Source organism: Peribacillus glennii (assembly GCF_003429105.1).
Classification (GTDB): Bacteria; Bacillota; Bacilli; order Bacillales; family DSM-1321; genus Peribacillus; species Peribacillus glennii.
Map to the genome: position 1 here is coordinate 173,015 of NZ_QVTD01000005.1, position 57,671 is coordinate 230,685.

Genomic DNA, 57,671 nt, shown 5'->3' on the forward strand with positions numbered 1-57,671 from the left:
ATGCAAACGCCCTAAGCAGCAAAAATAAAGTGACCCCACCAACAGGGGTCCCAATTGGGGCGTGCAAGTCGGGGGATACTTCTCCAGTAGCAATGTTATAAATCCCCACAACCAACAGGATAACTAAAGCCAGCACGAATAAATAGACCGGATATGCCAAAATGGTAGCTGATTCCGTAATGCCCCTCAAGTTTAAAATAGTAATAAAGACAACCAATAAGCATGCAATGATAACATTATGGTAATGCAAAGCAGGAAACGCAGAGGTGATCGCATCCGTACCCGCAGAAACACTCACTGCAACAGTCAGGATATAGTCCACTAAAAGGGAGCCTCCCGCAATCAATCCCGGATTTTCCCCTAGATTTTCCTTTGAGACTACATACGCCCCTCCGCCATGCGGATAAGCATAGATAATTTGACGATACGACAACATAAGAGCAGCTAAAAGAAATATCACTCCAATTGCAATCGGAATGGAATACCAGAAAGCAACAGCACTAACAGTTACCAACACAAGCAGTATTTGTTCCGGTCCATACGCCACAGAAGATAAAGCATCGGATGAAAGAATAGCCAATGCCTTCAGTTTATTTAATTTCTGTTCCCCTATTTCGGTTGATTTTAAAGGCCTTCCGATCAAAAAACGTTTTACTGACGATGACATATAGCACCACCATATTTAGTCTTAGAATAGAATCCCCTGCTCCAAAGAAGTTACCAAGGGAAAAAACGGTAAAAAAGCCCACAAGGCATCGCTAATAGCCCTGTGGACATCACAAAAATCGTCGCACCAGCTCCACCTTCCCCTCTCAAAAACGCTTACGGAGTTAGCTGTCGGATTCGGGCCATAAGAGTAGCCCTACCTACGTTAATAGGATTCACCCCAAGTGAATAAATCACAAAAAACGGGTCCCCCGCTCATAAAGGATTAAGCGATTTAGAAATATGAAACTGATGATAATCTTACTCCTGCCCAAGAAGTTTGTAAATAAAAAAATTCCGCAAAAAATAGTTATTTCAAAATACTTTTCACAGCTATTTACCCTTGAATTAGCTGCCGTTTCCTTTCATAAATGGGCCAATAACTACAAATGCTATTGAGGCAACAATAAAAAAGGAGTGAACAGTATGAAAAATGGGTTAATGATACTTAGTTGTGCTTTATTTCTATCCGGGTTAGCAGGGTGTAATAACAATGATGATAACAACGCAGCTGATAATAATGACGGAAATGGACAAATTCAAACAGCCAGGGTAGGAAATAATAATGAGGGCAATGGAAACAATAACGATCGGAGCATGAGAGTTGCCCACCGCGCCGAAAGGAATATTGAACGCATGGGCCAGGTGGATCAGGCACATGTCATTTTAGCTAATAATAATGCATATGTGGCTGTGAGGCTTCAGGATGACCGGAACAGCGGACAGAATGGCGGCGGCAGAGGAACTGATAATGGAACCGATGCGGGAATCGGAACAGGCTACGGCCTCGGAAATGGCACAAATACGGCTGATGACGAAGAAGACGGAAATATAACCAGGAATGGTGGCGGAAACGGCTTCGCTAATGCTGGTGAGACTGATAATGGTAAAGGCCGGGCACTTAATAATGGCACAACCGGCACACGCGCGAATCAAAATGATAATGGCGGCAATGATACTGGCGGCGGACAAAACGGTGATGGAGAAAATGGCGGGAATGACACCGGAAACATCACCTATAGTGAAATATCAACCGCTTTTGAACAACAAATTGCCGATCAGGTTAGGGCTGCAGATAACAAGGTCCATCGAGTATACGTATCATCAAATCCTGAGTTTTTTGATAGAATGACGACATATGCTAATGACATCCGCGGAGGCCGAAACGGCACCGACCTATTCGATGGCTTTAATCGAATGGTAAACGATTTATTTGGAAGATAAAATTGAAAGTAAAAAAAGCTGTCGGTTTGTTCGGCAGCTTTTCGGCGTTTCTGGATAATATGAATTGTGGCATCAAGAATCGAGATTAACTTTTAAGAATTTTTGAGGTTTAAATAGCGATAATGAGAGGATTTTTAAGTTCAGGCAATTAAACCATAAAGTAAAACTTTTCCGCGTGATTGACATGACAATAAAATATGATATATTAGCATAAGAAATACTTTAACGCATAAAAGCTTAAAAGCGTTCAATCGAGAAAGTGAATCACATTTTTTTTGCGAATAGGGTGTATTTTGTAACAATCCCCTTCTGGGTTCCAGTGGGGTTTTTATTTTGAAAGGTTGGTCAGTCCTAATGGAGAAAAAACATCAAGATTTACAGCAAGGTTTATTGGCGAGGCATGTGATGTTTATTGCCCTTGCCGGAATGATAGGAACGGGAATCTTTAAAGGCAGCTCCGCAACTTTGAATATGGCAGGACCTAGTGTGATAATTGCCTATTTAATAGGGGGGTTGCTGCTATTCATCGTTATGGCAGCCCTCGGTGAAATGGCGATGGCTTTTCCAGGTTCCAATGTACAGAACCTTATAAATAAAGCGTTCGGCTTTCGGATATCGTTTATTGTCGGCTGGCTGTACTGGTTTAACTGGATCATCGTGATCATTGTCGAATTACTCGCAGCCGGAAGCTTTTTGCAATTTTGGTACCCATCTGTACCATTATGGTTATTGAGTTTACTTTGTTCCTCAGTCGTCATAGGGATTAATTTGTTCCATGTTAAATATTATGGAGAACTTGAGTTTTGGTTTGCCGGAATCAAAATAATCGCAATCATTGCGTTTATCGTGTTAGGCTCACTGATCCTGTTTGGATTTTTTCCCGGATCCTCTCCGGATGCCCTTTCGAACTATACGGCACATGGAGGATTTTTCCCGAACGGATTGGAAGGAATTTTCAGCGCCTTTTTAGTCGTGATGTTTTCGTATGGCGGTGCTGAGCTCATCGGGGTTGCTGTTACGGAGACAAAGGATGCTAATCGTGTTCTGCCAAAAGTCATTAAAGGAACAGTCTGGAGGGTAATCTTTTTTTACATCCTGCCGATCCTTATCATTTGTGGTATCATGCCGTGGAATGAGGTTACGGGCGAGGATAGCCCGTTCGTCCAGGTATTCAGCACATCCGGGCTTCCCGGTGCGGCCCACATCATGAATTTTGTTCTGTTGACTGCTGTATTATCCGCAGCCAATTCCGGTATTTTCGCTACTTCCCGCACATTATACTCAATGGCCCAGAGCGGTGAGGCGCCGAAAGGGCTGTCGAAAACATCTGAAAAGGGAATTCCCTTGAATGGCATCATGATGACTGCCACATGTATTTTAGCAGGTGTCTTTTTGGCCTATTTAACGCCGGAACAGATAATCGGACATTTGATGTCCATTCCCGGCTTTACCATTATTTTGTTATGGATTGCGATATGTTCTGCCCAATTGAAGCTGCGTTCCGGGTACACCAGAAAACCCGGCTTTAAGGTTAAATGGTATCCGTATACAACCGTTTTTGCGATTGCCGCTCTTTTGATAATATTTGTTGCATTCCTTTTTAATAAAGCCAATGTTCTAGGCACCGTGGTAAGTGTTGGTACGATAACGACGCTAATCATACTTTCCTTTATCTTCAAAACGGAAAAAAAATAATTTACAAGTAGATTGGGAGAATGATAAGCTGCCAAGGCGCCTTGGCAGCTTATCATCTCCCTTCTTTTATCGAGATTACTTATCCTGAATGCCAAATTGAGCATTTAACTGCCCCCTTAACATCCTTTTTCGAAGCTCACGCTGATCTTCCTTGCCATTTTGCCTGATCATTTCTTGCCTTATCTCGAAGGTCTGCACACCGTCCTCTATTTTGTTGGCAATTTCCATCAACGTTTCCACGTCGGAAAAAGAATACTTCCGGCTGCCCCTCGGCGATCTTTCAGGGAAAATCAAGTTCCTTTCTTCATAATAACGGATTTGTCTTTCTGTCAAACCCGTTAATTCGCTGACCACTCCGATTGAAATCACTTTTTTATCTTTATAAGATGCTTCCTCATACGCCAATTCACTCACCTCACAAAGAATTGCCACACATTTTCCATGGAACCATTATACATTAGATTCATAAAATTCGGCCAATTCATGTAAGAAAATCTAACATAGACTTAAGAAATAAGTAATCTTGTCCTTTCCCTATTGTCACTGGTCTTTGTTTTTGCAAAAAAAAGACAAAGGAAATTATTTAGTTTCAAGTTTTGTCATGTTTATACAGATTATAAAACTTCAAGGAATTCATGCCTTTATGTAAGCAAAGATTAGGCTAGCATGGGTTAAGCAATTATTACAACAGGCTGGAGCGCACTTTGTGTCTTCTGCCTTAAGAAACTATTATTTAATAAAAAAGATGGCTCGGTTGATACCAAAGCCATCTGCTAAATTAATTGGTTCATTATTGTGATGCTGTTAAAAGAACGCTTTAAACCCTGTTAACACTAGCCCGATGATAAATCCGCATACCGCTCCATTTACCCGGATCCACTGTAGATCCTTTCCCACGTTATTTTCCACCATATCAATAAGCGTTTCATTTTCAAGCTTGTCCAGGTTCTCCTCTACAAGCTTGCCTATTTTGGAATGGTTTGCGGCAATGAGGATGGTAATCTGCTCCTGGACCCAATTTTCAATCTTGTCCATTTTCGTATTATCTGTTTTAAGATCATGTAATAGCCCTGTAATAAACGGGAGGAAATAATCATCCATTAACTTTCCGTTCTCAGCAAATTCCAATGCGCGCTGCTGAGCTTTTTGAAGAACTTCGATGATTTTTCCAGCAGGCTGCCAGCCTGACACGAGGCTTTCCGTCAAATTTTCTATTTCCATTACCAATGGCTTGTTTTCCCCTAAATTTCGAACCATTGTCCGAACCTGCAACATGATTGCCTGCCGATTTGTATCCTTTTCATAACGCAGGCTGTAAATGATATTAAGCAGTAAGGTTTGCAGGATTTTTCCGAGCTTTTCTTCATTGACGAGATTCTGAAGAGACTTTAATGCAAATTGCAGGATCCCGTCACCTTCTATGTTGTTGAGCGCCCTTAAGGCAAAGGCTCCCAATTGGTCCCTCCGGTGTTGGTCCATTAACCATTCTTCCGCTTTTTGCAAAGCAGCATCAAATGCCTTTTCCTCATATTTTCTGGCCAGCGCTTGATCGGCAGCCTGCTGCATTACGCTGCCAACATTAATGGTGGAAAGAGATTTTTTGATTTCTTCTTCAATATAGGGCACGAATCTCTCCGGCTTTATCTGCCGGACCACTTCCTTTATAATCCGTTCCAATCCTTTTTTTACTTCATCTGTATGAAGTTGTTTTTCAAGAGCAGAGATTATTTTCTCTGAAATATGGATTTGCTTTATTTTTTCCTGGATGCTCTCCTGGGACAGCCAGTCGTTTTCCAGGGTATTAACAAGTGCTTTTGTGACCCTTTTCCGGTTTTTTGGCAGGAGAGCCGTGTGAGGGATCGGCAGTCCCATCGGATGCCGGAACAATGCAGTAACTGCGAACCAGTCAGCTAATCCGCCAACAACGCCTGCTTCAAAACCGCCTTGCAATAAATCTACAGCCAAGTTACCCTGAAAAGGAAGTGTCGCGACAAACCCGGTCCCCATAATTGCCAGTGAAATCCCGGCTAAGTGTTTTGATTTATTAGCCATATCATCTATTCATCCTTTATTGAAATTAAATTTATTATACCCAATCGGATACGTGACACTCTACTATTATGAATTAATAGAGTAAAAGTCAATACAGGATGTCAGTGATTATCCCTATAGCCTTCGTGCCAAAATGTGAATTCCCCGATTGAGGATCTAATAAATCCGGGCTAGAAAGCCGCTGTACTTATCTAGGTAGTGGGAATACTTTAATTATTTCAACAAAAAAAATAACGGCTCTTCTAATTTCAAAGAGCCGCCAATTGAAAGCATAACTTCCAAGATAGATCATTTTCTTAGACTAGGTGGGCACCGCCATCGATGAGGACTGACGTTCCGGTAGTAAACCCATTTTGGGCTAAATACACGTACGTTTGCGCAATGTCTTCCGGCTGTGCAACACGTCCCACTGGCAATTGCTGGCTAATCTGGCTGTACATTCCCTGCCTTTGGTCCTCCGGCATGCCACTGTAAATTGGTGTATCGACAATTCCAGGTGACACTACATTTACCCTTACCGGTGAAAGGTCTACTGCCAGTCCGCGAACCAGCCCATCAATTGCCGAGTTGATCGAAGCAAGTGTGGAAGCACCCTTTGGCGGCCTTATGCCGTACACGCCTGAGGTCAATGTAATGGAACCTGCTTTATCCAAATAAGGGAGGGCCGCATGAACCGTTATGTATTGTCCCCAGAACTTGCTGTCAAATGCCTCCCTCACTTGTGCCACTGGCAAGTCGCTAAAGTGGCCCATTGCTCCTTCTCCTGCAGTAACAACCAGGTGATCGAAATTCCCCACCTTGCTGAAAAAGCCGGCAACCTTCTCATCGCTGCGGAAATCAAGTTCATATCCTTCCACATTTTCACCTAGCTCCTTTTTCGCTTCAGAAAGCTTCTCAGCAGAGCGGCTTGCGATAATCACATGAGCTGATTTTTCAAGAAATGCTTTAGCGGTTGCCAATCCAATGCCCGAAGTCCCTCCGACAACCACTACACGTTTACCTTGTAATGACAAAATGATAACCCCCTTCTCTAACTATGGATAGTTTGCCCACCTTCCGGGAGGAAAAACCGCCATTGTAACTTGCATCATTTATTTTACTAGTTGTATTTTTTAAGTGGTAATGATGTGCTTAAAGTTATCAAAAGAATATAAAAGAGCCGATTGGAATCCAATCAGCCCTGCTTATTTATTGACTCCCTTTTTTCACCCAATCAGCGACGGTAACAGTGCGTTTAGCCTGGTATTTAACTGCTTTCTGCACATCCTCCTTCATTCCATTTTCATCAACTGTAACACTTGTCCCGTATGGATTTCCGCCGGCCGCAAAGGTTACTGCATCTGAGTAACCAGGAGCGGCAACAATCGCACCCCAGTGATACATTGTGGTATATAGTGAGAGTATGGTCGCTTCCTGGCCTCCATGAGGATTTTGGGCCGAACTCATGGCGCTCACTACCTTATTCACCAGTTTTCCCTTTGCCCAAAGCCCGCCGGCTGTATCCAAGTATTGTTTCATTTGCGAAGGCATATTTCCAAAACGGGTTGGAACGCTGAAAATGATTGCATCTGCCCACTCTAAATCATCCAGCGTGGCCTCAGGCACATCCTTTGCCTCCTCCACATGAGCCTTCCATGCAGGATTCGATTCAATTGCCGACTGTGGGGCCATTTCCGGCACTTTCAATATCCTTACTTCAGCACCGGATTCCCCGGCTCCTTCTTTCGCCCACTTTGCCAGTTGATAATTCGTCCCGGTCGAGCTGTAATAAATCACAGCCAGATTTACATTTGCCATGCTTTAACCTCCTTGAGTGAAAAATTCTGAGGGAATAAAGTAATTATGGATAGGAAACCATTGTCACGCATCCAAAATCACCTCTATCTTCCATGCCCTCATTTTTTTTACGGTAAACCTGTATCTTTGGTTGTCAAATCAAAAAATGAACTAAACAAAAATACACCACCTGGAATTGATCCAAGTGGTGCATGATTGACTTATGCGGTACATTGAAGATAGATTATTGGCGGAGGTAACCCTGATTCGTACCGCCATAAACTAGGCTTTGCGGGGAAGCCGGGTTTAAGTTCGGTCTTATTGCATTGCCCGTATTCCCCACTGTTTGCCTGGTATATCCGGAATTTTGCCCGGCATATCCATTTTGTCCGGCATAACCAGTTTGCCCTGCATATCCGGCATTTTGTCCGGCATAACCAGTTTGCCCTGCATATCCGGCATTTTGTCCGACATAACCAGTTTGCCCTGCATAAGCGGTATTTTGTCCTGGCTGCATGCCATATTGTTGCTGCATGGAATCACTGGCGGGCTGGTATCTGTGAATGAATTCTTTAGCTGTGTGGTCTTTCAGCGTAGGCACCTGGTAAAGCCCCTTTTCATTCATTAATAAGAATACTTCATAAGCCTGGTTGGCACAGTTCACGGCACTGTTCAAGAGCATGCGGCGCAGATTTGGATCCGCACATTCAAGCGTTGCCCACATCCCGTTTCTAGCGGCGTTTTTATGGCAGCAAAGCATCGCAGTGGCAACTTCCCAGTCTTTAAGCTGGGCATCGATTTCCGGTGCAATCCGGGGAGGATTGTTCAGCCCGTACCGGATTTCCTGCGGCTGGATTTCGCGAATGTTCGTATTAGGCGGAACCGGATTAACGCCCGTGTAATCGTGAGTATAGGCCACGAGTTCATTATATGACCGGATTTCTTCCTGCTGGTGGCGGATGATCATGTCAATCAACTGCTGATTTTGCGTTTCGGTAGCATAGAAGTTGAAGTGTGTGATCATATTTATTTTTTCCAGCAAAATCTCATGTACTTCCATCGTTTCATGCGCGCCGAATGGCATAATATCACTCCTATTAATTTTAATAACTGACAAAGAGTAATATTTCCCTTCAACGGCCATTTATGCATCCCGATGTTATTGCGCAGCACGCCCTTCCGACCAAAAAGCAAACAGCACCCCATGCTTTGAGGTGCCGCCGATTATGAAAAGTGGTTCATATATTTTATCTATTTAGCATTTTATAAACCTGCTCGACATCTTTGTCGCCGCGTCCGGATAAATTCACAATCAACACATCATCCTTTTTGAGCTCCTTCGCCAATTTCACCGCGTAAGCCACAGCATGGGAGCTTTCCAGAGCAGGAATGATTCCTTCAGTTTTCGATAGCAGCCGGAAAGCTTCCAGGGCTTCTTGCCCGGTCACCGCAACATATTCGGCTCTTCCGCTCTCCTTCAGGTAGCTATGCTCCGGCCCGACACTTGGATAATCCAGTCCGGCGGCCAGAGAATAAGTTGGCTGCGGGTTTCCGTTTTCATCCAGCAAGGTTAAACTTTTAAAACCATGAATGACGGCCGGGACACCTTTGGATAATGTTGGAGCTTCATCCGGTTCAACACCGATTAAGCGAACATCTGCGTCCTCCATATAATGGCTGAACGCTCCGATTGCATTGCTTCCACCCCCTGCACAAGCGATGACGGCAGCTGGCAACTTGCCTTCTTTTTCAAGGATTTGCTTTTTTGACTCCTCGCTGATGATAGATTGGAAATGCTTCACTATGGTCGGATACGGATGCGGCCCGACAGCAGAACCCAGTAAGTAAAAAGTGGTTTTATAATTTTGGACCAGGTCGTTCAAGGCCTCATCCACAGCATCCTTTAACCGGCCTTGCCCTTTTGCAACCGGAACTACCTTCGCGCCTAGCAGTTCCATTCTGAAAACGTTTAAAGCTTGTCGTTCAGTGTCCAATTTGCCCATATAGATCACGCACTCCATGCCAAACATGGCACATGCGGTCGCGGTTGCGACACCATGCTGCCCTGCACCTGTTTCAGCAATGATCCTCTTGGCTCCCATCCTTTTTGCCAACAAAATCTGGCCGATCGCATTATTGATTTTATGTGCTCCTGTATGGTTTAAATCTTCGCGTTTTAAATAAATTTTTGCCCCGCCAACCTGTTTCGTTATATTTTCCGCGAAGGTCAACGGGTTTTCGCGTCCAACGTATTCCTTCAGATAAAAATTGAATTCTTCCTGGAATTCAGGATCATCTTTATAACGTAAAAATTGTTCTTCCAGTCCATTCATAACTTCCTGGAGATCCTCAGGAACAAAGCTCCCCCCAAACTCCCCGAAATAACCTTTTCTTTCTGTGCTAATACTCTTCATCTCTCAGCTCGGCTCCTTCTAAACAATATGTTTTTTAATGATAGGATTAAACTTATTATAACGACTGATCTGTTTATTTTCCAGAATTGTTTATTGAATATCACTCACAGCTTTATTCGCCATCAATCCGGCCGTAAGCCAATTCAAACAGCTTCATTTGGCTGTCAACCTCTTCCTCTCCAGGCTTTTTCTTTACATGTGTATAGATACCGAATGGGTCTTGTTCCCTTGCTTTTACATTATCAGCCAGCTGGATGGCAAGAATTTGTTTAACCCGGCCCTTCAATTCCTCATCATAAATGGGAAACGCGATTTCTACACGCTTTTCCATATTCCTTGTCATTAAATCCGCCGAGGAGAGAAAGATTTTTTCTATTCCATTATGATGGAAATAATAAATGCGGCTATGCTCCAAGAACCGCCCAACAATGCTGCGCACCCTTATATTTTCGCTGACTCCATCAATACCCGGGCGTAGGCAGCATATCCCCCTAATGATAAGGTCTATCTTTACTCCGGCACGTGAGGCAGCATATAGCTTTAAGATGATTTGCTTTTCTGTTAAGGAATTCATTTTTGCAATGATCCTTCCATTCCCAAACTGTTCATGGTACTTCATTTCCTCCTCGATCAGTTGAAGGAAATCATCCCGGATGTCGGTGGGTGCCAAAGAAAAATGGAAAAAGTCCGGCTTATCCATAAAACCGCTCAAATAATTAAAGAAGTTGGTTGCATCTTCCCCAAATTCGGGGTGTGAGGTAATCACCCCTAAATCCGTATAGACCTTTGCCGTTTTTTCATTATAATTTCCTGTCCCAAGATGGACAAAGCGCTGGATGCTTCCATTGATTTTACGGACAACGAGCGTAATTTTGCAATGTGTTTTTAACAGAGTCTTTCCATAGATAACATGGCAGCCTGATTTCTCAAGCTCCCTTGCCCAATGAACATTATGTTCTTCATCAAATCGCGCTTTCAATTCAACCAGGACCAGTACTTGCTTCCCACTTTCAGCAGCCTTTTTTAAATTTGCTATGATGGGAGAATTATCACTGACCCTGTAGAGCGTTTGTTTGATTGCCAAAACATTTGGATCCTCGGCAGCACACCTTACAAAATCTATTACGGGTTCAAAAGAATCATACGGGTGATGCAGGAGGATATCCTTGTTTGCAGCTGCTTCGAAGATATTCTGTTTATCCCCGGACGGCTCTTGAGCCAAATCTTTGGAAGGCTGGGGAATCAACTTCTCAAAGATTAAATGTTCCTTGTGAGGTGCAATTTGTTTAATAAAGCTAAATAAGAAGGTTAGGTCAAGCGGGCCATTAAGAAAATAGGCATCATTTTCATCAATCTCCAACTGATCCAATAAATAACTGAATATTTCCTGATCGATGAAGTTCTTCGAGACTTCCAGCCGTACAACGTCTCTCCAATTCCTGAATTTCAGCTCTTCCTCTATCTCTTTTAAAAGGTCTCTCGCACCCTCCTCGTGTATTTCCAAATCAGCATTCCTGGTAATCCGAAATGGAGTAACAGATTTAACATCCAACCCAAGAAAAAGTTTATGGACATAGTGGCTGATCAAATCCTCAATTAAAACAAATTGTCTGTTCCCGCTTTCTGGGCTGTCCGATACTTCAACAAACCGGTTAAACCCTCTTGGTACTTGAACAATCGCCAATTTCTTATCTGAATCAGGCATTTCCCCCTTATCAGAAAGAGACACTGCAAGGTTTGTGCTTTTGTTGGCCAGCATCGGAAAAGGACGATAGGCATCAATCGCCATCGGCGTTAACACTGGAAAAATCACTTCATTAAAATGCTTTTCCAGCTTCATCATTTTTACCAGCGGAAGGTCCTTAATATAATGAAAGGTAATTTGCTCCTGCTCAAGCAAGGAAAGAAGCCGTTTTAAATTATCGTATTGCTTGCCAACCATTTCGTGGGTAAGCTTCGTTATTCTTGTGATTTGTTCCTTAGGAGTTAATCCCGCTTTATTTTCGGGCCTCGTAAAACCTGCATTTATTTGATCTTTGATTCCCGAAACCCGGACCATAAAAAATTCATCCAGATTGGAACTGAAAATAGCAAGGAACTTCAGCCTTTCAAGCAAAGGATTCCGTTCATCCTCAGATTCTTCTAACACCCGTTTATTAAAAGCCAGCCAGCTAAGTTCACGGTTATTAAAAAAGGTCGGTTGATTTAAATCAATGTTTTCCGGCAATTTCGTCTCACACCTTTAACTACTGGGATATCGACCACAATTAATTAGAAAACAATCAATTTTGCATGGAGAATTTCAAGCTTATGTTTTTCCCAAGAGCATTTTCTAGATGTTTCATGTGTTTTTCTGCTTCCTGCTGCTCAACAAGCCAGCTGCCATTGCAATATAGCTCCAGATGAACTTCATCATTTCGCATGTATAACTGTATATCCCGGAAAATACTCCTGCCGGTACAATTCACTGCGGATGAAAACTTCAACAGGGACCCAAGAAACTTCATCTTTTGTCTATCTTGTTCAGAAAACCATTCTTTAAATGGTTTCATATTTTGTTTAAAGGAAGCTTTCGAATGATAAGAAGCCAATAACGCAATTTTTATTCGCTCACGATGGGGCAGTCCATCAATATTTCGGTTCAATAGAAGATAAAAGGTATGTTGGCTGACAGATTCGCTGTCAATAAACTCTCCTAAATTGTACACGTAACCTGCCCGTTTTAAATCTTGCAGGTCGCCATCCGAAACATCTGCGATTCCTTCTTTGCGAAACAGACCGAAAAGCTTCGCTGCCGTGGTGACAATGAGTTCTTTTTTCCCCACATTCATATCATAGTCAGCGGCAAGCTCATGAAGGCTTTGGTCGACAGGATCTAGCTGATCCTGTTTGTGATTTTTTCTGTTTAATGCATCAATTATTATCCCGTCCCTGATTCCTTTTTGGCTTAATTGGAAAAAAGGCGCACTGGCAGACCGGTAAAGCGAAAGGAACACTTCCAGAGCCGGAAGGATGATATCCGCGCGTTCCCTCGATAGTCCTTCGACACCTTTTAAGTCCTGGAATGGCAATGAACCCAGTTTTTCTTTAACATTCAAAATGTCCTTCAGTCCCATCTCGTAAAGATGGACGGAGCCAAGCGGATAGTTTTTCATTGCCTGCTCAATCGTCCCTACATTTCTGGCATTTCCACCGATGCCGATTATTGGGAGGCGGCAATTGGACAGCCACTCGACTTCTTGAAAATTTCTATATAAAAAAGAAGATAATTCTCTCAACTCATCAGCTTCTGGAAGCTGCCCTTTGATAAATTCCTTTTTTAACGATAACGCTCCGAAAGGAAAGCTATGGGAGTTCACAATTTTCTTATGCAAAAAGCGGGTAATTTCCGTGCTCCCGCCACCTATGTCAATCGTAATTCCCTCATCTAGATTAGTGGACTGGATAATCCCGAGGAATCCAAAGTAGGCCTCCTTTTGTCCGGATAGCACATTAATCGTTAATCCAATTTCTCTCTTTACTTTCTGTTTGATCTCCTGACGGTTTTTTGCTTTCCGGATGGCAGCCGTAGCAAAAACTTTTACTGATGCCGCCTTATGAAGTGAAATAATCTCGCGAAAAACACGTAACGCTTCTAATAAGATATGTATGCCTTCAGGCGATAAAAACTGCCTGTCATCCAGATGGTTTTGGAGCCGGGCGCTTACCTTCATATTTTCGATCTGCTTAATGCCGCCTGCCGCTTTTATCCGGTAAATTACCAACCTGATCGTATTGGAACCAATGTCGATGACGGCTATTTTCTTTTCCATATATATCATCCCAGTTCTGTACAATTTATTTTTCTAATGGGACCATTTTGAGTAAATCAGATCCCCAGGTCTACCCTTTGTTAAGATATTGCAAATACCGAAAATCAGTGCTCTCAATGAATGAGCCATCAATCGATTACAATCTTACTATTTTTTAAATAACTTAATTTATTGAACCGTAAAGACTTCACCATATTGCTTAGTTTTATTTTAAGTTACTTGTCATTTTAATTACAATCATAAAAATGAGTGATTACTCACTTTACAAAGTCAAGGTTATGCTTTTATACTTCTAGTGAGTGATTACTCACTTTTAGAAAAGGGGAGAGGGAGAGGGAAAATGAATAAAACAGAAGCACTTGTTTCCGTTAATCATGTGTCGAAATCGTTCGGGAAACAGCAAGTTTTGAAGGATATTCATTTAGAAATCAAGCCGGGTGAGATCTTTGGCCTTCTTGGCCCATCTGGTGCCGGTAAAACCACCTTAGTTAAGCAGCTTGTCGGTTTGGATCTCCCTACCTCAGGCGAGAACTATCTTTTCCAAGAGAAAATGCCTTCGTTAAAACTGATTGAACGAGTGGGCTATATGGCTCAATCGGATGCCCTTTATGGAGAATTATCAGCTAGGGAAAATCTCCAATTCTTCGCTTCGTTGTATGGATTAAACGGAAAAAAACAAGGAGAAAGAATTGAACAAGTGATGCAGATTGTGAACCTTTCAAATCACCTTAATAAACTCGTCTCCAATTACTCTGGGGGAATGAAAAGAAGGCTGTCTTTGGCCATCGCTCTGCTGCACGAACCGCAACTTTTGATTCTGGATGAACCGACCGTCGGCATTGACCCGGTTTTAAGAAAAAGCATTTGGGCTGCTTTTTATGAATTGAAGAAAAAGGGAGTAACCATTATTGTGACTACCCATGTGATGGATGAAGCGGAAAAATGTGACCGATTGGGATTAATCCGAGACGGAAGTCTTATCGCGGTCGGTACGCCGGAAGATCTGAAAGCCAGCACAAATGCTGCGACCATTGAAGATGCATTTTTAGTTTATGGAGGTGCCTAATATGAGGATCAAGGCTTTGGTCATCAGAATATTACGGCAAATAGTGCGTGACAAGCGGACGATGGGACTGCTCATTTTTGCGCCGATCCTTGTATTAACCATGCTTCATTTAGTCTTTAACGGGGATGATTATATCCCGCAGGTCGGAATGGTCAATATCCCTGAATCTATCTTGGAAAAAATGGACTTGGATGATGCCGAGATTACGATGTATAAAGATGAACGTCAAGCCAACGAGGATTTGTCCATTCAGGAAATCGACGGATATCTAATATTTGACAACCAAACACCTTCAGTCTTTCTGGAAGGAAGTGATCCAAGTGTCAACGGTGCGACGCTAAAATGGATTCAAACGTCACTGAAATCTCTTCAAACTGGCGTAAATTCTTTACAATTGGACGTCAATTACCTGCATGGCTCCAGTGAGATGGGACAGTTTGATTATTTCGGACCGGTACTTCTCGGCTTTTTCGTTTTTTTCTTTGTGTTTCTGATCGCCGGAGTATCGTTCTTAAGGGAACGGACGACTGGAACACTTGAACGGCTGCTTTCAAGTCCATTGCGCAAATGGGAAATCGTAATTGGATATGTACTGGGCTTTGGAATTTTTACCATGATCCAGGCAGCAATTATTGCTTTGTATGCAATCTTTGTACTGGGAATGCTTATGGAAGGACTGTTTTTATATGTCTTATTGATTACCTTGCTCCTGTCTTTGACAGCTCTCACACTCGGGATTTTATTATCGGCGTTCGCAAATAACGAGCTTCAGATGATCCAATTTATCCCGATCGTCGTCGTACCGCAGATTTTCTTTTCCGGACTGTTCAACCTTGCTACCATTTCAGAATGGCTAAGCTGGATTGGACCTTTCACACCCCTATATTACGCAGCTGATGCATTGAGGGATGTAATGGTCAGAGGTTATGGCTGGGAGGAAATTTATCTGGATGTCTGTGCCATGGCGGGATTCTCGCTATTGTTTATAGCATTGAATATCCTTGCGCTTAGAAAGTACCGGAAAGTGTAGAGGCTCCACCATTTTACCTTTTGCTGCAAATACTTTAATATATTTGTAAATATTTAGTTACTAAGGAGCACGAGATGTCTGAACCGATTAAGATGATCGATGAGATGTTTGATTTTGACGAGGGGTTAACCGAAAAGCAAAAGAGAATTCTTGCTGCCGCTATCGAATCCTTTGCCGAGAAGGGTTACGCTGCTACCTCAACAAGTGAAATCGCCAAAAAAGCCGGAGTAGCAGAAGGAACGATTTTCAGGCATTATAAATCAAAAAAGGAATTGCTTTTAACGATTGTGGCCCCTATGATGGCAAAGTTGGTGGCACCTTTCGTCATTAAAGATTTGAATAAAGTGCTGAATCAGGAATATGAGAATTTTGAAGAATTTCTAAAGGCGATGATCGAAAACCGTGCAAAATTCCTGAAAAATAATATGCCTCTGTTTCAAATATTAATGCAGGAAATTCCTTTCCAGCCTGAATTAAAGGAACAATTTAAAGAGCATATTGGCGCGAAAGTAATTGAGAGATTTCGCACAGTCGTGGAACACTACCAGGGAAAGGGTCAAATTATTGAATTGCCCCCATTCAGTATTATACGTTTTACTGTTTCAGCTATTTTTGGCTTATTAGCGACCAGATATCTGCTCGCACCGGATGCAGACTGGGATGATGAGGAAGAGATCCAGAGAACGGTACAATTGTTGATGCACGGGATATCTGTTGGCAGATAAAACCCACTGTTGATGCACCAATTAAGACCAAAGGCACTGCGTTAAAAGACAGTGCCTTTTTCAGTCTTATTTTGTTGGTGTAAACTTTATTATGGCTTGAGCCATTAAACTAAGGGGAGTGGTATGGAGAAAGAAAAGACACCTCTTGAAACCCCAGGACACCCTTCGTCGGTGTAGTCTGCTATCATATAATATGAATGTTAAACAGGAGGTACACCAAGATGAACAAACAAGAAAGCGGCTATAGATGGGTGGTATTTGGCACCGTCTTATTTGCTTACTTTTTAATGGTAAGCCAAAGAACAGCTCCAGGGCTTATTACGGATCAATTAATGAGGGATTTTCATGTTTCAGCTTCAACCATTGGTCTGATGAGCAGTATTCAATTTTTAGCCTATGCAGCACTTCAAATCCCGATTGGTTTATTATCCGACCGATATGGGCCCAATCGATTTCTTATCATAGGTACGCTCCTTAATGGAGTAGGGAGTCTTCTCTATAGTCTTGCTCCCAATGAATATGTTTTAATTTTCTCGCGGTTTTTAGTCGGTACTGGAGATGCAACCATCTTTGTCAACTTGGTTTTAATTTTGAGTCAATGGTTTAAAGCACAGGAATTTTTAAAATTGATGGGTATGGTCGCAATGATTGCGGCTCTTGGTTCATTATCTGCTACCGTTCCTTTTTCCTTGTGGATTTCACTCGCAGGTTGGAGAGTTCCATTTCTTAGCATAGGAATTATTTTAGTCATATCATCTTATCTTCTATATACTGTTCTTGTATCGAAACCCAACAAACTATTTAAGGATGATATCGGAGGAAAGAAAAGTTCTATCAAAGACCGGGAAAGTGTTTGGAACATACTTCGCCGAATAGTTTCGACCAGACAAGCTTGGGCAACATTCCTTTGCCACTTTGGGCTGGTCGGCACATATATAGGATTGATCGGTTCATGGGCAGTCCCTTATGGAATTCATGTATTTGATTTGTCCCGTTCCGAGGCAAGCCAGCTTATTATGTATGGTCTGTTTGGGGCCATGATTGGCGGTCCTTTAATTGGTTGGATTGCAAGCCGGCTGGGTTCTATTAAAAAAGTCTATACCCTAGTTCATATCATTGTGGTTTTTAGTTGGACCGCATTGTTTTTATCCGGTGTAAATCCACCATTCATCATGGTAGTGGTTTTGCTTTTTATCATAGGAATTGGAAATGGAGCAAGCTCATTAACTTTCTCGGTAGTACGGGAGTCCTTCCCCATGTCAGAGGTAGGTGTGGTGACTGGTTTTGCCAATACGGGTGGATTCTTAAGTGCTGTTTTATTGCCAAGCATTTTTGGAAATGTACTGGATCTTTTTCCTCACGATTCTATAAATATCGGCTATCATTATGGATTTATCATTCCTGTCCTTTTTTCTTTGGCCGGAGTATTAGGTGCCGTTTTGATCAAAGAGGAAAAATACGTTTTACGGACTTCTTAATGGCTTGAGTATTCGCTCGCTGCCATCGATGTGGACAGGGATCCTCAAGAGCATATGAAAAAACCAAGCATTGAAACATGCTTGGTTTTTTTACTAAGAATTGCAATTTTAATCATAAGTGTGCCACTATATGATTAAACCGACATTTTGTTGTGTTATTTAAATCCACTATGTAAGTGGAGACGGTGGGAGTCGAACCCACGTCCAGACATAACGGCACTTAAGCTTCTACGAGTGTAGTCGATATATTCGCGTTTCGCTGGCTCGTTTGCCTATCGACGGGCGGCAGAGCAGCTAGCCTGGTTGTTCTCTTCCTTCATCCTCAGGCGGTGGAATCCGGCGTAGCCCACTTAAAGTGAGTCCCTTACCCTACCACATGGGCAATGGAGGGAGGAACCGCAATCAACTGTTATTAAGCAGCGAAAGCGAGGTTGTTGTTTTGTTTGCCAGTTATAGGCTTTGACGTTTTAACGAGGCCGATCCCCTCGACTCGCAACCTAAGCTCGAACTATCCCTGTCGAATCCGTAACGTCCCCATGATGAAAATGGAGCATACGAGATTTGAATAGCAGCAAGCTCTATTGCTGATATTCAGTTGTTATTGGTACATGAATCATTATACCATATTTGCAGCAAATTTCAATTGTAAGGTACTGTCAAAATTTATATCTTCTGCCGGTCACGGAACGCTCGCTCAATATCCCGTTTTGCTTCCTTCTTCTTTAAATCTTCCCGCTTATCATACTGCTTTTTACCTTTACCGAGACCGATCAATACTTTGGCAAAGCCATTTTTTAAATAAACCTTCAACGGCACGATGGTGTAGCCTACTTCCTTCGTCTCGCCTATGAGCTTATTGATCTGCTTGCGGTGCAGCAGCAGTTTCCGGGTACGGAGCGGCTCATGGTTATAGCGATTCCCCTGTTCATAAGGGCTGATATGCATGTTATGCAGAAAAACCTCGCCCCGCTCAATTTTCGCGAAGGAATCCCTCATATTAACCTTGCCGGCACGGATGGATTTAATCTCTGTTCCCTGCAGGACGACACCGGCCTCAAATGTTTCTTCAATAAAATAATCATGATTTGCTTTTTTATTTTGTGCGACTTGCTTGCCCTCTCCTTTTGGCATCTCTTCTCCCCCCTGACATTTTATTGTATCAAATTTCCTGGCATACTTCAAATATGAAAGAGAGCCTGTATTAAGAGGCCCTCCTTCTTGTTTGTGTATACCGTTAGCTGATAAAAAAGGATTTTCGCTGATCAATCCAAATAAGCGCTGAAAAAATTGAATTTCCACTTTTCGCTGATAATCCACATAACCGCTAATAATAATGGGATTTACGCTCAAAATCCTCATTGTGCATAAAATTCCGCTCGGCATTTATTCCAACACGCTAGAGCGTGCTATCTCTTTTTCGATTTCCTTTTATTCCGCTTGGCTGAAGGAGCATTTTCATAGAACTTCTTCTTTTTCTTTGGTTTCCTTCCCGCTGAGGATCCGCCTTCAGAGGATGAATTCCTGCCCCGGTCGCCGTGGCCTCTTCCCTGGCGCCCTTCGTCATTCCCGCCTTTTTTGCGGCTTCTGGTGCTTGGCGCTGCTTTAAAAACCCGCTTTTCACCCATCTCACGACTGCGGCTATTCTTCATCCCGATAATTTCAAAATCCACGGCCCGCTCATCCTTGTTCACATTCGCGACACGAATGGAAATTTCATCGCCAATACGGAACACCTTTGCTGTTCGTTCCCCGATCATTGCGAGCTGGCGTTCATCAAAACGATAATAATCATCAGACATGGCACTTACATGGACAAGGCCCTCGATCGTGTTCGGCAGTTCGACAAACATTCCGAAGTTCGTCACAGAGCCGATTATACCGTCATATTCCTGCCCAATTTTATCAAGCATGAACTCCGCTTTTTTCAGCTCGTCCGTTTCTCGTTCAGCATCGACTGCGCGCCGTTCCCGTTTTGATGTGTGGTCCGCAATTTCCTGCATCTGTGCATTCCACTTTTCACGTGTCGCTTCATCCAGCTTCCCTTCTATGAGATAAGTCCTGATCAACCGGTGGACGATTAAATCCGGATAACGGCGGATTGGCGACGTGAAATGTGTATAAAAGTCAGTCGATAATCCAAAGTGCCCCAGGCTTTCAGGATCATATTTTGCCTGTTGCATCGATCGGAGCATTACTGTGGATATGACCATTTCCTCCGGTTTGCCTTCAACTGCTTCAATGATTTCCTGAAGGGCCCGAGGATGGACAGAATTCGCCTTTCCCCTTACAATATATCCAAAATTCGTAATGAATTCAAAGAAGCGCTGTAATTTTTCTTCCTTTGGATCTTCGTGTATGCGATACAGGAACGGTACATCCATCCAATGAAAATGCTCGGCGACCGTTTCATTTGCAGCAAGCATGAATTCCTCTATCAGTTTCTCAGCAACTGAACGTTCCCTTAAAACGACATCAGTCGGATGTCCTTCGTCATCGACCAGAACCCTGGCCTCTTTGAAATCAAAGTCAATAGCTCCCCTGTTCATCCGTTTGCCGCGAAGAATCTGGGCAAGTTTTTCCATCTCGTCAAACATCGGAATTAAAGGCTCGTACCGTTTATGAAGCTCTTCGTCTTTATCGACGAGGATTTTATTTACATCCCCATATGTCATACGTTCCGTCGTCTTAATGACGCTCTGGAAAATTTCGTGTTCAACCACTTCGCCCTGCTCGTTTATTTCCATTTCACAAGATAGCGTAAACCGGTCCACTCTAGGATTCAACGAACAAATCCCGTTCGAAAGGCGGTGCGGGATCATCGGAATTACCCGGTCCACGAGATAGACACTGGTCCCACGTTCGAACGCTTCACGGTCGATTGGAGAATTTTCAGTGACATAATGGCTTACATCGGCAATATGTACACCGAGTTTGTAATTGCCGTTTTCAAGCCTGGTGACGGTGACTGCATCATCCAAATCTTTAGCGTCGGCACCGTCAATTGTAACAATCGTTTCATTTCGCAGGTCCCGCCTGTCACCAATCTGGCTTTCTTCAATCGTATCAGGTATTTCATTCGCCTGGGTCATGACATCATCAGGAAATTCCATCGGCAATCCATGCTTGTGTATGATGGAAAGGATGTCCACCCCAGGATCATTTTTATGCCCGAGTATTTCGATAACCTCACCCTCGGCACTCACACGGCCTTCTGGATAAGATGTTAGCCGGACAACTACCTTATGCCCTTCCACCGCACCGGCAGAAACATTTTTTGCAATGAAGATGTCATTCGGGATTTTCTTGTCATCCGGTATAACAAAACCGAAATTTTTGCTTTCCACATATGTACCGACGATCTCGGTTATTCCGCGTTCGACGATCTTTTCAACCGTTCCTTCCCGCCTTGAACCAGAACTTTCCGAGGAAACCCTGACTAGAACGGTATCGCCATGCATCGCATTTTTCGTTTCCGTAGGCGGAATAAAAATATCATCCGCTCCCGGCTGATCCTCAGGGGTCACAAATGCGAAGCCTTTCGCATGTCCTGTCAGCTTGCCTCGTATCAAGTTCATTTTTTGCGGCAATCCATAGCGATTGCTTCTTGTCCTCACGATCAGGCCCTTTTCTTCCATTTTCACAAGCGCCTTAACAAAATCCTTAAAATCTATTGAGTCTTCCACACCCAAAGCTTCCTCGAGCTCCTGGACCGTCAATGGCTTATATGCTTCCTCCTTCATATAAGAGAGAAGCCTATCCATATGGTTACGGATATTTTCTTCCATATTAAAAACCCTCCTTTATCGGGCAAATTGCTAATTATTTTTTCGGCTATGAAGGAGAAAGCCGGCAGCGATCATTCAGTCCAATCCAGCTTTTCTAAAAAACGATACACATCTTCATGAAGCTGCTCGCGTTCCTTATCCAGTGTAATGACATGGCCTGACTCCTCATACCATTTCAAATCCTTCATATCAGATTCGACTTCATTATAAATGATATTTGCGCTGTCAGTATTGATCATCTTATCATGCCTTGCCTGTGCAACGAATACCGGAGCATAAACATGATCGATATGATGGCGGACATCGGAAATGAGGCCCTGCAGTGCTTTTAACGTTTCCATAGGTTGAAACTGTCCCATTTCCATTTCGATTTGCTCAGGGTCTTTTGCTTCACGCTTCTTAAATTCCCTGGCATACTCCAAAACTCCTTCATACATGGTTTCCTCACTTTTTATATACATCGGCGCACACATAGGGACGATACCCTTTATAGGCACAGTGTAACCTAATTTAAGGGAAAATACGCCTCCTAATGAAAGTCCGGCAACAGCAATTTCATCGTGCCCCCTGCTTTTCAGGTAATCATAAGCCATCATGACGTCCTTCCACCAATCCTTTGGACCAGACTTGACCAATTCCTCAGGCGGCACCCCGTGCCCTTTATATTGCGGCGCGTGGCAGGTATAGCCTCGTTTCTCCAAATAGCGGCCAAGCATCCGCACATCGGAAGAATTGCCTGTAAATCCATGAAGGAGCAATACCGCCCGTTTTCCTCCTTCAAAAGTGAATGGCTGCGGCAGTTTAATTTTCATAATAAAACAATCCCCTTTTTATACTTCTTGTTGAATCCCGGTGCATTTCAAAATGATGGGCCAAGTCCGCCAGATAGGTATATTTTATCCGCGGATTGGCATTTAAAACCTTTCGAAACTAACTTCTATTAAAACAAACATCTCGGTTTGAAGCCATATGTTAGCTTAAAAATGGTGACATAAAAAAGTCGGGAGATCCTTAAACTGTACCCTGCAGAGTAGACACTAAAAAAAACGGCTCTACAGGGTCTTTTTATGTTGAATGAAACCGGGGAGCTTGGTGATACCAGGAAGGTTAACTCACATTCGAAGAAAAATACGCCAGGCAGGAGGCGGACTCCACCTTTTGAGGAGCACGAGGTCGTGCCAAACCTGCTTAACAGGGAGTTCAAACAGGAGGTCATCTTTACTGACATTACCTACCTGTTTTTATATTAGGATGTTACGAATGAAATTTTGGCCTATGAGGTCTCAGAGGTTTCTTCCACTACCATCATACCTTCGAACTGCTCGAAATCCGTTCATTAAGACATTTAGCAACTTGTATTGCCAATAGAATATGTCATTCAAGTCACTCATCAAAATACCGGACGACTATAATAGACACCAATATTGAAAAAGAAATAACGATTCTTCAAATAGAAGAATCGTCAAATTCAAACTTTATTATTGATCAGTTAGTTCAGCTCTTACTTAGGAAGGAGTATTATAGTGTCAACATTTTTATCATTTTTGAGCTCCAATGCTCATTTTTCAGAGCAAATAAACCCGAGTTATATCCTGCACTAAAAAACATTTTTTTCAAGAGCCTTTCTACTACAAATTTTTCTTAGCCCTGAAAAACAGATGAGGTAATATTATTAGGGTTATCAGCTAAAAAATTCTTCACTGATTGTAATGCTTTCCATTTTTCATTCTCTACTGCAATTGGATCACGTCTTAATGAAGCTCTATTTTCAATCAAATATTCCTGTAGTTTCTCTACGTCAAGATCTCTTGGATGTACATTATTTAATACACTCAAAGCTGCTGCGGATCCGGCTGCTTGTCCAATCGCCATGACACCACCCTGCGTTCTGAAAGAACCATGAGCTTCGCTTGTGGCAGAAATACACCTTCCCGCTATGACTAATCCATCTACTCCAGTCGGAATAAGGGCTCTGTATGGTATATCATATGAATCTTTTAGATCGGTCCATACACCTGCGTCATCGGATTGTCCGTAACCTTCTCTTCCTACCATATTATGAACGTCAATTGGAAAGTATCCTCTAGCTATGACATCTTCTTGTTTTCGTCCATTAGTAACATCATCAGCTGTAAGGACATAGTTTCCGATAATATGCCTCGTTTCCCGAACACCAATTTCATTCCCTGTAACGCTCAGAAACGCATTCTCAAAACCAGGGACATACTTGGTCATGAATTTAACAATGGATTCAACCTGTCTGCGTCCATCAATCTCCGCTTTCGTCCGGCCGTCTCCATCCGTTGCATCAATATTAACCACTCTTGTGGAATTAAAATGAATGATTCCAGGATGAATCGAGTTAAGAAGCAATATAGAATCTCTTCCAATATAGAGTTCTTCCTTATTAATGGCCTCTCTTACAAATCTATTAAATCCTTGAGCAACAAAATACTTTTTGGATAATTTATCAGAGAACTTCCTTACTGGAACAAAATCAGATTTCCACTCGAATTCATCCGGGTTTTCCAACATAAATTGGTAAAGCTTTTCGGTATTCACATTACCCATTTCGAACATAAGGGTTGCTGGCTGTGTTTTTCCATCTTTCATTCGTCCAAAAGTAAATTCCGCCCCTGCTTTTTCTGCCACATCACCGTCACCAGTCGCATCTACCACTATTTTAGCTTTTAATATATTTTCTCCTGATTTGTTTACTACATTTATGCCTGTGACACGATTCCCTTCAACGATGGTACGGTTGAAAAAAGAATGAAATAATACATCAACTCCTGCTTCCTTCACCATTTCATAAGCGATCCACTTATATCTTTCTCTGTCATAGAAACAAGAATAAGAACCACTTCCATGCTCATAAAGAGTTTTCATGTGCCCTGTGCTTGCCCCATATTCCACCATTCTATCAATGAATTCCTGAGGAATTCCTTTAACCACTTGTTCATCTCCAAAATGAAATGGGGATATAGGCCCTAGAGCTGCCGAAGTAGGTGCCCCTCCGAGAAAACCGTTCTTATCTACGAGTAGCGTCCGAACCCCTGCCCTCCCGGCTGCAATAGCGGCAATAAACCCAGAAGGGCCTCCCCCCATTATGATTACATCATATTCTTTAGAGATCATTTCCTCTTCACCTCCAATAAATATTTACTGTCCCTTTGATTAAATAGTTAATTATTTAGATGATGTACAATTCGAATCTCACTTTTCTATTAATGAGTTAAGCATATTTCTAAATAAAAATTTCAGCGTACTTAATAAGAGAAGTCTTAAATTTCCGAAATCTTTATATAATGATAGATTATATTTTTCCTGTTCCATGTGTAGGTCACATGGAGCTCATCATCAACGCTTATAATGGCTGGATAGGAAAATTCCCCTTTTTCTAGTTCAAGATGATGCGGTTCAGTCCAAGATGCGCCATTATCAAGGGAGAGGCTTATTGAAATAGGGGACCTTTCCGTCCAATTTCCGGAAACCGGATTATATACTAATGCCAAATCTCCATTATTAAATTTCACCACATCTATACCGCTATTATTATTGGGCAACTGAGTCGGATATGCCGGGCACCAGGTGGCGCCATAGTCCTTAGAGTCGCTTCTGTAGATTTTCCCCCTCGTGCTCCTAAGCAACATATGCACACGCCCCGGTTCGGACTCCCATAACGTCGGCTGGATGACACCGTCCCATTGAAACACTTTTTCTAAATCGCATTCCCATAAGGCTTCCTCTTTTAGTCCCTCCCAAATCCTATCCGTATGTTCTTTCTCCATCTTATGATCAATTGGGACGTCTTTCTTTAACCAAGAATGGCCTTTGTCTTTAGAAATGTCCACAAAAGCATCCCATTCACGATCATCTTCAATAGATCCAGGTGCTATCCACCATCCATTGGAAAGAACGATCACTTTATTTTTCACAGGTCCTCGTGGAAGGATATCCCCTTGCACAAGTTCCTGGCTTTCGGTCCATGAATGTCCAAAATCCTCAGAAACGGTATACATTGTTTTCCAGGTGTGAACCGTATCCCCAACTTTATAGTACAAGTGAATTTTATTTTCGTTGAGATGAAGCACTGGATTCCAATGTGGAATGCCCTCTCTATAGATTTTCCGTTCCGGTTCCAGCCACTTGCCATTCACTTTCCTCGATAACCAAATGGCGGTATCCCCTGTGCCTTCCCGAGTGCCTGCAAAATAAGCGACAAGTAATTCTCCATTAGGAAGTTTAGTAATGGTGGATGCATGGCAATTGTTGAAGTAATCTTGTTTTTGTTTCATAACTATTTCTTTTTTTATTTGTTTTATTTTAGGCATGGCTTTCCCTCTTTTTAAACCGATTCCATAGAATTGGCCCAAACAGCGTTAAGACCGTAAGCAATATAAGGCCGGCACTGATAGGTCTCATCATAAATATACTGTAGTCCCCTTGAGACATGACTAACGATCTCCTAAAGTTCGATTCCAGCATTGGGCCCAAAACAAGAGCTATGATGATTGGCGAAATAGGGAAATCCAATTTTAGAAGAAAATAACCAATAAAGCCAGCAGCAACCATAATATAGACATCAATGATATCGTTATTCATTGAAAATGAGCCAACTACGCATAATACTAAAATAATCGGTGTCAAAATGGGTTTTGGTATATTTAGTACCTTTGTAAAAGGCCTAATGAACAAAAACCCCAAAATAATCATAAAGATATTTGCAAGAATAAAGCCTGTATAAATGCCGTAAATTTGATCAGGATGTTCCGTAAATAGCAAAGGCCCTGGCTGAAGTCCTTGAACCATAAGTGCCCCTAAAATAATAGCCGTAACTGTATCCCCTGGTATCCCAAGTGTAAGCAGCGGCACCATTGCTCCACCGGTCACACTGTTATTTGCCGCTTCTGGAGCAGCAATGCCTTCAGGTGCCCCCTTACCGAATTTTTCAGGCTCTTTGGAGGATTTTTTCGTTTGATTATAAGAAAGAAAGGCCGCGATATCCCCACCTGTTCCGGGAATTGCTCCGATAATGGATCCAATCAAGCTTCCCTGAAAGATTGGGTAATTCGTTTTTTTGATATCTTCCTTCGTCGGCAATACTCTCTGAATTTTCACTTTAATTTTTTCAACATTTTCTCCAACGCCTTCTTCTACGGTCATTAATACTTGTGAAAAAGCAAATAATCCGATAAGGATGGGAATAAAGGAAACCCCGCCCATGAGATACATTGTATCAAACGTAAAACGTGTCATCCCGGTAATACTATCCAGCCCAATGGTGGCGATAAACAACCCAATCGCACCTCCAATCAATCCTTTAAGAATGGATTTACCGGAAATACTGGTAATGATGCTTAAGCCAAATATCGCAAGAGCAAAGAACTCCGGCGGGCCGAATTGAAGGGCCACTGTTGCTAATAAGGGTGCTAAGAATATTAATACTAAAGCGCTAAACATTCCACCAACACCGGAAGAATACGTCGAAATGGCTAGTGCCCGGTCCGCCTCACCCTTTTGAGCCATCGGATATCCATCCAATCCAGTGACAACAGCACCTGGGTTTCCAGGTGTATTAAGTAGAATGGAGGAGATCGATCCTCCATAACCGGCACCACAATATATGCCAAGAAGCATAAGAATGCCAGTTATGCCCTCTAAGTTGAATGTTAAAGGGAATAAAAGGGCAACCCCCATAGTTGTTGTTAACCCTGGCAAGGCCCCAATAATGATGCCGACCAAAACACCTAGAAATATAACGGTTATGGACGTAAATGAAAACACATTGGAGAAAGCAGCCATTAAATTTTCAATCATATAATCACCTCAACATGTTACTAGGTTGGTAATGGTGTTCCGAACAAAACAGCAAAAACAAAATAGATGAACAGGGTAAAAAGAACTGATACCGGGATTAGATACATTTTCTTCCTATACCCCATAAAATAAATAGATGTTAATAAAAAGGCAATGGTAGTCCATAAAAAACCAATAAAATTAAGTGAAATTGAATAGATTATTACAATAGCAACCAAGCCATAAACCTGCTTGTTTTCTTTTGTAAAAAAATATATTTTCTTAATATCCTTATTCTTTAAATTGGATATAAACAGAAGAACCCCTAAAAAGATACTGAGATATCCTAAAATAGTTGGGAAAACCCCCGGACCTGGGGCGTCCGATACCACTCTCGGAAAATCTTTTGAAAGATATATGACAGCCACTCCAAAGATCATGGTTAAAATCGCAACGATAAAATTGCCTTTTCTCATGCATACCCTCCTTAACTGGCGCTAGATGATGCATGATCCCATCACCTAACGCATTTTGTATCTACAATTTCATATCCTTCAATAATTCCCCATAGTAATTGTGATCTTCTTCGATCATATTTTTAAGCTCTTCGCCCTCTATTTCAACCGGTTGAATCCCTTGTTTTTCCAAGAACTTCTTAAATTCAGGATCCTTTGAAGTTTTACTGAATATCTCATTCAAAGAGTCCATGATTTCATCCGGTGTATCCGCCGGAGCGTTTAATGCTGCCCATGCTCGGATGGTGATGTCATAACCTAGTTCTTTGAAAGTTGGTACCTCTGGGAACAGTGGAAGTTTCTCGTCACTCATAATAGCTAATACTTTTATCTTGCCAGCATCAATTTGTGCCTTAGCAATTCCAGGTGCCACAGATACGGCATCAAGATGACCGCCAACTAAAGCTGCAACCGCTGGAGCGCTTCCTTCATTGTAGGGGACGTGTGTAAACTTAACACCGGTCTTATCTTCAACTGCGACAGAAGCTAAGTGGAAAATAGTGCCTACTCCTGAATTTCCAACCTTAAGTTTCCCAGGGTTTTTCTTGGCATGTTCAAGAAATTCCTCTAAGGTGTTATAAGGTGCATCTGCAGGAACCATTATGGAAGCCGGATCGGCAATTGGAGCTACGATAGGACTAAAGTCTTTGTAATCTACAGGTGAGCGATTCATGTGTGGAAGCATGGCCAATTCTACTGTGGTCATTGTTAATGTATAGCCGTCCTTCTTGGCTTTTGATCCTTCGACCATCCCGGTAACACCATTGCCGCTAGGCTTATTTACCACTACAATATTTTGGTCGATTTGCTTTTTGGCATATTCAGCTAAACCTCGTGCCGTAAGGTCGGTTCCTCCTCCTGGAGCCTTAGGAACGATAAGCGTAATATCTTTTTCTGGAAACTTATTTTCCTTTGTCGCACTGCTGTCACTGCTGCATCCAATCAGTAGTGTAGCCATAAAAATAAAAACAATGGTTGAAGCTAACTTTTTCATAAAACTTATCCCCTTTTTCTTATATTTTTGGCTAAGAAAGCCTACATGCTGTTTTTAAGGTTTTTCAACTCCACCATGACATCGTTTTCCCCATACCCAAAATAATCGTGGAGTTTCAAATAGTGCTTATATAGCTTGTTATATTTGTCTACATGTTCTTGAATTGGGACGAAAAATTCTTCTTTCACACGCGCCATCTTTTCTGCAGCTTCAATTATATTGTCATAGCCCCCCTTGTCTTTTCCAGCCGCCACTGCTCCAAACATGGCAGCTCCAAGGGCAGGATCCTGTGACGATTCAGCTACTTTGATTTCCCGATTGGTCACATCCGCATAGATTTGCATCAAAAGCCTGTTTCGCTGAGGAAGTCCTCCGCAAGCAAAAATTTCTTTCACTTCTAAACCAGATTCCAGAAAGCTGTCTATGATTTTACGAGTACCAAATGCGGTAGCTTCTAAGAGCGCACGGTAAATTTCTTCCGGTTTAGTGGCCAAAGTGTAACCAAGGATCAAACCCGACAAATCCGCATCCACAAGTACCGAGCGATTTCCATTCCACCAATCCAGAGCGAGAAGCCCGGTTTGGCCAGGTTTGTAAGCGGATGCATTTTTCTCCAGCCATTCATGAATGCCCACATTTTCCTGATCTGCCTGAAACTTAACATACTCCGGTATTCCGTGCTCCACAAACCAAGCAAAGATATCTCCGACTGCGGCTTGTCCAGCCTCATACCCAAAAGTGCCTGGGATCATTCCGTCTTCTACTACTCCGCAAACTCCTTCGACCTTCGTTTCTTTATGCGATAGAAGCATATGGCAGGTGGAAGTGCCCATCGCCATGACCAACTGACCTTCTCGGACCGCCCCCACCGCAGGAACAGAAGCATGGGCGTCAATGATTCCAACTGCAACGGACGTGCCTGGCAGTAGCCCAATTCTTTTTGCCATCGCCTCGGTTAACTCGCCTGCTCTATTTCCGACAGGAACGATCGGCCCGCCCATCTTTGTATCCAGAATGTTCTCCAGCCGAGGATCCAACTCCGAGAAAAAATCTTTGTCAGGATATCCATCCTCTTTGTGCCAAAAGCTTTTGTATCCGCTGGTTGAACTGCTTCTGGATATATTTCCTGTCAATTTGTATGTAAGCCAGTCACACGCTTCAAAAAACACATCGGTTGCTTCAAACACATCCGGGGACTCTCGCAAAATTTGAAGAATTTTGGGAAGCATCCATTCAGAGGAAATTTTCCCACCATATCGACTTAAAAATGCTTCTCCTCGTTTCTCCGCCAGCTCCGTAATCTCGTCCGCCTCGCTTTGAGCGGCATGATGTTTCCAGAGCTTAACCCAACTATGGGGGTTATCCCTCCATTTCAGATCCAAACATAAAGGCTCCATGTCCTCATTCAATGGCATCATCGTACAGGATGTAAAATCGATTCCGATCCCAATAACGTCTTCAGGTTTCACCTGAACCGATTGCATAACCTTCGGAATCATTTGGTACAGCACTTCCAAATAATCGTCAGGGTGTTGCAAAGCCCAGTCATGTCCAAGAACCGTTCCACTTGGAAGGACGTTGTCTATGACACCACTTTTGTAAGGGTTTACACAAACCGCTAGTTCCTCGCCTGTTTGAACATTAACAAGTAAGACCCTGCCCGACTGAGTTCCGTAATCGACACCTATTGCATATTTAGCTGTCATTTCTTCCCTCCTTATCCTTAGTGGTTACCTTTGGCCTTATAATTAGTTCCAATCAAGTTCGGTAACCAAATCCTATATAATCGAAAGTCTTTAACGCAGTCGAAACCCTGGGAAGATAAAATTAGTACTTCTCTATTGTAAAATGAAATCGGGATTCAAAGCAGTGAGACGAGAATCGCCATATTACAAGTATGATTAAGATAGGTAAAACGTTTTAGCATCATTACTTATCTAAAAATACTCCCTTGTTCTGCATCTTGCCACTGCTTATATACTTCGTAGAATACATCAACTGCTTTTTTGGCCTCAGGGTTTAGTTCGACCGGCCATCGGCAGAACGTTTCCATTGATATTCCTTGCAACTTGGCTAAGTATTTAGCTGTTGCAGGATAACCAAAACGCAAAACGCTATCTAAAAATACCAAATATTGATGCAATTTTTTAGCATGAAGTGACGAATGATCTTTACTTGCTTCTTTCCAAAATTCTACAACTAATTCATTGAAGGCAGCTGAAGTAATGGCCATGATTCCTTTTGCGTCAGCCGCAATGGCATCGAGCATAAATGGTGTGTTTGCCTGATAAACCAATGAATTGCCATTGGTTTCGATTATTTTTGCTTTGATCCCTTCAAAGGTGCAAGTTGTGTCTTTGATTCCTTTTATCCCAAACTCGTTTGTCAGTTTCCCCCATATTTCTGGCGAAATAAAGTAGGGGTTAGTCTGGGGCCACTCATATAGGAAGACAGGAATATCGGCTACATTAGCGAGTTGTGCAAAGTAATCCATAAGTCTATCTTGCTCTTCTCCAAGGCCTTCAGGTGGAACTAATACGATTCCAGAGACCCCTGTGTCTATCATTCTACGAACCTCTTCCTTATGCTCCAAAATATCATGCTGAACATTGGCTGTTGCGAGAACCGGAGTGCCCCCTGCACGATTTACCGTTTGTTGAGAAAGCATCAATCGTTCTTCCAGTGTCAACCATTTCATCTCACTGCTTCCACATACGGCAAATAGACCGTGTGGTTTTGCCGCTAATTGCCAGTCTACATATTCATCATATGTTTTCCAGTCAATTTCCAAATTTTGTTTAAATGGAGTAAGCATAAGAGAAAATACGCCCTCATGCTGTATTTCTTTTTGATTTGTCATTCCATCAGTCTCCTTTGCTTGATTCATTCTTGTCTAAAAAGTCCCCACAGCTCTTACGGATAACAATAGATGTGTCATAAATCGTAGAAACAGGTGCTTTCACTTTGTGTTCTATAAGGTCGAGCATAAGATCCACGCACCTGGCAGCCATATCTTCTACCGGCAGATGCACAGTCGATAAAGAAGGGATGGAAAATCGAGTTTGACCGTAATTATCATGACCCATGATCTCTATATCTTGAGGTACACTCACTCCCATTTCATGAAACGCGGCTAAAGCTCCGATGGCCATTTGATCGCCGAGAAAAAATAGCGCGGACGGCAGGTTCCCGTTTTCCACCAGCTTTTTGGCTGCTTGATATCCGCCTTCCTCTGAGTAATTTTCAAAGATAATATGTTTAGGGGAAACTTGGATATTGGATGATCTAGCTCCATCCAAAAATCCTTCTTTTCTTAGATGTACAGCTTGAGAAGAAACATTAGGGATTACCATGCCTATTTGCTGATGTCCTCTATTTGCAAATAAATCAGCTACCATCATTCCATTTTTATAATTATCTATACTCACAGTGCTGTATTTTTTAGAATTTCGATGGTAAAGCACGATTGGCACATTGATTTCCGCATTCTCAAGATAATGCTGGTCCCTTTCCGATGCGTTTGCGATAATTGCGCCATTAAACCTCGTTCCCGTTATCAAACTCTTGATTTTATCAATCTTTGAACTTTCATAAGGCTGAATCAATAATTCAAATTCACGGGTTTGGTTAATGAAATGATCCTGGATGCCATTTAAAAAACGACTAACAAGAGATGCACGAGTATCCAAGGTCCAAAGAACCGCAAGGACAGGAACAACTTTTTCCCCTCCACTTCTGAGTCGTCTAGCAGAAATATTAGGGCGATAGCCTAAAGACTTAGCAACCTCAATAACCCGCCTTTGAGTTGCTTCAGAAATTCTCATCTGATCACCTTTGCCATTTAGAACAAAAGATGCCGTTCCTACCGATACCTCTGCTAATTTAGCGATTTCTTTTATACTGGTCATGATTTTCTCTCCATCTTTTTAGCTAAAACATTTTAACAAAAGAGCTAAAACCTTTTGCTAAAACGTTATAGTTATATTTTTATCTATTTATTTTTTATTTGTCAACACATTTATGAATATTCTAAATAATTTATTTTGCCAGACTGTTCATTAAAAGAGTAGGGTTCTTGGGCTGAATATATTAGACTAGCGCCTGTATTTTAGATTTTTAAATGTGGTTTAGCGTTTTACACACAAAAAACCTTAGGTTACGCCCTCCCAGATTCCTATTAAGGGAATATTTATGACTTTATTGAACAATTAGGATAACTTTAAGAGCTGGTTCCACAACTAATTACATAGATAAAATCCAAGGTAACATAGTTTTAAGAGTTATTGCGGGGCTTATAATTGGTTTCTTCTTAGCCTGATCTGAATTTTGAATTCATGATTGCCATCCAGTAACTTCATTACTCTCTAGTATTTAATAAGTTCCGGACTTGGTGCTTTTCAGTTTCGAAAAAACGCAATGATTGGATGTAAATTACATGGAATTCTGATGATGACAGTTTAGTTTCCCGGTCAGATTGAGCGATGGGGGGTCTTAGATCCCCTCTGTTAGGAAGGCCATTATCCTAGTCCTGTTTATCAAAAGACGGTGAAGAAATATTATTGGGTCAGACCATGCCGAGAAGAGGCAACTGTTGGGACAATGCCCGCCGAGGGGTCTTCAACATTTTAAGGTTAAGGCATACATTAAGCAATGTACAAAATCCGGAAGAGTTTAAAAAGGAAATTAAGAATTACATAATACTACAATACTAAAGAACCCAGTGGGATGTAAAAAAGATGACCCCTGTTCAATACAGAGATCATCTTCTTAAAGCATCCTAGCTTTTTTAAAGTGTCCTTTACAAAGGGGACAGTTTATCCAGCCCAGGCTTTTTTGTATATAAGATTATAGGCCAAAATAAGTAACCATCATCGTGAGAACAAAGAAAAGGATCGAAAGAACGACCGTGATACGTTGAAGGACCAAATCGATACCACGTGCCTTTTGTTTGCCAAAAAGCTGTTCAGCACCGCCGGCGATGGAACCGGATAAACCAGCGCTCTTCCCTGATTGCAGCAATACGCTGACGATCAGCCCAATACAGACGATGACCAATAGTACTACTAGAAATGTATGCATACTGTTATTCCTCCCGAATACCGAAAAAACATTATCTTTACTGTACCACAATATCGCCATCACTACAACGCAATTCTAGTTGAACTCCGCCTAATTCACAATAGCCTGCGTATTGGTATATATCCTCTCATATGAGGCCAAAATATACCAAAAAGAGTATATTTGTAGGAGTTATCACTATGAAAAAGCGTATCATCAACATTTCCGCCATCATTTTTGCAGGACTATTTTTTGTTTATTTGAGTGCCCAAATTAATAGTTGGAACCAAGAGCCTGCAGAAAAGACATCACCTCATCAAGCAATCATCGGGAACAACAAAGCAGGGTCCAGCTCCGGACAGGAAAAAGAGGCAAGAGTTACGGTTGCAGTCCCTCATGACATCCCTGTGCTGGTCAATAAAGACTTCATATTGCCTGCAAACTATCAACCAACTGATCTGATTTATCCAGATGTTCCTTTTCTTTTTGAGGAAAAGATTGAAAAAAGGATGTTGCGCCGGGAAGCGGCTCACGCATTGGAGATGTTATTTCAGGCTGCCAGAAACGATGGGTTGTACTTAGCAGGAGTGTCCGCCTACCGGTCACATGCCACACAGAAAAAAATATACCAGAACAATATTGAACGCGATGGCGTTAAACTGGCCGCAACATATAGTGCATCCCCGGGGACCAGCGAGCATCAGACCGGGCTCGCCATTGATGTCAGCGGCAGCAGCGGCACATGTGCGACAGTTGACTGCTTCGGCGGAACAAAAGAGGCTGAATGGCTGGCAAATCACGCGCATGAACATGGATTTATCATCCGCTACCCTAAAGGCAAACAGCATGTTACCGGGTATAAATATGAACCCTGGCACTTGAGGTATGTAGGAACCGAAATTGCACAAGAGCTCTTTAGCAACGGGATTACTCTCGAAGAATTTTCGGATGCAGTTCCGGTGAGTAAATAATACTGTTCTGTTTCTCAGAAATGTCTGTGAAATAGCTTCGCGCATATATTTCAGGTTTCGAGCTTATTTCTCTGCTTATACTCATCATTTCAGATTCCGCTCATATCTCTGATTTCACTGATATATTTTAGATTCCGCTGATATATTTAAGATTCCGCGCATATCTCTCAGCTTTCGTGCATAAATCACAGATTCCGTCTATATATCTGGCTTTCAAGCATATTTAAGTCTCTCACATATAACTCGAATTTTAAGAACTTATCAAAGAAATGATCAAATGTAAAAGGAACCGTAATTTAATTGAACAACAGCTTACTCACTTACCAAAAAAGCTATAGATACCACGGCAAAAAAACAGCTAGTTAAAAACCCTGCCTCTCGTCAGAGGCAGGGTTTCATTTTACCTTATTTCTTTAAGTTGTAGAAAGATTTCAAGCCGCCATATACCGCTAGATCTCCGAGCTCGTCCTCAATCCGGAGAAGCTGGTTGTATTTAGCAACACGGTCTGTACGTGACATTGAACCTGTTTTAATTTGGCCAGCGTTAGTAGCCACCGCGATATCAGCGATAGTGACATCTTCCGTTTCACCAGAACGGTGGGAAACTACTGCAGTGTAGCCTGCTCGTTTAGCCATTTCGATTGCGTCAAATGTTTCAGTCAGTGTACCAATTTGGTTTACTTTGATAAGAATAGAGTTGCCGACGCCTTTTTCGATACCTTCCGAAAGTTTCTTTGTGTTTGTAACGAACAGATCGTCACCGACTAATTGAATTCTGCCGCCAAGACGGTCAGTCAATAGCTTATGGCCTTCCCAGTCGTTTTCGTCCAGTCCGTCTTCGATCGAGATAATTGGGAACTCGTTAACCAATTCCTCATAGAAGCTGACCATTTCTTCAGAACTTAAGCCAGTGCGGCCTTCTCCGGCAAGGTCATATTTGCCTGTTTCTTTATTGAAGAATTCAGAAGATGCAACGTCCATGCCAAGGTAGACATCTTTTCCTGGCTCATAGCCAGCCTTTTTGATGGCCTCGATGATTACCTCCAACGCTTCACGGTTTGAACCAAGGTTAGGAGCAAATCCGCCCTCATCACCTACAGCTGTATTCAACCCTTTAGAAGAAAGAACTGATTTTAATGCATGGAATACTTCTGCTCCCGTACGGATGGCTTCCTTGAATGTAGAAGCGCCAACAGGAAGGATCATGAATTCCTGGAAGTCCACGTTATTATCAGCATGGGAACCTCCATTGATGATGTTCATCATTGGGGTAGGAAGCTGTTTCGCATTAGAGCCGCCGAGATAACGGTACAATGGAAGGCCGACAGATTCAGCAGCTGCGTGAGCGCAAGCCATTGAAACGCCAAGGATGGCGTTAGCTCCCAGTTTTCCTTTATTGTCTGTGCCGTCCAATTCGATCATTGTACGGTCAATGCCGACTTGGTCGGTGACGTCCATTCCAATAATAGCTTCTGAAATGATTTCATTTACGTTATCAACCGCTTTTTCGACCCCTTTTCCAAGATAACGTGACTTGTCTCCGTCACGAAGTTCCACGGCTTCATATTCACCAGTGGAGGCGCCGGAAGGGACAATTGCGCGGCCAAAGAAACCTGACTCAGTCATGACCTCTACTTCAACCGTTGGGTTACCGCGGGAATCTAGTACTTCACGTGCGTATACATATTGGATAAATGGCATAAAAAATCTCTCCTTTTATTTGGGTTTTATTTATTAATTAAAGAAGTTCCCGTCATTTCAACAGGCTTGTCTACATTCAACAAATCGAGCACAGTCGGAGCCAAATCCCCCAAAATCCCATCCGTTCTCAATGTTATCCCATTTTTTGTAACAATAACAGGAACAGGGTTGGTAGTATGGGCTGTCATCGGATTTCCTTCCAATGTTACCACTTCATCTGCATTCCCATGGTCAGCGGTGATGATGGCCGTACCGCCTTTTGAAAGGATCAAGTCAATAATTTTCCCAAGGCATTCGTCCACAGTCTCGACCGCTTTAATCGTAGGTTCAAGCATTCCGGAATGCCCAACCATATCCGGGTTTGCAAAATTCAATAGAATCACATCAAATCTGTCATTCTCGATCTGCTCCATCACTGCATCTGTCACTTCATAAGCGCTCATTTCCGGCTTCAAGTCATATGTCGCCACCTTTGGCGAATTGATCAGAATACGTTCTTCACCCGGGAAGGCATCTTCCCTACCACCGCTCATAAAGAAGGTGACATGCGGATATTTTTCCGTTTCGGCAATTCGGAGCTGTGAGAGATTGTTCTGTGATAGAACCTCTCCTAGCGTGTTATCCAAGTTGACTGGCTGGAACGCTACATACCCGTTTACTGTTTCCGAAAAATGAGTCAAGCATACAAAATGAAGGTTCTTCGGATGTCCGGGCCCCCTGTCGAATGCGCGGAAATCTTCATTCGTAAATGTATTGGAAATCTGGATTGCACGGTCCGGCCTGAAATTATAGAAAATGACCGCATCGTTGTCTTTAATCGTGGCGACAGGTTTTCCATCTTCAGCTGTAATGACAGATGGGATGACGAATTCGTCAAAAATCCCATGCTCATAGGAATCCTCAACGCATTCCATTGCGGAAGAGTATGCAGGGCCATCGCCATAAACGATGGATCGGTAAGATTTTTCCACGCGTTCCCAGCGCTTATCGCGGTCCATGGAATAGTAGCGCCCAGAGATCGTGGCAAATTTTCCTATGCCAAGTTCCCGCATTTGGTCTTCGGCTTCTTGAATGAAACCCTTAGCGGTTTGCGGCCCTACATCCCGACCGTCGAGGAAGCCGTGGACATATACATTCTTCACGCCTTCTTTAGCCGCGAGCTTTAGCAATGCGTATAAATGATTGATATGGCTATGTACGCCGCCATCAGAAAGCAACCCGAACAAGTGCAGGTCCGTCCCCTTATTTTTTACATACTTCATCGCATTAAGGAAGGTTTCGTTTTCAGCAAATTGACCTTCGCGGATCGCCACATTGACCCGGGTTAAGCTTTGGTAAACGATCCGTCCCGCACCAATATTTAAATGGCCTACTTCGGAGTTTCCCATCTGCCCTGCCGGAAGTCCTACCGATTCACCACTTGCTGTCAATTCAGCGTGGGGAAACGTATTCCAAAAACGGTCGAAGTTTGGCTTCTTTGCCTGGGAAACCGCATTTCCTTTTGTTTCGCTGCGGCAGCCGAAGCCATCTAAGATGATTAACGCTACTGGTGCTTTGCTCATTTGCTTCCCGCCTCCAGCAATTGAAGGAAAGATTGTGCTTCAAGACTTGCTCCGCCCACCAATGCTCCATCGATATCAGGCTGACCCATATATTCTTTGATATTGGAAGGCTTCACACTGCCGCCATATTGGATGCGTACAGCATCGGCAGCAGCCTGTGAAAATTGAGATGCCACAACAGAACGGATATGTGCACAGACTTCATTTGCGTCATCAGCAGTAGAGGATTTCCCTGTTCCGATTGCCCAGATTGGTTCATAAGCAATGACGGTCTCTTTCACCTGGTCTTCAGTCAGTCCTTCTAATGCTTTTTGAATTTGGCTGCCAACAAGCTCGTTTGTTTTTCCGCTTTCACGCTGTTCCAGCGTTTCGCCGCAGCAAACAATCGGAGTTAGATTGTATGTAAAGGCTGCAAGGGTTTTTTTGTTCACTGTTTCATCGGTTTCATTAAACATTTCACGGCGTTCGGAATGGCCGATAATCACATATTTAACCCCGATATCTTCTAAAGCTGCCGGGCTGATCTCGCCTGTGAACGCACCGCTTTCTTCAAAATGCATATTCTGTGCGCCGATTGCCACTTCGCTTCCTTCAGCGCTTTGTCCAAGTTCATTTAAAAATAAAGCGGGTGCACAAATTACGGAAATAACTGCTTCATTTGAAGGGACAAGGCTTTTTACTTCTTCTAAAAAACTTTTGGCTTCAGAAAGCTTCTTATTCATTTTCCAGTTTCCTGCAATGATAGGTTTACGCATTTCTACCATCCTTTCGCTGTTAGACGGTTTTTAGACATAATCAATAACCGTTAAACATGTCTTATTTATCGTTTAGGGCTACAACACCCGGCAATTGTTTGCCTTCCATGAATTCCAGGGAAGCCCCGCCGCCGGTTGAAATATGGGACATTTTATCGGCAAGGTGGAATTTCTCAACCGCTGCAGCAGAATCGCCGCCGCCGATCACGCTGTAAGTATCCCCTGCTTCAGCTAGTGCTTCGGCAACCCTCTTCGTTCCGTTGGCAAACTTCTCTAATTCGAATACACCCATTGGACCATTCCAGATGACAAGCTTTGAGCTCTTAATCACATCTGCATAGGTTTCCCTTGTTTTCGGGCCGATATCAAGAGCCTCCCAATCAGCAGGAATCGAGTCAATTGCTACTTCCTTTATATTAGCGTCATTTGAAAAATCATCTGCTACCACAACATCAACAGGCAAATAGAACTTGACGCCTTTTTCTTCAGCCTTTTGCATAAAGGAATTCGCAAGGTCAATCTTATCCGCTTCAAGCAGGGACTTCCCAATCTCATATCCTTTAGCTTTAACAAAAGTATAGCCAAGCCCGCCGCCGATGATTAAGTTGTCCACTTTATCAAGCAGGTTCTCAATCACGCCGATTTTGTCCTTAACCTTTGCTCCGCCAATGATAGCCGTAAACGGTCGGTCCGGATTTGATAAAGCTTTGCCCAGCACATCAAGTTCTTTTTCCATCAGAAGTCCCGCAACAGCAGGCAGGTGCTTTGCAATTCCTTCTGTAGAGGCGTGCGCACGGTGGGCCGCACCAAACGCGTCATTCACATATACATCTGCCAGTTCAGAAAATGATTTAGCCAATTCGGGATCGTTCTTTTCCTCTCCAGGATAAAAACGTACGTTTTCTAACAACAGAATATCGCCTTCCCCGAGCTTTTCAACTTCGGACTTTGCAATATCACCATACGCCTCATTCGATTTCGCAACGTTCTTACTAAGCAATTCACTCAATCTTTTCGCCACAGGAGTTAGGCGCAATTCTTCTACCACTTTCCCTTTTGGGCGTCCGAGATGGCTTGCCAGAATGACTTTAGCGCCTTGGCCGATCAAATACTCTATGGTTGGGAGGGCCGCACGGATACGCGTATCATCCGTTACATTTCCATTTTCCATCGGTACGTTAAAATCCACCCGGCAAAAAACGCGTTTTCCTCTGACATCAATGTCCTTAATTGACTTTTTATTCATGACCCTAACGACCTCCTTTGATTAGACGAACCTGCTGTAATAAAATATCAGTTTAAAGGGGAGAGGGCATATATCCCATCTCCCCTTTTTCTCTTTTTTCATTATAATCTCTTTGCGGCAATTTATCCAAATTTCCACAAAGACGGCAGTTTTTTGGAATAAATTACAACCCTTTTGAAGCGATGTAATCTACAAGGTCAACAACACGGTTCGAGTAACCAGTTTCGTTGTCGTACCAAGAAAGAACCTTGACCATGTTGCCTTCCATTACCATTGTTGATAATGCGTCAATAGTGGAAGAAGCAGGGCTGCCATTGAAGTCTGTGGAAACTAATGGAAGCTCGGTGTACTCAAGGATGCCTTTTAATTCACCTTCTGCTGCCGCTTTTAATGCTTCATTCACTTCTTCAGCTGTAACACTCTTGTCAAGCTCAGCAACAAGATCCACAACTGATACGTTTGGTGTAGGCACGCGCATAGCCATACCGTTCAGCTTACCTTTCAGTTCAGGCAATACAAGCGCAACTGCTTTCGCAGCACCGGTAGTTGTCGGAATGATGTTTTCCGCTGCAGCACGCGCACGGCGGTAGTCTTTGTGCGGCAGGTCAAGGATTTGCTGGTCGTTTGTATAAGAGTGAACTGTAGTCATCATACCGCGTTTGATGCCAAACTTATCATTAAGGACTTTCGCGAATGGTGCCAAGCAGTTTGTTGTACAAGATGCGTTAGAAATAACATGGTGGTTAGCAGCATCATAAGTTTCATTGTTAACGCCCATTACGATAGTAATATCTTCATCGCTTGCTGGTGCTGAAATGATTACTTTCTTTGCTCCTGCCTCAAGGTGTTTTGCTGCGTCTGCACGCTTTGTGAAGCGCCCTGTCGATTCAACAACCACTTCAACGCCAAGATCTCCCCAGCCCAATTGAGCAGGATCGCGCTCAGCCAGCACTTTTACCTTATGGCCTTCAACCAGCAGGTAATCTCCATCTACAGAAACCTTTTCATTTAGAGTTCCGTGTACAGTATCATATTGCAACAGGTGCGCAAGCATGTTCGCATCTGTCAAATCGTTAATCGCTACTATTTCTACATTTGGATTGTTAAGGGCCGCACGGAATACGTTCCGTCCTATACGTCCAAATCCATTAATTCCAACTTTAACTGCCATGATTGGTTCCTCCTTTAATTAGGAAAAAAATTTATATAAAAGGATATTACCCTTTTAATAACTCTTTTGCTGCTGCTTCATCCGTAATCAACACAGTGGATGCAGGAGCTGTTTTCATGTAAGACCGGATCGCTTTTGCCTTGGATTTCCCGCCGGCCACCGCGATGACGCTTCTTGCTTGGTCAAGATCGGCAAGCTGTATGCCGACCGTCTTCACTTTATGTACCACATCGCCATTTTCGTTAAAATAGTAGCCAAACGCTTCCCCAACAGCATTGCCTTCTGTTATTACTTTCATAACTTCCGGGCCCGTCTTTCTTCTTTGGGCCATGGCCAATGCGTCCCCGATGCCATGCACCACGATATTAGCCGATTTGATAAGCGAGATCACTTCCTTGATCGTCGGTTCCTTCATAAAGGACAAATACGCCTCTTTGCTAACCTGATCGGGAATATAAAGGACTTTATAAAAAGCATTTGCTTTTTCCGCCATTTTTGAAACAATCATATTGGCCTGGTTGTGGACATCTTCACCAAGGCCGCCCCGGGCAGGAACAAACATCAAATCCTTGCTTTCATGATCCGGCGTCAACATCTCGGCAACTTCTGCCATTGTTGATCCACCAGTCACAGCGATGATATTCTTCCCTGTCCATTCCTGTTTCATACGGTTTGCGCACGCTTTCCCTAGCTCGCTTTTCACCCATGGTGATTGGTCACTGTCTCCGGTTACGATAATGACTTCACCTAGACTTAATTGGCGCTTTAAATCCTGTTCCATTAAGTCTATACCCATTACTTCCCGCATTATTCCCTCTAACTTTTCCAGGATAATTTCCCCTTCTTCAGAGAGCAGCATACCGGAACTGGAAACGTGGATTAGCTTTTGATCCTTCAGGAAGTCGACTTCGCTTCTTAACGTCCTTTCTGTCAGGTTCAAGCTTATTGCCAGGCTTCTCCGGCCAACCGGCTGCATATTTTTGATATAACGCAGGATATCATATCGTTTTTGCATAACCGTAAGGAAATCGGGTAATAATCTCCTTTGTACGTCAAGCAATGAGCGCATCCAGACAACTCCTTGCAAATTTTCTGTCGGGACTTTTTATGTCCCGGTTATAAAATTAATGTCCCACTAGTGGCAAAAAAATATTCCTGCTTCAAAATTCATTCTAGCAGGAATGTATATCTGCTTCAACAATAATGCTTTATTATTTTTTAAATATTTCTAACAAGCTATATTTATCAATATTCCCATACTGGATGATTCCACCTTTCCATTCCAATACAGGGATCATCAATCCAAACCGTTCTATTAAATCATCATCCGAGTAAATATCAATCTCCCGAAAAGAAATGCCCGTTTCACTTGAAAGTTCTTCCAATACCACTTTTGCTTTATCGCATAGCGGGCATTTTTCCCTCGTATACAGCAATAATCGTTTTTCATCCATAGCTACATCATCCTTCATAATCTATGCATGCGATCCCTGTGCCAGGTCGCTCAATCATACCTCTTTCTTTTTGAGGAAGGAGGGATTCCCAGCTGGTCCCGGTATTTTGCCACCGTCCTGCGCGATAAGACAATCCCCTGTTCTGCCTGTAGCTGATTGGAGATTTCCTGGTCGGACAGCGGCTTCCGCTTATTTTCTGCCTGTACAGCATCTTCTATGGCGCGCTTTGCCATCCGTGCTGAAACATCCTCATCGGCTGTCGACTGCAAATTGTTTGTGAAAAAGGCCTTCATCTCCACTGTACCAAATGGAGCCTGCACAAACTTGTCCTTGACTGCCCGGCTGACCGTGGATTCATGGATACCCAATTCTTCAGCGATTTCTTTCATAGTCATTGGCCTCAAAAAAGAGAGCCCTTTATAAAAACATTCCGGTTGCTTTTCAACGATTTTCCCCATGACCATCAGGATTGTCTGTTTTCTTTGCTCAAGCCCGCGGGAAATCCACTGGAATTCCTGCCATTTCTCCTGCAAAAAACTGTTTACCTGCCGATCGTTGTACTGCTTCATTTGTGTCAAATACGTTTCGTTTGCGGCAAGCACTGGTGTATTTTTCTCAAAAATGCCAATTGAAAATTCCCCGTTCAAAAGCCTGACCGTGACATCGGGGATGACATAAGAAGGCTTTTCTTGGACATATAATGATCCCGGCCGGGGGTTCAATGTTTGAATATAATCAGAAACAGTTTGGATTTCTTGCAGGGTAATCTGTAAAACCTTTGCAAGTCCCTTCCATTTTTTATCAGCGAAGAGGAGGAAGTGTTCCCCGAGAATTTTTTCCGCCAATTTATGTTTTCCTTGCCGTGCCTGGATAAGCAAACATTCCTGCAGATTCCTTGCTCCAATTCCATAGGGTTCAAGCTGATGCAATATGCCAAGGCATTCAGCAGCCTCTGCTTCATCCGTTCCCGTGGAAGCAGCAATATCATCCAAATCCGTTCTTAAATAGCCATTTTCATCGATATTCCTGATGAGAAGCAAAAAAACCTTCAGCCGGTCGTTCGACAGCTGGCCGGGTTTCAATTGCGATAATAAGTGGGTTTCAAGGGTTTGTGTTTCCTGCCCGATTTGTTCAATCCAATATTTGGGATCGTGCTTGGCCGGCCGATTCCCCTTTACCTTTTCTCCCCTTTGGCGAACGGAAAGCGACCCGGGATATTCCAGGGAAATCAAGGGATTATCCAATGATTTATTTTCCAGAAATGATGTCAATTCCTGGGCCGAATATTGCAAAAGCGCAATGGCCTGGCTTAACTCCTGGGTCATCGCCAATTTCAATGTTTGCTGCTGAAAAAGCCCCGCTCTCATATCCATACTAATCCCCCCGTGTTTTCATTTTACAATATACGGAGATATTTCTGTATAAAAAGCTGATGAAAACGCTTACTAATTTATTCCTTGCAGCTCTATATTATATATACGCCAAATACCACGGACTACAGTACAAATTATAAAACCTCCTGCAATTTAATAAGCAGGAGGTTTTTTGAAAAGGCGCCCTCGTCCGGATTCGAACCCAGTATGAAAGACAAAAAAAGACAAAAATAAGGATGAATATCGAAGTTAGTAAGCCGTACTTTCTCCCCCGATAGTTGTAAGATCTCTATTCAAACATCCCATAATAGTTACAATCAAGTTATTAAATTAACTCTGTCTGAACAGGAAGCAAAAGAAACATAAAAAATACACCTGCTATTTGCAGGTGCCCATTTTTACAAAATCAGTTATAACTGAAGGACGAAGACAAAGGCAATCAACATAATCCCAGGTGCCCATTTGTTGGTTCAGCAACAGACGTTTTCACTATTTCAATTATTAGACTCCCATTTTTCTTCGGGTATTACTCGGTTTCTTGGTCATTTGGCTCGTTAATTTCTTAGTATTCTTAACAAGGCCATTTCCTTGTTTATCCTGTGCCTGACCTTGCTTTTGTGCCAATTTCTGTTTGACTGCATCAGCCAAGCTTATTTTCTTATTTTCCGCCATTACGCATCCCTCCTTCGGGTGGAAAAAATAATAGTAATAATCTAATTAATTTTTAATTTAATCATACAGTTGGGCAGGGAAACGCGTCAAATCCATAAATGCTAATTTTGTTTGTTAAGGACCGTTTATGATTTTTACATGAACACATAAATCCCCTATATAAAAGATTCTTTTATTAGCGAAAAAATACACCGTTTCAGGCATTCATACTGATCACACTACGACATTAGAACACCAACATTATGAAGGCTGACTTTCAATCACCCTTATCTGTTTTTTTAGTGCCTTTGCTTATGTAAGGTTTGGCACTTTTCGCTCTATTCGCACTAGCTTGCCAGCGATTCCAGCCCTTTTTGTCTGTCCCTCTGCCTGTTCCGCCTTTACTCTTAGCTTTACTTATACTAACACCCCGTCATTCTTGCTTTTGATTGAACTACATTGTAATAGGTTCATTTTATCCATTTTGTTTCTTGATAAACGAATCAGATGAAATATTCAATGTAAATAGGTTATCCGAGTTCTGTATTATTTTGCAGGATATTTATTGCAAAGATTAGAAAAAATTAATTATGAAATTTTATACGTAACCGGCAGAGAAAATAGAATGAAATGAAATAAGGGTTTTTCAAGTACTCGGACAAAACCAGGATATTCACCCCCGAAATACTTGAAAAACCCTTATTCATCAATAATTTAGCGCCCTCGTCAGGATTCGAACCCGAATTTCAAGAACCGGAATCTTGCGTGCTATCCATTGCACCACGAGGGCATTTTATAAAAACGGAAGCGTCTCACTCATCCCCGACAAGTATAAGCCACACCTTGAGGGGCTAGATACTGTAGCTAGACAGTGAAGAATCGAAAAAACATTATCTCATATTAAATAATGATTTACCGTTTTATTAGCCAACGAATTATATTATATGATAAAATTCCTTGGTTGGCAAGTGGCTTTCATGTTTTATTTAAACTTATCTTGGGTATGATGGTTAAAGCCGATAATTTTTACCTGGTTGGAATATTGTCGAACAAATTATTGACCCTTCAGGGGTGTTTTGTTTGACCTAAATTGACCAAACAGTGTATCATAACTTACATAGAGGATTCCCAGTTAGAACAACTCGCCGATTGGCGAGCCTTGTAAAGGCGAAGACAGAGGCGTAGTTAGGCCCGCAGGATGTGGGGCACACAGGCGTTGCCTGAAAGTGGTTTACTACCTGTGTTCTGATTATTGCAGGTAGGAAAGATTAATACTTTCTTACCTGCCAAGGAAAAACCTATCAATTCCCTTAATAAGGAGGAAGAAAGAATGAACTTAATTCCTACAGTCATTGAACAAACAAACCGCGGAGAACGTGCATACGATATTTATTCACGCCTTTTAAAAGACCGCATTATTATGCTTGGAAGCGGCATCGATGATAACGTGGCAAACTCCATTGTCGCACAGCTGTTATTCCTTGAAGCCGAAAATCCGGAAAAGGATATTACCATGTACATCAATTCGCCAGGCGGAAGCATTACAGCCGGAATGGCCATTTATGACACCATGCAGCACATTAAACCGAAAGTTTCGACCGTATGTATCGGTATGGCGGCATCAATGGGGGCTTTCCTTCTTGCCGCGGGTGAGAAAGGCAAACGTTTTGCCCTTCCGAACAGTGAAGTAATGATCCATCAGCCGTTAGGCGGAGCACAGGGGCAAGCTACAGAAATTGAAATCGCTGCCCGCCGCATTCTCTTCTTGCGCCAGAAATTAAATGAAATTCTTTCTGAGCGTACCGGCCAACCTCTTGAAGTCATCGAGCGCGATACAGAACGCGACAACTTCATGATTGCAGAAAAAGCAATGGAATATGGCTTGATCGACAAAGTCATCTCTCCTAACCATGGAGAGGACAAAAAATAATCATCAAATATTAATTGATAATGAAAACCCGCCATCGGCGGGTTTTCTATTATTATATCTCCTGTTCGATAAAGGCCTGCAGCGCTTCTATGGCTTCCTCTTCATCCCTGCCCTCTACACTTAGTGTAATGAAGGCACCTGAACTTACAGCAAGGCTCATTAAACCCATGATGCTTTTAGCATTGACCTTTTTTCCATCCTTCTCAAGAAACACTTCTGAGCTGAACCGGTTGGCTTCCTGGACAAAAAGTGCGGCCGGGCGGGCCTGTAATCCGCTCCTCAGCCGGACTTCCACTTTTTTTTCTACCATTCTTTATTTCCCCTCCCATCCTATACTTTTAGCGGGAAAGCAGACTCACTGGCTCTTAGCTTCTCCGCAATTTCATCAATTTTCCTAAGGCGGTGGTTGATGCCGGACTTGCTGATATGCCCCCCTGATACCATTTCTCCAAGTTCTTTCAATGTCACATCCTGGAATGCTACCCTCAACTCTGCAATTTCCCGAAGTTTATCAGGCAATATGCCAAGGCCGGCTGTTTCCTCTATAAATCTGATATTTTCTACCTGCCTAAGGGAAGCTCCGATTGTTTTGTTCAGATTGGCCGTTTCACAATTGACCAGGCGGTTCACTGAGTTGCGCATATCGCGGACGATACGGACATCCTCGAATCGCAGCAAGGCATTATGCGCCCCGACTATACTTAAGAATTCAGCGATCTTTTCCGCTTCCTTCAGATATGTAATATAGCCTTTCTTGCGTTCGAGTGTCTTTGCTTTCAATCCGAATTGATTCATCAATTCGCAGAGTGCGTCATTATGCTCTTTATACAATGAAAATACTTCCAGATGGTATGACGAGGTTTCCGGATTATTGACAGATCCTCCCGCAAGGAAAGCACCTCTTAAGTAAGCCCGCTTGCAGCACTTCTTGGCGACAAGGGCTTTGGAAATGCTATGCTGGATGGTGAATCCATCTCCCAATATTTTTAAATCTGCAAGAATCTGCTGGCCGCCTGAAGACATTCTTACGATGTATACATTATTTTTTTTCAGCTTCATTTTTTTACGGACAAGCAGTTCTACCTGGACCTCATAGCTTTTCTTTAACAAGGTATATATTCTTCTTGCGATTGCAGCATTTTCCGTTTGTATATCGACAATGAGTTTTCGATTGGAAAACGAGAGTGAACCGTTCATTCGAATAAGGGCACATAATTCCGCTTTGCCGCAGCATTCTTTTTCTTCAAGCGTTGTTAGTTCTTTTTTTGTTTCCGAAGCAAAAGACATAGGTCCCCACCTCCAATTCAGAAAAGATCATTTCTCCGCCAGCATCTGTCTATAGTTTACGGATGGTGATGGCTGTTGGTTTCATTTAATAGCAACTTGTATAGGATATCTGCAACTTTCTTTGTATCGTGCCGGATTACATTATTATCAAAGTTATAGATTTCACCTTCTATGATATCCAGGCCTAGTGCCTTTAAGCTTTCCAAATCGAACTTTACCGGCTTTGCATATTCTTCTTTATAACGGTCTAGCACGGCATCCGGAATCGCTTTATTGTTTACTAGTATGCTCGACATGAAGGAGCAGCTCATGTGGTTGTAAATGGCCTTGACATGGTCGCTGGCGGTGTAGTCCAACGTTTCTCCCGCCTGGGTCATTAAGTTGCATATATATACTTTCTTGGCCTTTGATCGGCATATCTCTTCACCAAGACTCGGAACAAGCAAGTTTGGAAGGATGCTTGTGTACAGGCTTCCTGGGCCAAGCACGATTAAGTCGGCCTGCTTGATTTCCTGTATCGTTTCCCTTAGCGGCATGATATCAGCGGGGGAAAGGAACACTCGTCTTATCTTCTTGCCGGAGTAGGGAATCTTAGACTCGCCCGTGACAATGCTGCCATCTTCCATTTCTGCATGAAGGATGACGCTTTGGTTCGCAGACGGCAATACCTTCCCCCTTACATTCAATACTTTGCTCATCTCCTGGATGGCGTGGACAAAGTCACCTGTTATGGAAGTCATTGCAGCAATGATCAAATTGCCAAGGGAATGTCCGGTCAACTCGTTAGAGCTTGCAAAACGGTGCTGGAACATTCGTTCAATGAGCGGCTCTACGTCGGATAAAGCCGCCAGAACGTTGCGGATATCCCCCGGTGCTGGTATGTCCAGTTCATTCCTCAGCCTGCCTGAGCTGCCTCCATCATCCGCTACAGTGACAATGGCTGTGATATCGACCGGATAGTTTTTTAAACCCCTCAGCAAAACCGGGAGGCCGGTACCGCCTCCAATGATGACGACTCTCGGTTGCTTAGTTATTGTGGGCATCTACTTTTTTCCTCTTCTCTATATCACGATGTGAAACATGTGTAACATAATCTTTTTTGAAATAATTGGAAATATATTCAGCCAGCGCTACCGATCTGTGCTGGCCTCCTGTACAGCCAATTGCAATGACCAGCTGGGCTTTTCCCTCCCGTTTATAATGCGGCAGCATGAAGCTTAGCAAGTCGATTACCTTTTCCAGGAATTTATTCGTTTCATTCCACTTCAACACATAACCTGATACTTCTTCATCAAGGCCGGTTTTTGGCCGCATGTGTTCAATATAATGCGGGTTTGGGAGAAAACGGACATCAAAGACGAGGTCTGCATCGATTGGGAGTCCATGCTTAAACCCAAAAGACATTACATTGACCGTAAAAATCGCTTTTTTATCATTAGAAAATTCCGTTAGAATCTTTTCCCTCAATTCACGCGGCTTTAACTCCGATGTATTGTATATAGTCTGCGCCCTTCCTTTCAATTCCTCAAGAAGGCTTCTCTCCTGGAGGATTCCCTCCATGGGCCGGCCGGATGGGGCGAGCGGATGAGTCCTTCTCGTTTCCTTATACCTTCGGACAAGCGCAGAATCATCGGCATCAAGAAAAAGAATCTGCGGGGTCAGCCAGGATGTCTCCGCCAAATCATCGAGTGCCTTAAATAAATGGTCAAAAAATTCCCGTCCCCTTAAGTCCATTACAAGAGCGACTTTATTCATTTTATTGCCGGATTCCTTCATTAATTCAAGAAATTTTGGCAGCAAGGTGGGCGGTAAATTATCGACACAGAAAAAGCCTAAATCTTCAAAGCTTTGGATGGCGACCGTTTTCCCTGCACCGGACATGCCTGTAATAACCACTAATTGTATTTCGCTTACCGAACCAGTACTCATATCCGTCCCCCCAGTAGAAAAGCATAAATCCTCAGGCACTGCACGTTAACCCGGATAGCTCCCCATTTTCATTTCATATCAGCCTGGATCAAGCCTGTATGAAATCAGTTCAAAATCCGGTGTATATGTAAACGTACCGTAAATAATGCCGTTTCCGCGGATCATATAGTCCAAAATATGATGGTCGCCGGAGGCCATCGGCAGCTTTTGAATCTCTTGAACATCGTGCCAGCGAAGCTCTCCCTCTTCACTTTCATCAACATTTACGCCGTCGGATTCTGTCGATAGGAAAGTGAACATCATCCACTCGGAAATGACTTTATCCCCGTCTTTCATAATAAATGTAAAGATTCCCTTTATGGCAGGGTTTTTTAAATAAAGTCCTGTTTCTTCCCTGTATTCCCGGATGCAGGCATCCCTGACCGATTCCCCCGGCTCCATCTTCCCGCCGGGCGCTACCCACCAACCGCGGCGCGGTTTTTTCAAGAGCAGGACCTGGCCATCTTTTATTAACACGCAGTTTGTAACACGCTGCACTCTATTTCACCTCGGGCCGCCCGGGTCTGCACAAAAATTTCATAAACCCCTTTAACTCGGTTGCATACCAGGCAAATCTGCTATCGTCACTTCATGTATTATTACCTAAAAATAGAAATGGTTTAAAAATAAAAGAAAAAGATGAATTCTTATTATTATACTATTTTTGCAAACTGCCCACAATGAACAATGGCTGACAATTTGTTCACCCCAACAGTTTGTTGCACAAAAAAGGGCACGGAACAAATGTCCGTGCCAGCAAGGTCTATATTTTTAAAAGGGGGTCAATTTCTATCTATACTATACCCAACGTACATTTCACATATGTTACAGCATAATTAAAAGGCAGTTACGATTTGTAAAATATATGAAATTGTCCCCGTGCAATAAGAACCATGGCATGTAACATGGGGTTTTTCAAGCTAAGCTGGTTTCTCTCATCGAGAGTTGGCCTCAGCTGTTCCGCTCCCTCTTTGATAACTTGATAAGGCATTGTACTATGCCTTTAATTTCATCTGTTCCTGAAGTTCTTCTACATAATGCTGTGCAGCTTGGGCCGCTATACTTCCATCCCCAGTCGCTGTCACGATTTGGCGGAGCGTTTTTTCACGGATATCGCCCGCAGCAAAAATGCCGGGGATTTTTGTTTCCATTTTCTCATTGGTTTCAATATAGCCGTTTTCATTGGTGATACCCAACTTCTGAAATGGCTTTGTCAATGGAAGCATACCGATATATATGAACACTCCATCTGCCTTAAACTCCTGCTCTTCCCCATTCACGGTGTTTACAAGGGTGACACTGCCGACTTTTCCATCTTTTGCATTGATTTCTTTTACTGTATGGTTCCAAATAAAATCAATTTTTTCATTTTCAAAAGCTCGGTCCTGAAGGATCTTTTGCGCACGGAGTTCATCACGGCGGTGTACAATCGTCACTTTTGAAGCGAAACGGGTCAGGTACACGCCTTCTTCGACAGCAGAGTCTCCCCCGCCGACAACGACAAGCTCCCTTTGCTTAAAGAACGCCCCATCACAAACCGCACAATAAGATACGCCGCGTCCTCCCAATTCTTTTTCGCCCGGGACACCGATTTTTTTGTATTCTGCGCCGGCGCTGATAATAATTGCGCGTGCTTTGTACTCTTTCGATCCGGCGATTATGGTTTTATATTCTTGTCCATCGATGATTTCTTTGACATCTCCATACGCATATTCAGAGCCAAACTTCTTGGCATGATCGAACATCTTGGTAGAAAGCTCAGGACCTAGAATATGATCGAAGCCAGGGTAGTTCTCCACTTCTTCCGTATTGGCCATTTGGCCGCCGGGAACTCCCCGTTCAAGCATTAAAGTGGAGAGGTTGGCACGGGATGTATAGACAGCGGCAGTCATGCCTGCAGGACCGGCACCGATTATGACCACGTCATAAATTTTCTCTTCAGTCACTTTTTTCACTCCTTCAATACAACAATCATTTACATGGTGAAATCGAACGTTTTTCTATTGTTTAGTATTTCCTACCTACTATCCTATATAACAAATATATATCAGTCCAAACATTTGCTCACTGTAAAAGGGCATTCACCATTTTTACATATTTAGACAGGGAAGAGACTGAAATGATATGCTTTTTGGCGATTTCCTGCTGGCTCTTTTTTTCGTTGCGGAGACGATGCCATACATATTCGAGCGCTGCTGCCCATGCAGTCGGGTTATTCAGTTTCTCGTACGTTCTTTCCGCCTCGATAAATATAGAAAACCATGTTAAATATAAACCCGCCTCAGTTAGCTGGATTGGGCGATAATGATGATACAGCAGTTCTGCAACCCGGTCGGCAAAATCGATGGCAGGCAGTATTTCCTCGTTGGAAACATCCAGAACGGCTTGTGCATAGTTCTCTTCAAGAGGCGTAAACAGCGAATTCTTTTGAAATGAAGGATGGTTAATTACACTATCCTTTTGACTGGAATGTTTGGTCAAAAATATCGCAAACATCCTTTCTTCGATAAATTCGCTGTCCAGCCTTTTTAAAATCGATGGCAGATCCTGTTCAAAGTCGTTTTCCGCAGGATTTATTTCTCTCCATGGCTCCAAACCTTTTTTGTCAGGGTTCAGCTGCAGCATTTTTTTCCATGCCTTTTGCGCCGTTGCTTCGTGCCCCAGATGAAAAGCTGAAAGAGCGAGCCAATAATAGAAGGTACCGTCTCCTTCATAGCCGTTTTTTTGAAGCTGCTTCAACCATTTGTATGCGAGGGCGTACTTTCCGGTTAATGCAAAGGTTGCTCCCAGCTTAAAGCGGTGCTCCATCAAAATCGGCCTGACCTTATCAAGCGCATTTACTAATTCTTGCACCTTATCTCTGTTTTGCTGATAATGATGGAATACGACAAGATTGCAAAGGGCATGGAGGTTGCCAGGGCTCTTTGCCAGGACATCATCCAGTGTGCTGAAAGCATTTTCCGTCTCGCCCAAGTAAAAGTAAGCAAGTGCCAGGTTGTTGTAAGCGGACCAGAACTCCGGGTGCTGCCCAATTGTTTCCTGTAGCACATCAATTGCTTTTTGAAAACTTCCTTCTTCGAGGTATTCACGTGCTATTTCCTGCTTGTGAATCAATCCATCCTGCTGCTCAAGGCTTTCTTCCGTTTCCTCCGCCTCAAAAGTGATCAAATCAAGCAAGTCTTCCGCATCATCGTGGAACTCCCCGTCTTCTTCTTTATCAAGGTACGCATTCGCATGGCGATAGGCTTCCTTAAACATACCTAAATGAGCATAATTGTTAGCCAGGAAATAATGGCACTCCGTCATATAGGGATCCAATACATTCAATATGTTTTCAAGCAAAAGGTTGGAATAGTTGTATTCCCCGATTTCCGTGCAGGTGATAGCCAGTTGGCACGCGATCATCGGCTCTGCAGGTTCGAGCTCAAGCGCCCGTTCAAAAAATTTTTTAGCTTTATATAAATCACGTCTGTGATATGCTTTTAGACCCTTGGTGAAATAGTATTCTCCTGTCGGGTGAAAGGTCAGAATTTTGGCCTGCTGGCCTGCTTGAGAGTCTTTTCCCATGAAATCCTCCATCTTCAAGTTGTTTAACTATAGTAGTATACCATAGCAACATGGGTTTTGAGTAACTTTTCCCTGACCGGAAGATTGCGTGTACCAAAGGATTTTCTTACAGCATAAACAGCAAGAAACAATTAAGCTTATCTCAGGCCTTTTTTTAGAACGGGACTATTTATCTATATCCTCACCCGCTATGATTAAAGCAACGGAAATCAGGTTATTTAATTAAGAAATGCCTGTTGGTACACCGACAAGAACGGAACAGGCTCCAAATCTTATATATAAAGAAGGATTTGCCATGTCAGAGAACAAGTTGAGTAGAAAAAGAGATTTATTAGGTTTGCTCGCCTTCCCCGTGCTGGGGTTGATCTATGGCTGGTTAAACAACAATCATCAAGGCGCGGTGGCTTTATCTACAGAGTTTGATAACTCTATCCCGTTCCTTTCCATTTTCATCATTCCGTATATCACCTGGTATGCCTATATCGTTTGCTATCTAATTTATTTTTGGCGGAAGAGTGTTTCTGTCTACTGGAAGACCATTATTGCGATCACTCTTGGTGAAGTTATCTGCTTCTTCATTTACTATTTCTTTCAAACCACGGTTCCGCGGCCCCGGCTTTCAGGTGATGGCCTGCTTATCCAGCTAGTTTCGCTAATCTACAGCAACGATGAACCATACAATTGCTTTCCGAGCATTCATGTCCTTACCACGAGTGCTGTTATGCTGTCCTTCCTTAAATTGAAAGGCGAAAGTACTGTGCAGCAGTATATTTGCTTGTTTATAGGTTCGCTGATCATCCTGTCCACCATTTTTGTAAAGCAGCATATAGTGTATGATGTACTCGGTTCAATTGCTCTTTCAATAAGCTTAAACACCCTTTTATATGGCTCAAAACAGAGAATGCCGAAAGTGGGACGAAAGAAACAGGAAGAATACCAGACTAACTAGACAGAACGATGGCTATAGGTGTCCGGTAATTTGTCTGATTCAATAGTGAATTGGCCCGCTTTGCGATTTATCTGTCCATTTTGGCCATTTGTGTTTTGGTGGCTGCTATTACACTCTTTTTGCTTGTTAGTTTATTTGCAAAAAAAATAGGAGGGGGCAAAAAACCCCTTCCCACTCACCCCTTAGACGCATGTCTTTCCTTAAGAACGGAAAGAACTGTCTCAAAAGGCAGCTCCTGTTCTTGGAGCAATACAAACAGATGGTACATTAAATCAGCCGTTTCCCACGATAGTTCCTCATGGTCCCTGTTCTTGGCGGCAATAATCACTTCGGCTGCTTCCTCGCCGACTTTTTTCAGGATTTTGTCGACCCCTTTATCAAAGAGATAGGTAGTATATGATCCTTCAGGCATTGACTTTTTCCGTTCAGCGATAAGCGCTTCAAGCTCTGTTAAAAAGAAAACATCGGCCTTCTCCAGATCCGCATCATCCGTTTGATAAACAGACTCTGTAAAGCAGCTGGTTGTTCCCGTATGGCATGCGGGCCCATTTGGTTTTACCAGGACAACCAAGGAATCGCTGTCACAATCGAGTTTCATTTCGACGATTTTCTGGGTATTCCCGCTTGTGGCCCCTTTATGCCAGAGTTCATTCCTCGACCGGCTAAAGAACCAAGTTTCCCCTTTTTCAATTGAAAGCTCAAGCGATTCTTTGTTCATATAAGCCAGAGTCAGGACTTCTTTCGTGTCTGCATCCTGGACAATCGCAGGAATCAGGCCCTTCTCATCAAATTTAGCGTCTTTTACATTCATCTTACGACCACTCCCTGTTGTTTAAGAAACGATTTTACTTCCTTTACCGAGGTTTCTTTGTAATGGAAAATAGAAGCTGCCAATGCTGCATCTGCCTTCCCCTCTTTAAAGGCATCCTCGAAATGCATCGCGTTTCCGGCTCCCCCTGATGCGATGACCGGCACGGTTACTGCTTCACTGACAGCTTTCGTCAAGTCGACGTTGAAGCCGCTTTTTTCACCGTCACAATCCATGCTCGTCAGCAAGATTTCACCGGCTCCCCGTTCTACCGCCTCTTTGGCCCAGGTAATAACATCCCGCTCTGTCGGCTTTCTGCCTCCATGCGTATACACTCTCCATGTTCCAATCGTTTCATCATATTTCGCATCGATGGCAATAACGATACACTGTGAGCCAAAATAACCGGCTCCTTCATTGATTAGTTCAGGACGAAGCACAGCAGCTGTATTTAAAGAAACCTTATCAGCGCCGGCGCGCAAAATCCGTTTCATATCTTCCAGCGAATGTATGCCTCCGCCTACCGTAAAAGGAATCGCAAGGCTTGCAGCTACGGCCATTACTACATCAACCATCGTCTGCCTGCCTTCGTGAGATGCTGAAATATCCAGGAAAACCAGCTCGTCCGCACCTTCTTTATCATAAAAGGCAGCGAGTTCCACCGGATCTCCGGCATCCCTCAGCGAAACAAACTGTACACCTTTCACGACTCGTCCTTCTTTTACATCCAGGCAAGGAATGATACGTTTTGTCAGCATGCTATCCATTCACCCTCTCTAACGCATCCTTTACGGTAAAACGGTTTGTATATAGAGCTTTACCAATGATCGCCCCGATAATGCCATGCAGGTGCACAGCCTTTAGCGCAGTCAAATCTTCCAGGCCGCTGATACCTCCGGACGCAATGACATCCCGTCCGGTCTCTTCCGCCATCCTGACTACTCCTTCAATATTCGGGCCGGACAGCATGCCATCCGTTGCGATATCGGTAACGATAAAAGTTTGGGCACCAGCATCGGCGACCGCTTTACCGAGTTCGTAAGCATCGGTTTGGGATGTTTTTAGCCAGCCATGCGTCGCAGCCTTTCCATCTTTTGCATCGATTCCGATCGCGATATTGCTTCCATATTTTCTGATCATTTCCTTTGTAAAGTCCGGGTCGGAAACGGCAACGCTTCCCAATATGACACGCGAAACCCCATTCTCGAGGTAATGTGCTATATCTTGCTCCGTACGGATGCCTCCGCCAATCTGGATGTTGGCCGATAGCTCCTTGGCTGCCCTGATGACATAGGTATCATTTACGCGCTGCCCTTCTTTTGCACCATCCAAATCGACCATATGGATCCAATTTGCGCCCTGGTCAGCGAAGCTTTTTGCCATATCGAAGGGGGAGTCTCCATAAACCGTTTCCTGGCTGTAATCTCCCTGGATCAGGCGCACACACTTCCCTCCGCGCATATCGATTGCCGGATAGATTGTAAAATTGCTCATGGTCAAACCTTCCCTTCCACTAGCTCCAAGTAATTTTCCAGCAGGGCCATGCCCATCCCGCCGCTTTTTTCCGGGTGGAATTGCATGCCATACACCGATCCCCGCCCGACTACCGCAGGAACTTCAACGCCATATTCCGCGGAAGCTGTAATCACAGTTTTATCATCTGTCTCCACATAAAAGGAGTGGACAAAATAGACGTAATCTTGCTCAAGCCCGTTTTGCAGCTCCGACCTATTGGTGAACTTAAGCCTGTTCCAGCCCATATGTGGGACTTTGTAACTTTCCCCATTCCGGTCCGTTCCTGAAAAACGGACCACTCTGCCAGGCAGCAGGGCTAACCCTTTTGACGGACCATTTTCTTCACTTTCCTCAAAAAGCAGCTGCATGCCGAGGCAAATCCCTAGCAAGGGCTTTCCGCTTTTTGCATAATCCTGAATAAATCTTGTCAGCTCCTGTCGATCCAGCAGCGCCATCGCATCCTTAAAAGAACCCACTCCCGGAAGAATGAGACCCTTCGCATTTTGCAGCTTTTCCGGATCATCGGAAATGAACCATTCCACCCCAAGCCGGTCAAGGGCACAGCTTACGCTGAACAAATTGCCCATGCCATAATCAATGATTCCGATCATCTATAACATCCCTTTCGTCGAAGG

Annotated in this window: 53 protein-coding genes, 1 tRNA gene, 1 other RNA gene, 1 pseudogene and 1 riboswitch (2 of these 57 running past the window's edge); of the genes and pseudogenes, 11 read left to right on the top strand and 45 right to left on the bottom strand. The window is 43.0% G+C overall.

What is annotated here, in order from left to right:
- A protein-coding gene (locus tag D0466_RS10320; RefSeq protein ID WP_117322485.1) for an APC family permease crosses the window boundary here: on the bottom strand, window positions 1-667 show its start. Its footprint begins 1,160 nt before the window's first position; 667 of the gene's 1,827 nt are visible here — the first part of the coding sequence; its start codon is at window positions 665-667; the stop codon falls past the left edge of the window.
- A gap of 137 nt (window positions 668-804) precedes the next feature.
- Window positions 805-948: riboswitch (cyclic di-AMP (ydaO/yuaA leader) on the bottom strand.
- A 183-nt stretch (window positions 949-1,131) separates the two neighbouring features.
- Here D0466_RS10320 and D0466_RS10325 point away from each other — a divergent pair.
- Together D0466_RS10325 and D0466_RS10330 are read left to right on the top strand one after the other, a co-directional pair.
- Complete coding sequence (locus tag D0466_RS10325; protein WP_117322486.1) at window positions 1,132-1,929, top strand: YhcN/YlaJ family sporulation lipoprotein; 798 nt, start codon at window positions 1,132-1,134, stop codon at window positions 1,927-1,929.
- A gap of 354 nt (window positions 1,930-2,283) precedes the next feature.
- Complete coding sequence (locus D0466_RS10330) at window positions 2,284-3,624, top strand: amino acid permease (protein WP_117322643.1); 1,341 nt, start codon at window positions 2,284-2,286, stop codon at window positions 3,622-3,624.
- A 75-nt stretch (window positions 3,625-3,699) separates the two neighbouring features.
- Here the strand turns inward: D0466_RS10330 and D0466_RS10335 are convergent, their stop codons facing one another.
- From D0466_RS10335 to D0466_RS10370, 8 genes are all read right to left on the bottom strand, one after another.
- Window positions 3,700-4,038: a MerR family transcriptional regulator gene (locus tag D0466_RS10335; RefSeq protein ID WP_407675629.1), complete on the bottom strand. Its 339-nt coding sequence runs from the start codon at window positions 4,036-4,038 to the stop codon at window positions 3,700-3,702.
- Window positions 4,039-4,428: 390 nt separating this feature from the next.
- Window positions 4,429-5,676, bottom strand: a complete 1,248-nt coding sequence (locus D0466_RS10340) for a DUF445 domain-containing protein (RefSeq protein WP_117322488.1) — start codon at window positions 5,674-5,676, stop codon at window positions 4,429-4,431.
- Window positions 5,677-5,972: 296 nt separating this feature from the next.
- Window positions 5,973-6,689 (bottom strand): SDR family oxidoreductase, encoded by a 717-nt coding sequence (locus D0466_RS10345; RefSeq protein ID WP_117322489.1) that lies wholly within the window; start codon window positions 6,687-6,689, stop codon window positions 5,973-5,975.
- 175 nt (window positions 6,690-6,864) lie between these two features.
- Complete coding sequence (gene wrbA, locus D0466_RS10350) at window positions 6,865-7,473, bottom strand: NAD(P)H:quinone oxidoreductase (protein WP_117322490.1); 609 nt, start codon at window positions 7,471-7,473, stop codon at window positions 6,865-6,867.
- A 223-nt stretch (window positions 7,474-7,696) separates the two neighbouring features.
- On the bottom strand, window positions 7,697-8,536 hold the full coding sequence (locus tag D0466_RS10355; RefSeq protein WP_117322491.1) for a spore coat protein: 840 nt from the start codon (window positions 8,534-8,536) through the stop codon (window positions 7,697-7,699).
- A gap of 163 nt (window positions 8,537-8,699) precedes the next feature.
- Window positions 8,700-9,866, bottom strand: coding sequence for a tryptophan synthase subunit beta (gene trpB / locus D0466_RS10360; RefSeq protein WP_117322492.1), 1,167 nt, complete (start codon window positions 9,864-9,866; stop codon window positions 8,700-8,702).
- Between the two features lie 112 nt (window positions 9,867-9,978).
- The gene (locus D0466_RS10365) at window positions 9,979-12,093 is read right to left on the bottom strand and encodes an RNA degradosome polyphosphate kinase (protein ID WP_233522608.1); all 2,115 of its coding nucleotides are present in this window, start codon (window positions 12,091-12,093) and stop codon (window positions 9,979-9,981) included.
- A 55-nt stretch (window positions 12,094-12,148) separates the two neighbouring features.
- Window positions 12,149-13,678, bottom strand: coding sequence for a Ppx/GppA phosphatase family protein (locus D0466_RS10370; protein WP_233522609.1), 1,530 nt, complete (start codon window positions 13,676-13,678; stop codon window positions 12,149-12,151).
- Window positions 13,679-14,018: 340 nt separating this feature from the next.
- Between D0466_RS10370 and D0466_RS10375 the strand changes: the two genes are divergently transcribed.
- From D0466_RS10375 to D0466_RS10390, 4 genes are all read left to right on the top strand, one after another.
- The gene (locus tag D0466_RS10375; protein ID WP_117322494.1) at window positions 14,019-14,744 is read left to right on the top strand and encodes an ABC transporter ATP-binding protein; all 726 of its coding nucleotides are present in this window, start codon (window positions 14,019-14,021) and stop codon (window positions 14,742-14,744) included.
- 1 nt (window position 14,745) lies between these two features.
- Entirely contained in the window at window positions 14,746-15,774 is a 1,029-nt protein-coding gene (locus D0466_RS10380; RefSeq protein ID WP_117322495.1) for an ABC transporter permease, read from the top strand.
- A 74-nt stretch (window positions 15,775-15,848) separates the two neighbouring features.
- Window positions 15,849-16,499, top strand: coding sequence for a TetR/AcrR family transcriptional regulator (locus D0466_RS10385; protein ID WP_117322496.1), 651 nt, complete (start codon window positions 15,849-15,851; stop codon window positions 16,497-16,499).
- 221 nt (window positions 16,500-16,720) lie between these two features.
- Window positions 16,721-17,977, top strand: a complete 1,257-nt coding sequence (locus tag D0466_RS10390) for an MFS transporter (protein WP_117322497.1) — start codon at window positions 16,721-16,723, stop codon at window positions 17,975-17,977.
- 174 nt (window positions 17,978-18,151) lie between these two features.
- Here the strand turns inward: D0466_RS10390 and ssrA are convergent.
- The 4 genes from ssrA to D0466_RS10410 form a co-directional block, all read right to left on the bottom strand.
- Window positions 18,152-18,513: a transfer-messenger RNA gene (gene ssrA / locus D0466_RS10395) on the bottom strand.
- Window positions 18,514-18,640: 127 nt separating this feature from the next.
- Window positions 18,641-19,108 (bottom strand): SsrA-binding protein SmpB, encoded by a 468-nt coding sequence (gene smpB / locus D0466_RS10400; protein WP_117322645.1) that lies wholly within the window; start codon window positions 19,106-19,108, stop codon window positions 18,641-18,643.
- A gap of 275 nt (window positions 19,109-19,383) precedes the next feature.
- A complete protein-coding gene (gene rnr / locus D0466_RS10405) occupies window positions 19,384-21,762 on the bottom strand; it encodes a ribonuclease R (RefSeq protein ID WP_117322498.1) in 2,379 nt (792 codons plus the stop codon).
- Between the two features lie 71 nt (window positions 21,763-21,833).
- Window positions 21,834-22,574, bottom strand: coding sequence for an alpha/beta hydrolase (locus D0466_RS10410; RefSeq protein ID WP_117322499.1), 741 nt, complete (start codon window positions 22,572-22,574; stop codon window positions 21,834-21,836).
- Between the two features lie 255 nt (window positions 22,575-22,829).
- Between D0466_RS10410 and D0466_RS22895 the strand changes: the two genes are divergently transcribed.
- Window positions 22,830-23,012, top strand: a complete 183-nt coding sequence (locus D0466_RS22895; protein ID WP_117322500.1) for a hypothetical protein — start codon at window positions 22,830-22,832, stop codon at window positions 23,010-23,012.
- A gap of 391 nt (window positions 23,013-23,403) precedes the next feature.
- Here D0466_RS22895 and D0466_RS10420 read toward each other — a convergent pair whose 3' ends face one another.
- The 8 genes from D0466_RS10420 to D0466_RS10455 all read right to left on the bottom strand — a co-directional run bounded on the left by D0466_RS10420 (window position 23,404) and on the right by D0466_RS10455 (window position 32,978).
- Window positions 23,404-24,900, bottom strand: a complete 1,497-nt coding sequence (locus D0466_RS10420) for an FAD-dependent oxidoreductase (protein WP_199484537.1) — start codon at window positions 24,898-24,900, stop codon at window positions 23,404-23,406.
- Window positions 24,901-25,046: 146 nt separating this feature from the next.
- Window positions 25,047-26,096 (bottom strand): sialidase family protein, encoded by a 1,050-nt coding sequence (locus D0466_RS10425; protein ID WP_117322501.1) that lies wholly within the window; start codon window positions 26,094-26,096, stop codon window positions 25,047-25,049.
- Window positions 26,089-27,582, bottom strand: a complete 1,494-nt coding sequence (locus tag D0466_RS10430; protein ID WP_233522610.1) for a tripartite tricarboxylate transporter permease — start codon at window positions 27,580-27,582, stop codon at window positions 26,089-26,091. The genes D0466_RS10425 and D0466_RS10430 overlap by 8 nt, the downstream gene beginning before the upstream one ends.
- A 20-nt stretch (window positions 27,583-27,602) precedes the next feature.
- On the bottom strand, window positions 27,603-28,037 hold the full coding sequence (locus D0466_RS10435) for a tripartite tricarboxylate transporter TctB family protein (RefSeq protein WP_117322502.1): 435 nt from the start codon (window positions 28,035-28,037) through the stop codon (window positions 27,603-27,605).
- Between the two features lie 61 nt (window positions 28,038-28,098).
- The gene (locus D0466_RS10440; RefSeq protein WP_117322503.1) at window positions 28,099-29,070 is read right to left on the bottom strand and encodes a tripartite tricarboxylate transporter substrate binding protein; all 972 of its coding nucleotides are present in this window, start codon (window positions 29,068-29,070) and stop codon (window positions 28,099-28,101) included.
- A 41-nt stretch (window positions 29,071-29,111) separates the two neighbouring features.
- Window positions 29,112-30,776 (bottom strand): ribulokinase, encoded by a 1,665-nt coding sequence (locus tag D0466_RS10445; RefSeq protein ID WP_117322504.1) that lies wholly within the window; start codon window positions 30,774-30,776, stop codon window positions 29,112-29,114.
- Between the two features lie 227 nt (window positions 30,777-31,003).
- Window positions 31,004-31,930, bottom strand: a complete 927-nt coding sequence (locus tag D0466_RS10450) for a dihydrodipicolinate synthase family protein (protein WP_158555886.1) — start codon at window positions 31,928-31,930, stop codon at window positions 31,004-31,006.
- A 4-nt stretch (window positions 31,931-31,934) separates the two neighbouring features.
- A complete protein-coding gene (locus D0466_RS10455) occupies window positions 31,935-32,978 on the bottom strand; it encodes a LacI family DNA-binding transcriptional regulator (RefSeq protein ID WP_117322506.1) in 1,044 nt (347 codons plus the stop codon).
- Window positions 32,979-33,737: 759 nt separating this feature from the next.
- Here D0466_RS10455 and D0466_RS23620 point away from each other — a divergent pair.
- Window positions 33,738-33,851, top strand: a pseudogene (locus D0466_RS23620) (IS3 family transposase); the annotation flags it as partial.
- A gap of 64 nt (window positions 33,852-33,915) precedes the next feature.
- On the opposite strand, the gene secG reads toward D0466_RS23620, so the two are convergent.
- Entirely contained in the window at window positions 33,916-34,149 is a 234-nt protein-coding gene (gene secG / locus D0466_RS10460) for a preprotein translocase subunit SecG (protein ID WP_117322507.1), read from the bottom strand.
- 179 nt (window positions 34,150-34,328) lie between these two features.
- Between secG and D0466_RS10465 the strand changes: the two genes are divergently transcribed.
- Window positions 34,329-35,099, top strand: coding sequence for a M15 family metallopeptidase (locus D0466_RS10465; protein WP_117322508.1), 771 nt, complete (start codon window positions 34,329-34,331; stop codon window positions 35,097-35,099).
- Between the two features lie 405 nt (window positions 35,100-35,504).
- On the opposite strand, the gene eno is transcribed toward D0466_RS10465, so the two are convergent.
- The 11 genes from eno to D0466_RS10515 form a co-directional block, all read right to left on the bottom strand.
- Window positions 35,505-36,800: a phosphopyruvate hydratase gene (eno, locus tag D0466_RS10470; protein ID WP_117322509.1), complete on the bottom strand. Its 1,296-nt coding sequence runs from the start codon at window positions 36,798-36,800 to the stop codon at window positions 35,505-35,507.
- A 26-nt stretch (window positions 36,801-36,826) separates the two neighbouring features.
- Window positions 36,827-38,362 (bottom strand): 2,3-bisphosphoglycerate-independent phosphoglycerate mutase, encoded by a 1,536-nt coding sequence (gene gpmI / locus D0466_RS10475; RefSeq protein ID WP_117322510.1) that lies wholly within the window; start codon window positions 38,360-38,362, stop codon window positions 36,827-36,829.
- Window positions 38,359-39,117 carry a triose-phosphate isomerase gene (gene tpiA, locus D0466_RS10480; protein WP_117322511.1) on the bottom strand — a complete coding sequence of 253 codons (759 nt, stop codon included), beginning with the start codon at window positions 39,115-39,117 and terminating at the stop codon, window positions 38,359-38,361. The genes gpmI and tpiA overlap by 4 nt, the downstream gene beginning before the upstream one ends.
- Window positions 39,118-39,178: 61 nt before the next feature.
- Complete coding sequence (locus tag D0466_RS10485; RefSeq protein ID WP_117322512.1) at window positions 39,179-40,363, bottom strand: phosphoglycerate kinase; 1,185 nt, start codon at window positions 40,361-40,363, stop codon at window positions 39,179-39,181.
- 163 nt (window positions 40,364-40,526) lie between these two features.
- Window positions 40,527-41,534 carry a type I glyceraldehyde-3-phosphate dehydrogenase gene (gene gap / locus D0466_RS10490; protein WP_117322513.1) on the bottom strand — a complete coding sequence of 336 codons (1,008 nt, stop codon included), beginning with the start codon at window positions 41,532-41,534 and terminating at the stop codon, window positions 40,527-40,529.
- Between the two features lie 46 nt (window positions 41,535-41,580).
- Window positions 41,581-42,603, bottom strand: coding sequence for a sugar-binding transcriptional regulator (locus D0466_RS10495; protein ID WP_117322514.1), 1,023 nt, complete (start codon window positions 42,601-42,603; stop codon window positions 41,581-41,583).
- A gap of 142 nt (window positions 42,604-42,745) precedes the next feature.
- Window positions 42,746-43,006 (bottom strand): glutaredoxin family protein, encoded by a 261-nt coding sequence (locus D0466_RS10500; protein ID WP_233522611.1) that lies wholly within the window; start codon window positions 43,004-43,006, stop codon window positions 42,746-42,748.
- Between the two features lie 32 nt (window positions 43,007-43,038).
- Window positions 43,039-44,361 carry an RNA polymerase factor sigma-54 gene (rpoN, locus tag D0466_RS10505; protein WP_117322516.1) on the bottom strand — a complete coding sequence of 441 codons (1,323 nt, stop codon included), beginning with the start codon at window positions 44,359-44,361 and terminating at the stop codon, window positions 43,039-43,041.
- A 501-nt stretch (window positions 44,362-44,862) separates the two neighbouring features.
- Complete coding sequence (locus D0466_RS22550; protein ID WP_199484538.1) at window positions 44,863-45,033, bottom strand: hypothetical protein; 171 nt, start codon at window positions 45,031-45,033, stop codon at window positions 44,863-44,865.
- 256 nt (window positions 45,034-45,289) lie between these two features.
- Window positions 45,290-45,433, bottom strand: a complete 144-nt coding sequence (locus tag D0466_RS10510; protein ID WP_117322648.1) for a DUF3934 domain-containing protein — start codon at window positions 45,431-45,433, stop codon at window positions 45,290-45,292.
- 297 nt (window positions 45,434-45,730) lie between these two features.
- Window positions 45,731-45,802, bottom strand: a tRNA-Arg gene (locus D0466_RS10515).
- 510 nt (window positions 45,803-46,312) lie between these two features.
- Here D0466_RS10515 and clpP point away from each other — a divergent pair.
- A complete protein-coding gene (gene clpP / locus D0466_RS10520; RefSeq protein ID WP_267897387.1) occupies window positions 46,313-46,942 on the top strand; it encodes an ATP-dependent Clp endopeptidase proteolytic subunit ClpP in 630 nt (209 codons plus the stop codon).
- A 52-nt stretch (window positions 46,943-46,994) separates the two neighbouring features.
- On the opposite strand, the gene D0466_RS10525 is transcribed toward clpP, so the two are convergent.
- The 7 genes from D0466_RS10525 to D0466_RS10555 all read right to left on the bottom strand — a co-directional run bounded on the left by D0466_RS10525 (window position 46,995) and on the right by D0466_RS10555 (window position 53,764).
- Entirely contained in the window at window positions 46,995-47,252 is a 258-nt protein-coding gene (locus tag D0466_RS10525) for an HPr family phosphocarrier protein (protein WP_117322518.1), read from the bottom strand.
- 20 nt (window positions 47,253-47,272) lie between these two features.
- Window positions 47,273-48,229, bottom strand: a complete 957-nt coding sequence (gene whiA, locus D0466_RS10530) for a DNA-binding protein WhiA (RefSeq protein WP_117322519.1) — start codon at window positions 48,227-48,229, stop codon at window positions 47,273-47,275.
- Window positions 48,230-48,285: 56 nt separating this feature from the next.
- On the bottom strand, window positions 48,286-49,272 hold the full coding sequence (locus D0466_RS10535) for a gluconeogenesis factor YvcK family protein (RefSeq protein ID WP_325048709.1): 987 nt from the start codon (window positions 49,270-49,272) through the stop codon (window positions 48,286-48,288).
- A complete protein-coding gene (rapZ, locus tag D0466_RS10540; RefSeq protein WP_117322520.1) occupies window positions 49,256-50,158 on the bottom strand; it encodes an RNase adapter RapZ in 903 nt (300 codons plus the stop codon). The genes D0466_RS10535 and rapZ overlap by 17 nt, the downstream gene beginning before the upstream one ends.
- A 78-nt stretch (window positions 50,159-50,236) precedes the next feature.
- Window positions 50,237-50,695 (bottom strand): NUDIX hydrolase, encoded by a 459-nt coding sequence (locus tag D0466_RS10545; RefSeq protein ID WP_117322521.1) that lies wholly within the window; start codon window positions 50,693-50,695, stop codon window positions 50,237-50,239.
- Between the two features lie 497 nt (window positions 50,696-51,192).
- A complete protein-coding gene (gene trxB, locus D0466_RS10550; protein WP_117322522.1) occupies window positions 51,193-52,143 on the bottom strand; it encodes a thioredoxin-disulfide reductase in 951 nt (316 codons plus the stop codon).
- A gap of 118 nt (window positions 52,144-52,261) precedes the next feature.
- Window positions 52,262-53,764 carry a tetratricopeptide repeat protein gene (locus D0466_RS10555; protein ID WP_117322523.1) on the bottom strand — a complete coding sequence of 501 codons (1,503 nt, stop codon included), beginning with the start codon at window positions 53,762-53,764 and terminating at the stop codon, window positions 52,262-52,264.
- 229 nt (window positions 53,765-53,993) lie between these two features.
- On the opposite strand from D0466_RS10555, the gene D0466_RS10560 reads away from it, so the two are divergent.
- Window positions 53,994-54,713 carry a phosphatase PAP2 family protein gene (locus D0466_RS10560; protein WP_117322524.1) on the top strand — a complete coding sequence of 240 codons (720 nt, stop codon included), beginning with the start codon at window positions 53,994-53,996 and terminating at the stop codon, window positions 54,711-54,713.
- Between the two features lie 175 nt (window positions 54,714-54,888).
- Here the strand turns inward: D0466_RS10560 and hisIE are convergent, their stop codons facing one another.
- The 5 genes in view from hisIE to hisB are tightly spaced (at most 2 nt apart) and all read right to left on the bottom strand, a layout consistent with a single transcriptional unit that may run on beyond the window.
- A complete protein-coding gene (gene hisIE, locus D0466_RS10565) occupies window positions 54,889-55,524 on the bottom strand; it encodes a bifunctional phosphoribosyl-AMP cyclohydrolase/phosphoribosyl-ATP diphosphatase HisIE (RefSeq protein WP_117322525.1) in 636 nt (211 codons plus the stop codon).
- Complete coding sequence (gene hisF / locus D0466_RS10570) at window positions 55,521-56,279, bottom strand: imidazole glycerol phosphate synthase subunit HisF (RefSeq protein WP_117322526.1); 759 nt, start codon at window positions 56,277-56,279, stop codon at window positions 55,521-55,523. The genes hisIE and hisF overlap by 4 nt, the downstream gene beginning before the upstream one ends.
- Window position 56,280: 1 nt before the next feature.
- Window positions 56,281-57,015: a 1-(5-phosphoribosyl)-5-[(5-phosphoribosylamino)methylideneamino]imidazole-4-carboxamide isomerase gene (gene hisA, locus D0466_RS10575; protein WP_117322527.1), complete on the bottom strand. Its 735-nt coding sequence runs from the start codon at window positions 57,013-57,015 to the stop codon at window positions 56,281-56,283.
- 2 nt (window positions 57,016-57,017) lie between these two features.
- The gene (gene hisH / locus D0466_RS10580; RefSeq protein ID WP_117322528.1) at window positions 57,018-57,647 is read right to left on the bottom strand and encodes an imidazole glycerol phosphate synthase subunit HisH; all 630 of its coding nucleotides are present in this window, start codon (window positions 57,645-57,647) and stop codon (window positions 57,018-57,020) included.
- Window positions 57,648-57,671: the final stretch of an imidazoleglycerol-phosphate dehydratase HisB gene (gene hisB, locus D0466_RS10585; RefSeq protein WP_117322529.1), read on the bottom strand. 564 nt of this gene lie beyond the right edge of the window; only the last 24 of its 588 coding nucleotides appear in the window; its start codon lies beyond the right edge, outside the window; its stop codon occupies window positions 57,648-57,650.

Bases quoted from the DNA above. Each gene is read 5' to 3' on its own strand.
- D0466_RS10325 (WP_117322486.1), top strand. From the start codon at position 1,132: ATGAAAAATGGGTTAATGATACTTAGTTGTGCTTTATTTCTATCCGGG.
- D0466_RS10330 (WP_117322643.1), top strand. From the start codon at position 2,284: ATGGAGAAAAAACATCAAGATTTACAGCAAGGTTTATTGGCGAGGCAT.
- D0466_RS10340 (WP_117322488.1), bottom strand. From the start codon at position 5,676: ATGGCTAATAAATCAAAACACTTAGCCGGGATTTCACTGGCAATTATG.
- wrbA (WP_117322490.1), bottom strand. From the start codon at position 7,473: ATGGCAAATGTAAATCTGGCTGTGATTTATTACAGCTCGACCGGGACG.
- D0466_RS10355 (WP_117322491.1), bottom strand. From the start codon at position 8,536: ATGCCATTCGGCGCGCATGAAACGATGGAAGTACATGAGATTTTGCTG.
- trpB (WP_117322492.1), bottom strand. From the start codon at position 9,866: ATGAAGAGTATTAGCACAGAAAGAAAAGGTTATTTCGGGGAGTTTGGG.
- D0466_RS10370 (WP_233522609.1), bottom strand. From the start codon at position 13,678: ATGGAAAAGAAAATAGCCGTCATCGACATTGGTTCCAATACGATCAGG.
- D0466_RS10375 (WP_117322494.1), top strand. From the start codon at position 14,019: ATGAATAAAACAGAAGCACTTGTTTCCGTTAATCATGTGTCGAAATCG.
- D0466_RS10380 (WP_117322495.1), top strand. From the start codon at position 14,746: ATGAGGATCAAGGCTTTGGTCATCAGAATATTACGGCAAATAGTGCGT.
- D0466_RS10385 (WP_117322496.1), top strand. From the start codon at position 15,849: ATGTCTGAACCGATTAAGATGATCGATGAGATGTTTGATTTTGACGAG.
- D0466_RS10390 (WP_117322497.1), top strand. From the start codon at position 16,721: ATGAACAAACAAGAAAGCGGCTATAGATGGGTGGTATTTGGCACCGTC.
- smpB (WP_117322645.1), bottom strand. From the start codon at position 19,108: ATGCCAAAAGGAGAGGGCAAGCAAGTCGCACAAAATAAAAAAGCAAAT.
- rnr (WP_117322498.1), bottom strand. From the start codon at position 21,762: ATGGAAGAAAATATCCGTAACCATATGGATAGGCTTCTCTCTTATATG.
- D0466_RS10410 (WP_117322499.1), bottom strand. From the start codon at position 22,574: ATGAAAATTAAACTGCCGCAGCCATTCACTTTTGAAGGAGGAAAACGG.
- D0466_RS22895 (WP_117322500.1), top strand. From the start codon at position 22,830: ATGTTGAATGAAACCGGGGAGCTTGGTGATACCAGGAAGGTTAACTCA.
- D0466_RS10420 (WP_199484537.1), bottom strand. From the start codon at position 24,900: ATGATCTCTAAAGAATATGATGTAATCATAATGGGGGGAGGCCCTTCT.
- D0466_RS10425 (WP_117322501.1), bottom strand. From the start codon at position 26,096: ATGCCTAAAATAAAACAAATAAAAAAAGAAATAGTTATGAAACAAAAA.
- D0466_RS10430 (WP_233522610.1), bottom strand. From the start codon at position 27,582: ATGATTGAAAATTTAATGGCTGCTTTCTCCAATGTGTTTTCATTTACG.
- D0466_RS10435 (WP_117322502.1), bottom strand. From the start codon at position 28,037: ATGAGAAAAGGCAATTTTATCGTTGCGATTTTAACCATGATCTTTGGA.
- D0466_RS10440 (WP_117322503.1), bottom strand. From the start codon at position 29,070: ATGAAAAAGTTAGCTTCAACCATTGTTTTTATTTTTATGGCTACACTA.
- D0466_RS10445 (WP_117322504.1), bottom strand. From the start codon at position 30,776: ATGACAGCTAAATATGCAATAGGTGTCGATTACGGAACTCAGTCGGGC.
- D0466_RS10450 (WP_158555886.1), bottom strand. From the start codon at position 31,930: ATGACAAATCAAAAAGAAATACAGCATGAGGGCGTATTTTCTCTTATG.
- D0466_RS10455 (WP_117322506.1), bottom strand. From the start codon at position 32,978: ATGACCAGTATAAAAGAAATCGCTAAATTAGCAGAGGTATCGGTAGGA.
- secG (WP_117322507.1), bottom strand. From the start codon at position 34,149: ATGCATACATTTCTAGTAGTACTATTGGTCATCGTCTGTATTGGGCTG.
- D0466_RS10465 (WP_117322508.1), top strand. From the start codon at position 34,329: ATGAAAAAGCGTATCATCAACATTTCCGCCATCATTTTTGCAGGACTA.
- eno (WP_117322509.1), bottom strand. From the start codon at position 36,800: ATGCCATTTATCCAATATGTATACGCACGTGAAGTACTAGATTCCCGC.
- gpmI (WP_117322510.1), bottom strand. From the start codon at position 38,362: ATGAGCAAAGCACCAGTAGCGTTAATCATCTTAGATGGCTTCGGCTGC.
- tpiA (WP_117322511.1), bottom strand. From the start codon at position 39,117: ATGCGTAAACCTATCATTGCAGGAAACTGGAAAATGAATAAGAAGCTT.
- D0466_RS10485 (WP_117322512.1), bottom strand. From the start codon at position 40,363: ATGAATAAAAAGTCAATTAAGGACATTGATGTCAGAGGAAAACGCGTT.
- gap (WP_117322513.1), bottom strand. From the start codon at position 41,534: ATGGCAGTTAAAGTTGGAATTAATGGATTTGGACGTATAGGACGGAAC.
- D0466_RS10495 (WP_117322514.1), bottom strand. From the start codon at position 42,603: ATGCGCTCATTGCTTGACGTACAAAGGAGATTATTACCCGATTTCCTT.
- D0466_RS10500 (WP_233522611.1), bottom strand. From the start codon at position 43,006: ATGAAGGATGATGTAGCTATGGATGAAAAACGATTATTGCTGTATACG.
- rpoN (WP_117322516.1), bottom strand. From the start codon at position 44,361: ATGGATATGAGAGCGGGGCTTTTTCAGCAGCAAACATTGAAATTGGCG.
- D0466_RS22550 (WP_199484538.1), bottom strand. From the start codon at position 45,033: ATGGCGGAAAATAAGAAAATAAGCTTGGCTGATGCAGTCAAACAGAAA.
- D0466_RS10525 (WP_117322518.1), bottom strand. From the start codon at position 47,252: ATGGTAGAAAAAAAAGTGGAAGTCCGGCTGAGGAGCGGATTACAGGCC.
- whiA (WP_117322519.1), bottom strand. From the start codon at position 48,229: ATGTCTTTTGCTTCGGAAACAAAAAAAGAACTAACAACGCTTGAAGAA.
- D0466_RS10535 (WP_325048709.1), bottom strand. From the start codon at position 49,272: ATGCCCACAATAACTAAGCAACCGAGAGTCGTCATCATTGGAGGCGGT.
- rapZ (WP_117322520.1), bottom strand. From the start codon at position 50,158: ATGAGTACTGGTTCGGTAAGCGAAATACAATTAGTGGTTATTACAGGC.
- D0466_RS10555 (WP_117322523.1), bottom strand. From the start codon at position 53,764: ATGGGAAAAGACTCTCAAGCAGGCCAGCAGGCCAAAATTCTGACCTTT.
- D0466_RS10560 (WP_117322524.1), top strand. From the start codon at position 53,994: ATGCCTGTTGGTACACCGACAAGAACGGAACAGGCTCCAAATCTTATA.
- hisIE (WP_117322525.1), bottom strand. From the start codon at position 55,524: ATGAATGTAAAAGACGCTAAATTTGATGAGAAGGGCCTGATTCCTGCG.
- hisF (WP_117322526.1), bottom strand. From the start codon at position 56,279: ATGCTGACAAAACGTATCATTCCTTGCCTGGATGTAAAAGAAGGACGA.
- hisA (WP_117322527.1), bottom strand. From the start codon at position 57,015: ATGAGCAATTTTACAATCTATCCGGCAATCGATATGCGCGGAGGGAAG.
- hisH (WP_117322528.1), bottom strand. From the start codon at position 57,647: ATGATCGGAATCATTGATTATGGCATGGGCAATTTGTTCAGCGTAAGC.